This window comes from Pseudomonas sp. B15(2017), from assembly GCF_002113215.1.
GTDB lineage: Bacteria > Pseudomonadota > Gammaproteobacteria > Pseudomonadales > Pseudomonadaceae > Aquipseudomonas.
This window is the reverse complement of the sequence record NZ_NEJZ01000009.1, coordinates 1-57,671: the sequence shown is the minus strand read 5'-3', so window position 1 is coordinate 57,671 and position 57,671 is coordinate 1. Positions and strand designations below refer to the sequence as shown.

49 protein-coding genes (1 of these 49 running past the window's edge) are annotated in these 57,671 nt (G+C 61.2%); 21 read left to right on the top strand and 28 right to left on the bottom strand.

From position 1 onward, the window contains the following. The 13 genes from CAF73_RS14835 to CAF73_RS14775 all read right to left on the bottom strand — a co-directional run. A protein-coding gene (locus tag CAF73_RS14835; protein ID WP_085703111.1) for an LD-carboxypeptidase crosses the window boundary here: on the bottom strand, positions 1 to 82 show its 5' portion. The gene continues 869 nt to the left of window position 1, outside the view; 82 of the gene's 951 nt are visible here — the first part of the coding sequence; it begins with the start codon at positions 80 to 82; its stop codon lies off the left edge, out of view. Between the two features lie 174 nt (positions 83 to 256). Beyond that, positions 257 to 1,255, bottom strand: a complete 999-nt coding sequence (gene lipA / locus CAF73_RS14830; protein ID WP_162130488.1) for a lipoyl synthase — start codon at positions 1,253 to 1,255, stop codon at positions 257 to 259. Between the two features lie 25 nt (positions 1,256 to 1,280). Continuing rightward, a complete protein-coding gene (lipB, locus tag CAF73_RS14825; protein WP_085703110.1) occupies positions 1,281 to 1,928 on the bottom strand; it encodes a lipoyl(octanoyl) transferase LipB in 648 nt (215 codons plus the stop codon). Then, entirely contained in the window at positions 1,928 to 2,203 is a 276-nt protein-coding gene (locus tag CAF73_RS14820) for a DUF493 domain-containing protein (RefSeq protein ID WP_064382178.1), read from the bottom strand. Before CAF73_RS14820 ends, lipB begins: the two co-directional genes overlap by 1 nt. An 84-nt stretch (positions 2,204 to 2,287) precedes the next feature. After that, positions 2,288 to 3,445: a D-alanyl-D-alanine carboxypeptidase family protein gene (locus tag CAF73_RS14815; protein ID WP_085697611.1), complete on the bottom strand. Its 1,158-nt coding sequence runs from the start codon at positions 3,443 to 3,445 to the stop codon at positions 2,288 to 2,290. A gap of 323 nt (positions 3,446 to 3,768) precedes the next feature. Continuing rightward, positions 3,769 to 4,776 (bottom strand): septal ring lytic transglycosylase RlpA family protein, encoded by a 1,008-nt coding sequence (locus CAF73_RS14810; protein WP_064382179.1) that lies wholly within the window; start codon positions 4,774 to 4,776, stop codon positions 3,769 to 3,771. Then, positions 4,776 to 5,786, bottom strand: a complete 1,011-nt coding sequence (gene mltB, locus CAF73_RS14805) for a lytic murein transglycosylase B (RefSeq protein ID WP_085687944.1) — start codon at positions 5,784 to 5,786, stop codon at positions 4,776 to 4,778. The genes CAF73_RS14810 and mltB overlap by 1 nt, the downstream gene beginning before the upstream one ends. A 17-nt stretch (positions 5,787 to 5,803) precedes the next feature. After that, a complete protein-coding gene (gene rodA, locus CAF73_RS14800; protein WP_085688090.1) occupies positions 5,804 to 6,907 on the bottom strand; it encodes a rod shape-determining protein RodA in 1,104 nt (367 codons plus the stop codon). Between the two features lie 31 nt (positions 6,908 to 6,938). After that, positions 6,939 to 8,834 carry a penicillin-binding protein 2 gene (mrdA, locus tag CAF73_RS14795; RefSeq protein WP_085687946.1) on the bottom strand — a complete coding sequence of 632 codons (1,896 nt, stop codon included), beginning with the start codon at positions 8,832 to 8,834 and terminating at the stop codon, positions 6,939 to 6,941. Between the two features lie 9 nt (positions 8,835 to 8,843). Then, positions 8,844 to 9,311: a 23S rRNA (pseudouridine(1915)-N(3))-methyltransferase RlmH gene (gene rlmH / locus CAF73_RS14790; protein ID WP_003185785.1), complete on the bottom strand. Its 468-nt coding sequence runs from the start codon at positions 9,309 to 9,311 to the stop codon at positions 8,844 to 8,846. 9 nt (positions 9,312 to 9,320) lie between these two features. Beyond that, on the bottom strand, positions 9,321 to 9,815 hold the full coding sequence (gene rsfS / locus CAF73_RS14785; protein ID WP_064382180.1) for a ribosome silencing factor: 495 nt from the start codon (positions 9,813 to 9,815) through the stop codon (positions 9,321 to 9,323). 72 nt (positions 9,816 to 9,887) lie between these two features. After that, positions 9,888 to 10,610: a nicotinate-nucleotide adenylyltransferase gene (nadD, locus tag CAF73_RS14780; RefSeq protein ID WP_085703109.1), complete on the bottom strand. Its 723-nt coding sequence runs from the start codon at positions 10,608 to 10,610 to the stop codon at positions 9,888 to 9,890. Further along, the gene (locus tag CAF73_RS14775; RefSeq protein ID WP_085703108.1) at positions 10,579 to 11,850 is read right to left on the bottom strand and encodes a glutamate-5-semialdehyde dehydrogenase; all 1,272 of its coding nucleotides are present in this window, start codon (positions 11,848 to 11,850) and stop codon (positions 10,579 to 10,581) included. The genes nadD and CAF73_RS14775 overlap by 32 nt, the downstream gene beginning before the upstream one ends. 177 nt (positions 11,851 to 12,027) lie before the next feature. On the opposite strand from CAF73_RS14775, the gene CAF73_RS14770 reads away from it, so the two are divergent. After that, on the top strand, positions 12,028 to 12,723 hold the full coding sequence (locus tag CAF73_RS14770) for a DNA-3-methyladenine glycosylase (RefSeq protein ID WP_085697614.1): 696 nt from the start codon (positions 12,028 to 12,030) through the stop codon (positions 12,721 to 12,723). A 55-nt stretch (positions 12,724 to 12,778) separates the two neighbouring features. Next, positions 12,779 to 14,095 (top strand): bifunctional DedA family/phosphatase PAP2 family protein, encoded by a 1,317-nt coding sequence (locus CAF73_RS14765; protein ID WP_085703107.1) that lies wholly within the window; start codon positions 12,779 to 12,781, stop codon positions 14,093 to 14,095. On the opposite strand, the gene CAF73_RS14760 is transcribed toward CAF73_RS14765, so the two are convergent. Both CAF73_RS14760 and CAF73_RS14755 read right to left on the bottom strand, forming a co-directional pair. Further along, entirely contained in the window at positions 14,092 to 14,670 is a 579-nt protein-coding gene (locus CAF73_RS14760) for a hypothetical protein (RefSeq protein ID WP_139834844.1), read from the bottom strand. The genes CAF73_RS14765 and CAF73_RS14760 overlap by 4 nt on opposite strands. Before the next feature lie 47 nt (positions 14,671 to 14,717). Beyond that, positions 14,718 to 14,918: a hypothetical protein gene (locus tag CAF73_RS14755; protein WP_085697617.1), complete on the bottom strand. Its 201-nt coding sequence runs from the start codon at positions 14,916 to 14,918 to the stop codon at positions 14,718 to 14,720. 192 nt (positions 14,919 to 15,110) lie between these two features. Between CAF73_RS14755 and CAF73_RS14750 the strand changes: the two genes are divergently transcribed. Together CAF73_RS14750 and CAF73_RS14745 are read left to right on the top strand one after the other, a co-directional pair. Further along, complete coding sequence (locus CAF73_RS14750) at positions 15,111 to 18,560, top strand: calcium-binding protein (RefSeq protein WP_234206032.1); 3,450 nt, start codon at positions 15,111 to 15,113, stop codon at positions 18,558 to 18,560. A gap of 274 nt (positions 18,561 to 18,834) precedes the next feature. Further along, positions 18,835 to 20,238 (top strand): hypothetical protein, encoded by a 1,404-nt coding sequence (locus CAF73_RS14745; protein ID WP_227233638.1) that lies wholly within the window; start codon positions 18,835 to 18,837, stop codon positions 20,236 to 20,238. Positions 20,239 to 20,250: 12 nt separating this feature from the next. Here the strand turns inward: CAF73_RS14745 and CAF73_RS14740 are convergent, their stop codons facing one another. From CAF73_RS14740 to CAF73_RS14730, 3 genes are read right to left on the bottom strand one after another with little or no spacing between them, the layout of a single operon-like run. Further along, positions 20,251 to 20,841 (bottom strand): LON peptidase substrate-binding domain-containing protein, encoded by a 591-nt coding sequence (locus CAF73_RS14740; RefSeq protein ID WP_085697619.1) that lies wholly within the window; start codon positions 20,839 to 20,841, stop codon positions 20,251 to 20,253. 10 nt (positions 20,842 to 20,851) lie between these two features. Next, positions 20,852 to 21,568 (bottom strand): LrgB family protein, encoded by a 717-nt coding sequence (locus CAF73_RS14735; RefSeq protein WP_007958637.1) that lies wholly within the window; start codon positions 21,566 to 21,568, stop codon positions 20,852 to 20,854. Next, a complete protein-coding gene (locus CAF73_RS14730) occupies positions 21,568 to 21,930 on the bottom strand; it encodes a CidA/LrgA family protein (protein WP_085697620.1) in 363 nt (120 codons plus the stop codon). The genes CAF73_RS14735 and CAF73_RS14730 overlap by 1 nt, the downstream gene beginning before the upstream one ends. A gap of 193 nt (positions 21,931 to 22,123) precedes the next feature. On the opposite strand from CAF73_RS14730, the gene CAF73_RS14725 reads away from it, so the two are divergent. From CAF73_RS14725 to CAF73_RS14710, 4 genes are all read left to right on the top strand, one after another. Next, the gene (locus CAF73_RS14725) at positions 22,124 to 22,579 is read left to right on the top strand and encodes a MaoC family dehydratase (protein ID WP_034153755.1); all 456 of its coding nucleotides are present in this window, start codon (positions 22,124 to 22,126) and stop codon (positions 22,577 to 22,579) included. Positions 22,580 to 22,689: 110 nt separating this feature from the next. Beyond that, positions 22,690 to 24,417, top strand: coding sequence for a C13 family peptidase (locus CAF73_RS14720; protein ID WP_085703104.1), 1,728 nt, complete (start codon positions 22,690 to 22,692; stop codon positions 24,415 to 24,417). 27 nt (positions 24,418 to 24,444) lie between these two features. Continuing rightward, positions 24,445 to 25,086: an oxidoreductase gene (locus tag CAF73_RS14715; RefSeq protein ID WP_085697622.1), complete on the top strand. Its 642-nt coding sequence runs from the start codon at positions 24,445 to 24,447 to the stop codon at positions 25,084 to 25,086. A 218-nt stretch (positions 25,087 to 25,304) separates the two neighbouring features. Then, positions 25,305 to 27,902: a hypothetical protein gene (locus CAF73_RS14710; protein ID WP_139834843.1), complete on the top strand. Its 2,598-nt coding sequence runs from the start codon at positions 25,305 to 25,307 to the stop codon at positions 27,900 to 27,902. A gap of 43 nt (positions 27,903 to 27,945) precedes the next feature. Here CAF73_RS14710 and CAF73_RS14705 read toward each other — a convergent pair whose 3' ends face one another. From CAF73_RS14705 to CAF73_RS14690, 4 genes are all read right to left on the bottom strand, one after another. Then, positions 27,946 to 28,230 carry a YceK/YidQ family lipoprotein gene (locus CAF73_RS14705; RefSeq protein WP_085703102.1) on the bottom strand — a complete coding sequence of 95 codons (285 nt, stop codon included), beginning with the start codon at positions 28,228 to 28,230 and terminating at the stop codon, positions 27,946 to 27,948. Next, positions 28,223 to 28,870: a flavin prenyltransferase UbiX gene (gene ubiX, locus CAF73_RS14700; protein WP_085703101.1), complete on the bottom strand. Its 648-nt coding sequence runs from the start codon at positions 28,868 to 28,870 to the stop codon at positions 28,223 to 28,225. The genes CAF73_RS14705 and ubiX overlap by 8 nt, the downstream gene beginning before the upstream one ends. Continuing rightward, positions 28,867 to 30,216, bottom strand: a complete 1,350-nt coding sequence (gene mpl, locus CAF73_RS14695; RefSeq protein WP_085703100.1) for a UDP-N-acetylmuramate:L-alanyl-gamma-D-glutamyl-meso-diaminopimelate ligase — start codon at positions 30,214 to 30,216, stop codon at positions 28,867 to 28,869. Before mpl ends, ubiX begins: the two co-directional genes overlap by 4 nt. 193 nt (positions 30,217 to 30,409) lie before the next feature. Continuing rightward, the gene (locus tag CAF73_RS14690) at positions 30,410 to 32,326 is read right to left on the bottom strand and encodes a sigma-54-dependent Fis family transcriptional regulator (protein WP_085703099.1); all 1,917 of its coding nucleotides are present in this window, start codon (positions 32,324 to 32,326) and stop codon (positions 30,410 to 30,412) included. Between the two features lie 299 nt (positions 32,327 to 32,625). On the opposite strand from CAF73_RS14690, the gene CAF73_RS14685 reads away from it, so the two are divergent. The 9 genes from CAF73_RS14685 (at position 32,626) to CAF73_RS14645 (ending at position 41,996) form a co-directional block, all read left to right on the top strand. Further along, positions 32,626 to 34,146: an aldehyde dehydrogenase family protein gene (locus tag CAF73_RS14685; protein WP_085703098.1), complete on the top strand. Its 1,521-nt coding sequence runs from the start codon at positions 32,626 to 32,628 to the stop codon at positions 34,144 to 34,146. 297 nt (positions 34,147 to 34,443) lie between these two features. Next, on the top strand, positions 34,444 to 35,814 hold the full coding sequence (eat, locus tag CAF73_RS14680; protein WP_085703097.1) for an ethanolamine permease: 1,371 nt from the start codon (positions 34,444 to 34,446) through the stop codon (positions 35,812 to 35,814). 80 nt (positions 35,815 to 35,894) lie between these two features. Then, positions 35,895 to 37,289 carry an ethanolamine ammonia-lyase subunit EutB gene (locus CAF73_RS14675; protein WP_085703096.1) on the top strand — a complete coding sequence of 465 codons (1,395 nt, stop codon included), beginning with the start codon at positions 35,895 to 35,897 and terminating at the stop codon, positions 37,287 to 37,289. Then, complete coding sequence (gene eutC / locus CAF73_RS14670; protein WP_371917917.1) at positions 37,286 to 38,119, top strand: ethanolamine ammonia-lyase subunit EutC; 834 nt, start codon at positions 37,286 to 37,288, stop codon at positions 38,117 to 38,119. The genes CAF73_RS14675 and eutC overlap by 4 nt, the downstream gene beginning before the upstream one ends. A 116-nt stretch (positions 38,120 to 38,235) precedes the next feature. Next, a complete protein-coding gene (locus CAF73_RS14665) occupies positions 38,236 to 38,697 on the top strand; it encodes an N-acetyltransferase (RefSeq protein WP_007958617.1) in 462 nt (153 codons plus the stop codon). 227 nt (positions 38,698 to 38,924) lie between these two features. Then, a complete protein-coding gene (locus CAF73_RS14660) occupies positions 38,925 to 39,575 on the top strand; it encodes a DedA family protein (protein WP_085697631.1) in 651 nt (216 codons plus the stop codon). Between the two features lie 4 nt (positions 39,576 to 39,579). After that, on the top strand, positions 39,580 to 40,392 hold the full coding sequence (locus CAF73_RS14655) for a zinc-dependent peptidase (RefSeq protein WP_085703095.1): 813 nt from the start codon (positions 39,580 to 39,582) through the stop codon (positions 40,390 to 40,392). A 114-nt stretch (positions 40,393 to 40,506) separates the two neighbouring features. Next, positions 40,507 to 41,034 (top strand): inorganic diphosphatase, encoded by a 528-nt coding sequence (ppa, locus tag CAF73_RS14650; RefSeq protein WP_007933577.1) that lies wholly within the window; start codon positions 40,507 to 40,509, stop codon positions 41,032 to 41,034. A 221-nt stretch (positions 41,035 to 41,255) separates the two neighbouring features. Next, positions 41,256 to 41,996 carry a helix-turn-helix transcriptional regulator gene (locus CAF73_RS14645; RefSeq protein ID WP_085697633.1) on the top strand — a complete coding sequence of 247 codons (741 nt, stop codon included), beginning with the start codon at positions 41,256 to 41,258 and terminating at the stop codon, positions 41,994 to 41,996. Positions 41,997 to 42,667: 671 nt separating this feature from the next. Here CAF73_RS14645 and CAF73_RS14640 read toward each other — a convergent pair. From CAF73_RS14640 to CAF73_RS14615, 6 genes are read right to left on the bottom strand one after another with little or no spacing between them, the layout of a single operon-like run. Further along, positions 42,668 to 43,480: a YfaP family protein gene (locus CAF73_RS14640; protein ID WP_085697634.1), complete on the bottom strand. Its 813-nt coding sequence runs from the start codon at positions 43,478 to 43,480 to the stop codon at positions 42,668 to 42,670. Between the two features lie 3 nt (positions 43,481 to 43,483). Beyond that, on the bottom strand, positions 43,484 to 45,103 hold the full coding sequence (locus CAF73_RS14635; protein ID WP_085703094.1) for a DUF2300 domain-containing protein: 1,620 nt from the start codon (positions 45,101 to 45,103) through the stop codon (positions 43,484 to 43,486). Between the two features lies 1 nt (position 45,104). Then, on the bottom strand, positions 45,105 to 49,670 hold the full coding sequence (locus tag CAF73_RS14630; protein ID WP_085703093.1) for an alpha-2-macroglobulin: 4,566 nt from the start codon (positions 49,668 to 49,670) through the stop codon (positions 45,105 to 45,107). Next, the gene (locus tag CAF73_RS14625; RefSeq protein WP_176247736.1) at positions 49,667 to 50,332 is read right to left on the bottom strand and encodes a DUF1175 domain-containing protein; all 666 of its coding nucleotides are present in this window, start codon (positions 50,330 to 50,332) and stop codon (positions 49,667 to 49,669) included. The genes CAF73_RS14630 and CAF73_RS14625 overlap by 4 nt, the downstream gene beginning before the upstream one ends. After that, entirely contained in the window at positions 50,302 to 52,014 is a 1,713-nt protein-coding gene (locus CAF73_RS14620) for a DUF2138 domain-containing protein (RefSeq protein ID WP_085703091.1), read from the bottom strand. Before CAF73_RS14620 ends, CAF73_RS14625 begins: the two co-directional genes overlap by 31 nt. 51 nt (positions 52,015 to 52,065) lie before the next feature. Then, positions 52,066 to 52,857, bottom strand: a complete 792-nt coding sequence (locus tag CAF73_RS14615; protein WP_085703090.1) for a YfaP family protein — start codon at positions 52,855 to 52,857, stop codon at positions 52,066 to 52,068. Between the two features lie 277 nt (positions 52,858 to 53,134). Here CAF73_RS14615 and CAF73_RS14610 point away from each other — a divergent pair, with 277 nt between their 5' ends. The 4 genes from CAF73_RS14610 (at position 53,135) to dxs (ending at position 57,485) form a co-directional block, all read left to right on the top strand. Next, positions 53,135 to 54,280 (top strand): Fic family protein, encoded by a 1,146-nt coding sequence (locus CAF73_RS14610; protein WP_085703089.1) that lies wholly within the window; start codon positions 53,135 to 53,137, stop codon positions 54,278 to 54,280. 88 nt (positions 54,281 to 54,368) lie between these two features. Beyond that, positions 54,369 to 54,611 carry an exodeoxyribonuclease VII small subunit gene (locus CAF73_RS14605; protein ID WP_007894317.1) on the top strand — a complete coding sequence of 81 codons (243 nt, stop codon included), beginning with the start codon at positions 54,369 to 54,371 and terminating at the stop codon, positions 54,609 to 54,611. Continuing rightward, the gene (gene ispA, locus CAF73_RS14600) at positions 54,608 to 55,495 is read left to right on the top strand and encodes a (2E,6E)-farnesyl diphosphate synthase (RefSeq protein WP_085703088.1); all 888 of its coding nucleotides are present in this window, start codon (positions 54,608 to 54,610) and stop codon (positions 55,493 to 55,495) included. The genes CAF73_RS14605 and ispA overlap by 4 nt, the downstream gene beginning before the upstream one ends. A gap of 91 nt (positions 55,496 to 55,586) precedes the next feature. Then, positions 55,587 to 57,485 carry a 1-deoxy-D-xylulose-5-phosphate synthase gene (gene dxs / locus CAF73_RS14595; RefSeq protein ID WP_085703087.1) on the top strand — a complete coding sequence of 633 codons (1,899 nt, stop codon included), beginning with the start codon at positions 55,587 to 55,589 and terminating at the stop codon, positions 57,483 to 57,485. Positions 57,486 to 57,671 lie beyond the last annotated feature (186 nt).

Here is a 57,671-nt window from a genome sequence, read left to right as displayed (position 1 = left end):
CAATTACGCCTATCAGCCCTTCCGACGGCAGCGCGGGCACAGGCTTGTGCGGAAAAAGGGTGTGGGTCGGTCGAACGGTCATCCATGGATCTCCCTGTGTGAAGTCATGCTCACACAGTAGTCAGGAACGGCGACAAACAGAAGAGGCCCGGCCGCGCCGCAGATTGCAGGAAAAGTCAGTAACGAGTGTAAGCCAGACAAAAAAATGCCCGCCGGGCGATAAACCCCGGCGGGCATTTTCTCATTCAGCGCTGAATCAGGAACCGAGCAGCTCGGCCTTGACCAGTTTCGCCTGTTCGTCGGCATGGTACGAAGAACGCACCAATGGGCCGGACGCGACGTTTTTGAAGCCCATCTTGTAACCTTCCTCGGCGAACCAGGCGAAGGTGTCCGGGTGTACGAAACGCTGCACCGGCAAGTGGCTGCGGGACGGTTGCAGGTACTGGCCCAGGGTCAGCATGTCGATGTCGTGTTCGCGCATGCGCTTCATGACTTCGATGACTTCGTCGTCGGTCTCGCCCAGACCCAGCATCAGGCCGGATTTGGTCGGGATGTGCGGCATCATCTGCTTGAAGCGTTGCAGCAGGGTCAGCGACCACTGGTAGTCCGAACCCGGGCGCGCAGCCTTGTACAGGCGCGGTACGGTTTCCAGGTTGTGGTTGAACACATCCGGCGGCTCGGCGGCGGTGATTTCCAGGGCGATGTCCATGCGGCCACGGTAGTCCGGGACCAGGGTCTCGAGCTGCACGTTCGGCGACAGTTTGCGGATTTCGCGGATGCAGTCGGCAAAGTGCTGGGCACCGCCGTCACGCAGGTCGTCGCGGTCAACCGAGGTGATCACCACGTACTTGAGTTTCAGGTCGGCGATGGCGATGGCCAGGCTTTCCGGCTCGTTGACGTCCAGTGGCTTCGGACGACCGTGGCCAACGTCGCAGAACGGGCAGCGACGGGTGCAGATGTCACCCATGATCATGAAGGTCGCGGTGCCGCCGGAGAAGCATTCGCCCAGGTTCGGGCAGGACGCCTCTTCGCAGACGCTGTGCAGCTTGTGTTTGCGCAGCAGGCTCTTGATGCGGTCGACTTCCGGCGAAACCGGGATGCGCACGCGGATCCAGTCGGGTTTCTTCGGCAGTTCGGTGGTCGGAATGATCTTCACCGGGATGCGTGCAACCTTCTCGGCGCCGCGCAGCTTGACGCCGGCTTCAACCTTGGGACGCGGGGCCGGGCGCTCGGTCACGTCGAGCGTCGGGATCATGGTTTGCACTGCATCAGTAGTCATATCAGTCGATTCCGCCCGTCAGGGTCGTCTGCTCAGCATAGTCGAGGTGTTTGACGAGCTGCGCGCGCAGCCGGGCACTTACCTCGGCAAATTCAATCGATCCTGCGTGCTCGCTCAGCTGGGTCATCGCCAGCCCGGCATAGCCGCAGGGATTAATCCGTCGAAACGGCTCCAGGTTCATGTCCACGTTCAGGGCCAGGCCATGAAAGGAACAACCGTGGCGAATCCGCAAACCCAGAGAAGCGATCTTCGCTCCGTCGACGTAGACGCCGGGAGCATCCGGCTTGGCCACGGCGGTCACACCGTAACTGGCCAGCAGTTCGATCAGGCAGTGCTCCATGCGGCTGACCAGATCGCGCACGCCGAAACCAAGTCGGCGCACATCCAGCAGCAGGTACGCCACCAGTTGACCGGGGCCATGGTAGGTCACCTGACCGCCGCGGTCGACCTGCACCACCGGAATATCTCCCGGCAGCAACAGGTGCTCGGCCTTGCCGGCCTGACCCTGGGTGAACACCGGCGGGTGTTCAACCAGCCAGATTTCATCCGGGGCCGTGGTGCCACGCTCGTTGGTAAAACGTTGCATGGCCTGCCAGACCGGCTCGTAAGCCATCTGGCCGAGTTCGCGAAAGCCCAGCGTGCCCGGCATCACAACACCATGTGTACGAAGCCGGTCGCCCGCAGTTCGCTGTTGATGTTGTACAGCTGATCCTGGTCGGTCGCGACGATGTGCAACTGGATGGTGGTGTACTTGCCGTTGCTGCTTTGACGCTCGTCGACACGCTCATCATTGATGCTGGCGTGTTTCTTGACGATGTCGATGATCTTGTCTTTGTTGCCGACGCCCGTATCGCTGATCACCTTAACCGGATAATCAACCTGGGGAAATTCGATCTTTGGCGCCTTTACTTCGGTATCGGTCATGGCGTAACGGCCTCGTAAGCGTAAGCCCGGTAACGAACAAGGCCCCGCTCCGGACAGGAACGGGGCCATGCAGGTCAACTCAAATCAGTTGAACAAGCCGTAGAAGAATAGACGGATGCTATCCCACATGCGGCGGAAGATACCACCCTCCTCGACAGCGTCCAGAGCGATCAGGTCGGCGCTGTGCACCACCTTGTCGTCCAGTTTCACTTCGACTTTACCGATCACGTCGCCCTTGGCGATTGGCGCGGTCAGTTGCGGGTTCATGGTCATGCTGGCAGCAAGCTTCTTCAGCTGGCCTTTCGGCAGGGTCATGGTCAGGTCTTCAGCCAGGCCGGCCTTGACCTGGCTGGTGGTGCCTTTCCACACCGGAGCCTGAGCCAGTTCGGTGCCCTTCTGGTAGAAGGTCTGGGTTTCGAAGAAGCGGAAACCGTAGGTCAGCAGCTTCTGGGTCTCGGCGGCACGGGCCGCTTCGCTGTTGGTGCCGAACACTACGGCGATCAGGCGCATGCCGTCGCGTACGGCCGAGGACACCATGCAGTAGCCGGCTTCTTCGGTGTGGCCGGTTTTCAGACCGTCGACAGTCTTGTCGCGCCACAGCAGCAGGTTGCGGTTAGGCTGTTTGATGCCGTTCCAGAAGAACTCTTTCTGCGAGTAGATCGCGTAGTGAGCCGGGTCTTCGTGGATGATCGCGCGAGCCAGGATCGCCATGTCGTGAGCCGACGAATAGTGCTCAGGGTTCGGCAGACCGGTCGGGTTCATGAAGTGGGTATTGGTCATGCCCAGATCGGCGACGGTCTTGTTCATCAGGTCGGCGAAGGCGTCTTCGCTGCCGGCGATATGTTCAGCCACCGCGACGCTGGCGTCGTTGCCGGACTGAATGATGATGCCGTGCAGCAGGTCGCTGACCGTGACCTGCGAGCCGACCTTGATGAACATCCGCGAACCGCCGGTGCGCCAGGCGTTTTCGCTGACGGTCACCGGGTCGTTTTCACCGATCTGGCCGCGACGGATTTCCAGCGTGGCAATGTACGCGGTCATCAGTTTGGTCAGGCTGGCCGGTGGCAGACGCTGGTCACCGTTGTTCTCCACCAGCACGTTGCCGCTGTTGGCATCCATGAGCACGTAGGATTTGGCGGCCAGTTGTGGTGGCGACGGCATCATCTCGGCCGCGAACGCGGCAGGCGAGAGGAGCAGCGGGACTAGCAGACACAGGCGTTTGGCAAAGGTGGTGATGTTCATCCGTCTCTCGAAATCGCTAATGGAAACTGCCCAAGGGCAGAATTTAATCAGATGTCTTTCAGGCTTTGCCCGAAACCTGCCTGCGCGACGATCATGCTACGTTAAAAACAGATTCGGAGTGCTCATGTAGGTCCCCTACACTCCGCTTCCTCACCTGTTTTTGCCTTGCCTGATCGCCGCTCGGCGAGCTTTCGAGCAAACCCTGCGAGCATCGCGTGTTCAGTTGCTCACTCCAGTCACCCTTGCCGGGCTTTTGTTCTTCGACGAGCCAACAACCTGGTTCACCCCCCAATCGCTGGTGAACCGTCAATCAAGTCCTACGTTTACTCGGTGACCACACTTGGCGAACCCAGGTTGGCCAGGCGCACGCTGTTCTGTACCTGGGCAATTTCACCCGGCGAACCGATCGGTCCCAGGCGAACCCGGTGCAGGGTCTGCTGATTGCGCACGATCGAGCTGATGAACACCGGAGCGCTCACCATCCCGCTGAGCTTCGACCTCAGGAGTTCTGCAGCGTCCGGGTTGGCGAACGCGCCCACCTGCAGATACTGGCCAGACGCTGGTGCAGAAGCGTTTTTTTTTGCATCGAGCTGAACTGGCACGACGGCCGCGGCGTGCTGCTGCGGCGGCGGAGTCCATTGTTCGACGGTGCCCGCCGAAGCCGTGATCACCGGGGCGCTATTCTGCGCGACTTGCGGCTCGTTGAGCATCAAGGGCGCCGGACGGCCCTTCGCGGCCCACCACTGCTGCGGGTCGATGCCTTCGACCTTGACCCGCGCGGTGCCGATTTCGGCATAACCGAGCTTCTTGGCGGCGGCGTAGGACAGGTCGATGATCCGGTCCGAATAGAACGGCCCACGGTCATTGACCCGCAGGATCACGCTCCTGTTGTTGTCCAGGTTGGTCACCCGAACGTAACTCGGCAGCGGTAGTGTCTTGTGGGCGGCGCTCATGCCGTACAGATCGTAAACCTCGCCGTTGGCGGTGTTCTGACCATGGAACTTGGTCCCGTACCAGGACGCGGTGCCGGAGGCCACGTAAGTCTTGGATTCCTGCAACGGGAAGTAGGTCTTGCCCAGCACGGTGTAAGGGTTGGCCTTGTACGGTCCGGTGTGCAGGGTCGGCGTGGCGTCCGGGATGCGCGACACATCGACGTCCCACCACGGCGCGCCGTCCTTATGGGCCCGGTTGATGTCCAGGCCCGGCTGCGAACGCACGGCGGTGGTCGGTTTCTGGCTCGGCGAACGGCTGGTCGAACAACTGGCGACCAACACCGCCAACGCAGCGAAGGCCACCAGTTTCAGGGGTTTATTGATAGGCAATGCCCGCATTACTTGACGCCCCGTGCTTGTACCAGCTGTTCAGACAGTTGATGTACGGCCATGGCGTACATCACGCTGCGGTTATAACGCGTGATCGCGTAGAAATTCTTCAGGCCCATCCAGTATTCCGGACCGTTGTCGCCTTCCAGGCGGAACGCGGTGACCGGCATGTCATCGCGCAGCGCATCATGACTCGACCAGCCCAGCGCTCGCAACTCCCCGACGGTTTTCGTCGGCTCGATGCCGGTGGTCAGGCCTTCATCCACCTGCTCGCCGCGTACATCCGCGCGACTGACCACCGGCTCGCCGGCGACCCAGCCGTGACGCTTGAAATAGCTGGCGACACTGCCGATCGCGTCATCCGGGTTGTTCCAGATATTGATGTGGCCGTCGCCGTCGAAATCCACCGCGTAGGCGCGAAAACTGCTCGGCATGAACTGCGGCAAACCCATCGCCCCGGCGTAGGACCCCTTGAGGGTCAGCGGGTCGACCTGCTCTTCGCGTGCCAGCAGCAGGAACTCACGCAGCTCCTTGCGGAAAAATTCGGCACGGGGAGGATAGTCGAAACCCAGCGTGGACAAGGCATCGATCACCCGGTAATTGCCGGTATTACGTCCGAAAAAGGTCTCAACGCCGATGATCGACACAATTACCTGGGCCGGAACGCCGTATTCCTGCTCGGCGCGGGCCAGGGCGGCCTCGTGCTGACGCCAGAAGTCCACACCGCGGGCAATGCGCGCGTCGGTGATGAACATCGGCCGGTATTCTTTCCACTGTTTGACCCGTTCGGCGGGTTTGGAAATGGCGTCGAGAATCGCCTGCTTGCGTTGGGCTTCGCGGAACACGGCCATCAGCTGTTCGCCGGCGAAACCGTAGTCGCGGGTCATTTCACCGACGAATTCGGCCACCTGGGGCGAGCCTTCGTAATCGCCGGCCAACGCTTCCTGCGCGCTGCCAAGGATGCCTACCAGGCCGAGCCACGGTGCGTATCGTGTCGCCCAGTCACGCATTACTTGCATTGAACTCTTCACCTTATTCAAACCTGTGCGATCCACTTGCGATGGGTATGGATCGACATCAAAACCCCAAACGCTGACAGCAGCGTCACCAGCGAAGTTCCGCCGTAGCTAATGAACGGCAACGGCACCCCCACCACCGGCAACAGGCCACTGACCATACCGATGTTGACGAAAACGTAAACAAAAAACGTCATGGTCAAAGCGCCGGCCAGCAATTTGCCGAACAGCGTCTGCGCCTGGGCGGTAATCACCAGGCCACGACCGATCAGCAACAGATAGATCAGCAACAGTGCGCAGATACCCACCAGCCCGAACTCTTCACCGAGCACGGCGATGATGAAGTCGGTGTGGCTTTCCGGCAGGAAGTCCAGGTGCGACTGGGTGCCCAACAGCCAGCCCTTGCCGAATACACCGCCGGAACCGATGGCGGCTTTCGACTGGATGATGTTCCAGCCGGTGCCCAGCGGATCGCTTTCCGGGTCGAGGAACGTCAGGATCCGTTGCTTCTGGTAGTCGTGCATGATGAAGAACCACATCGCGACCGACACCGGAATCGCCGCCGCCAATACACTGAGAATCCAGCGCCAGCGCAACCCGCCCATGAAAAGTACGAAGGCGCCGCCGGCCAGAATCAGCAGCGAAGTGCCGAGGTCCGGCTGACGCACGATCAGGGCGAACGGCACACCGATCAGCAACAGGCTGATGCCGACATGCTTGAGCTGCGGCGGCAGCGTGCGCTTGGACAGGTACCAGGCGATCGTTGCCGGCATCAGGATCTTCATGAATTCCGAGGGCTGGAAGCGGATCACCCCGGGGATGTTGATCCATCGGGTCGCGCCCATGGCGTTGTGACCCATGATGTCCACCACCAGCAACAGCACCACCCCGATCACATAGCCGAGCGGCACCCAGCGTGCCATGAACCGCGGCTCGAACTGGGCAATGATGATCATCGACACCAGACCGATGCCGAACGACGTGGCCTGTTTGGCCAGCAGATCCCAGCTCTTGCCACTGGCCGAATACAGCACGAACAGGCTGCCGGCCGCCAGGATCAACAACAGCACCAGCAACGGGCCGTCGATATGCAAACGTTGCAACAGCGTCGCCCGGCGACGCATCACATCCTCGCTGGAGAGCATGCGATCGAAATTATTCATCACGGGCCGTAGCCTCCGCACTGATAGGGCTGGCGTATTCGGCTTTCAACCGTCCGTCCTGATCCAGCAGCCAGGCATCCATGACCTGCCGCACCACCGGTGCCGCGACGCCGGAACCGGACTCACCGTTCTCGACCATCACCGACACCACGATTTTCGGGTCATCCGCCGGCGCGAAACCGACGAACAGGGCGTGGTCGCGGTGGCGCTCCTGGACCTTGGAGCGGTCGTATTTCTCACCCTGCTTGATCGCCACGACCTGGGCCGTACCCGACTTGCCGGCGATCCGGTATTGCGCGCCGATCGAGGCCTTGCGCGCGGTGCCTCGGGCACCGTGCATTACCTGCTGCATGCCGTGGTTGACCTTGTTCCAGTCCGACGGGTCGCGCAGGATGATGTCCGGCATCGGATTTTCATCCTTCGGCTTCTCGCCTTCGATGGTCTTGGCCAGATGCGGGCGATTCCATACGCCCTTGTTGGCCACCAGCGCCGTGGCCTGGGCCAGTTGCAGCGGGGTCGATTGCATGTAGCCCTGGCCGATCCCGAGAATCAGGGTTTCGCCGGGGAACCACGCCTGACGCCGGGTCGCGCGCTTCCACTCGCGGGACGGCATAAGGCCGGGGGATTCTTCGAACATGTCCAGCGAGACCTTCTGGCCGATCCCGAACTTGTTCATGTAGGCCGACAACCGGTCGATGCCCAGCTTGTGCGCCAGATCATAGAAGTAGGTGTCGTTGGACCGCATGATCGCCGTGTCGAGGTCGACGAAGCCGTCCCCGGTACGGTTCCAGTTGCGGTACTTGTGGTCGTAGTTGGGCAGCATGTAATAACCGGGGTCGAACACCCGGCTCGACGCCGTCACCACGCCCGCGTCGAGACCGGCAATCGCCACTGCCGGTTTGATCGTCGAGCCCGGCGGGTAAAGACCGCGCAGCACGCGGTTGAACAGCGGCCGGTCAATCGAATCGCGCAGCTCGGCGTAAGCCTTGAAACTGATGCCGGTGACGAACAGGTTCGGGTCGAAACTCGGTTGACTGACCATCGCCAGCACTTCGCCGGTTTTCGGATCGAGTGCCACCACCGCACCACGTCGACCGCCCAGCGCGGCCTCGGCGGCTTCCTGCAATTTGATGTCGAGGCTCAGGACAATGTCCTTGCCCGGCACCGGATCGGTACGCTTGAGCACACGCAGGACCCGGCCACGGGCGTTGGTCTCGACCTCTTCGTAGCCCACCTGACCGTGCAGCTCGGCTTCGTAGAAGCGCTCGATGCCGGTCTTGCCGATGTGGTGGGTGCCGCTGTAATTGACCGGATCGAGGGTCTTCAGCTCTTTCTCGTTGATCCGCCCCATATAACCCACCGAGTGCGCAAAATGCGCGCCCTGCGGGTAGTGACGCACCAGTTGCGCGACCACTTCGACGCCCGGCAGGCGGAACTGATTCACTGCGATCCGGGCAATCTGTTCTTCGGTCAGCTCGAACAGGATCGGCACCGGCTCGAACGGCCGGCGGCCCTGGCGCATGCGCTTTTCGAAGATCACCCGGTCTTCCGGCGTCAGCTCCAGTACCTCGACGATCACGTCGAGCACCTGCTGCCAGTCGCCGGAACGCTCGCGGGTCATGCTCAGGCTGAAGCTCGGACGGTTGTCCGCCACCACCACGCCGTTGCGGTCAAAAATCAGGCCACGGGTCGGCGGGATCGGCTGAACGTGAACCCGATTGTTTTCCGACAGCGTCGAGTGATAGTCGTACTGAATCACCTGCAGGTAATACAGCCGCGCAATCAGCACGCAGATCAGCGCCACCACCGCAATTGCGCCGAACACGACGCGACCACGCACCAGACGGGCGTCTTTTTCGTGGTCCTTGATGCGGATCGGCTGAGACATGAGGGCGGATTACTTGTGGTAAGGGTGGCCGGACAGCACGGTCCAGGCACGATACAACTGCTCGCCGATGAGGATGCGCACCAGCGGGTGCGGCAGCGTCAGCGGCGACAACGACCAGCGCTGATCCGCGCGGGCACAGACTTCCGGCGCCAGCCCTTCCGGGCCACCGACCATGAAGTTGACCGTGCGCGAGTCCAGGCGCCAGCGATCGAGTTCGACCGCCAATTGCTCGGTGCTCCACGGTTTGCCATGAACTTCGAGGGTGACGATCCGCTCGTTCGGCCCGACCTTGGCCAGCATGGCTTCGCCTTCCTGACGGATGAAGCGGGCCACGTCGGCATTCTTGCCACGGGTATTGAGCGGAATTTCCACCAGTTCCAGCGCCAGCTCGGACGGAAGACGCTTGGCATATTCATGCCAGCCTTCTTCCACCCACTTGGGCATGCGTGAACCGACGGCGATCAGGCGCAGTCGCACAGCAATCCCTTACAGCTGGTCTTTGTTGAGCTTGGTGAAATGCTCGTGGGTGTTTTCCGGGCTGTGGTGCTTGGCGTCCGCCGCACGGCTTTGCTCGGCACCGGCCCACAGGCGCTCCAGGTCGTAGAACTGACGAGCCGAGGCGGTCATCATGTGCACGATCACCAGGTCCAGGTCCAGCAGCACCCAGTCGCTGTCGCCCTTGCCTTCTTCGCCCAGCGGCCTGGCACCCTGCTTTTTGACCTCTTCGCGAACCTTGTCCAGCATCGCGTTGATCTGACGGTTGGAAGTACCGGTGGCGATGATCATGTAGTCAGTGATGCTCTGCTTGTCGCGCACATCGATGATCTGGATGTCCTGGGCCTTGACGTCTTCCAGGGCTGCAACGGCCACCTTGACCAGCTCGTCGCCCTTAAGTGGTTCGTTGGTGTTGACCGGCTCTGGCAGCGGGGCGCTCTTGAATGTGCCTTTGCGCTTTACTTTGGTTTGGTCTTTGTCAGTCATATAAAACTCGTTTTGCTCATATATTCGGCGGCTTGGCGACACGTGGATTCGTATCAGTGAAGCACGCCTTGTTCAGTTCGACGCACGGTACAGACCGTGCGCATCGATGTAGGCCAGGACCGCGTCGGGCACCAGGAAACGTACCGACTTACCGCTGGCCAGCAGTTGACGGATCTGGGTGGCGGAAACCGCGAGCGGTGTCTGCCAGACGAATGCAATCTGTCCGCTCGGCCCCTTCAGGGCCAGCGGGTCGCTCACCGAACGCGCTGCCAGCAGGTTGCGCAAGGCATCCGGCGGTTCGCTGTCGGCGTCCGGGCGCTGTAGCACCAGGATGTGGCAATGCTGGAGCAACTCTTCCCAGCGGTGCCAAGTGGGCAGGCCGCAAAATGCGTCCCAGCCCAGAAGCAGAAAAACCTGGGTCTCGTCGGCCATTTCGGCGCGCAGCGACTCCAGGGTATCGATGGTCCAGGACGGTTTGTCCCGCTGCAATTCGCGGGCGTCCACCACCAGCGGCGGCACACCGGCTACCGCACATTCAACCATTGCCAGCCGGTCCTGCGCCGACACTTGCGGCGTATCGCGGTGCGGCGGCCGGGCGCTGGGCATCATGCGCAGCTCATCGAGCCCCAGCGCTTCGGCGACTTCCAGCGCGCCACGCAAATGGCCGACGTGCACCGGATCGAACGTCCCGCCCAGTACGCCAATGCGCCGGGGACGGGATTTCTTGCCGGTTTTCGGCGCTTTCAGATCGAGGTCGGACAAGTCAGACCGTCGCCTGGCCGCGCAACTGGCCATCACCGACCACGATGTACTTCTCGCAGGTCAGTCCTTCCAGGCCCACCGGGCCACGGGCGTGCAGCTTATCAGTAGAAATGCCGATCTCGGCACCCAATCCGTATTCGAATCCGTCGGCGAAGCAGGTCGGGGTGTTGATCATCACCGATGCCGAGTCGACTTCGGCCACGAACTGCCGGGTGTCGGCGAGGTTTTCGCTGACGATCGAGTCGGTGTGGTGGGAGCCGAAATGGTTGATGTGTTCGATGGCCTGATCCAGGCCGTCCACCACACGGATCGACAGAATTGGCGCCAGGTACTCGGTGCTCCAGTCTTCTTCGGTCGCCGCTACGGCTTCGATGATCGCCCGGGTACGCTCGCAACCGCGCAGTTCGACGCCCTTTTCGCGGAACTGCTTCGCCATCGGCGGCAGGAAATCCTTCGCAACACTTTGATTGACCAGCAAGGTCTCCATCGCACCGCAGATGCCATAGCGGTAGGTCTTGGCATTGAAGGCGATGCGCTGGGCTTTCGGCAGGTCGGCGTGTTCGCTGACATAGACGTGGCAGATACCGTCCAGGTGCTTGATCACCGGCACCCGGGCGTCGCGGCTGATGCGTTCGATCAGGCCACGGCCACCGCGCGGTACGATCACATCGACGTACTCCGGCATGGTGATCAGCGCGCCAACGGCAGCGCGGTCGGTGGTTTCCACCACTTGCACCACGGCGGCCGGCAGCTCGGCTTCGGCCAGACCGCGCTGGATGCAGGCGGCAATCGCGCGGTTGGAATGAATCGCCTCGGAGCCGCCGCGCAGGATGGTCGCGTTGCCGGACTTCAGGCACAGGCTCGCAGCGTCGATAGTCACGTTGGGACGGGATTCGTAGATGATCCCGATCACGCCCAGCGGCACGCGCATCTTGCCGACCTGAATGCCCGACGGACGGAAGCTCATGTCACGGATCGCCCCGACCGGATCCGGCAGCGCTGCAACCTGACGCAGGCCGACGATCATGCCGTCGATGCGCGCCGGGGTGAGTTCCAGACGCTCCAGCAGTGCCGGCTCCAGACCGTTGGCGCGACCGGCGGTCAGGTCCTGCTCATTGGCTGCCGCAAGCTCGGCGCGGGCGGCGTCCAGCGCATTGGCGGCAGCCAGCAAAGCGCGGTTTTTCTGCGCGGTGCTGGCACGGCCGATGACGCGGGAAGCTTCGCGGGCGGCGCGACCCAATCGGGTCATGTAGTCAAGAACGGACTCAGTCATGGTCTGCTGGGGTCTTGGCAAAGAGGAAAGCGGCAGATTATAGCTGTCGCGTCCCGGGACTAACAGCGGTGACGGGCGGATGGTCGAAATGGACGGCGATTTGCCGACGTTCAGCAGAGATTAAGCCGCGAATTGTTATCATCACGGCCTCCTCCGCCTGGATAAACCCTGTTTGCCATGTCCAACCTGACCGTTCGCGCCACCTCCGCGCGCCAGCCTGTCGGCCTTGCGGATGCCTTTTTCGACCGTGACGCCCAGACGCTGGCCCGTGATCTGCTCGGCAAAGTCATCCGCCACCGCGTTGGCGATTTGTGGCTGAGCGCCCGAATCATCGAAACCGAAGCGTATTACTGCGAGGAAAAAGGCAGCCATGCGTCCCTCGGCTACACGGAAAAGCGTAAGGCTTTGTTTCTGGATGGCGGCCACATCTATATGTACTACGCCCGTGGCGGCGACTCACTGAACTTCAGTGCGCAGGGTCCGGGCAATGCGGTGCTGATCAAATCGGCCTATCCGTGGGTCGACGAGATCAGCGGCCCGGCCAGTCTGGCGCAGATGCTGCTGAACAACCCCGATGCTCAGGGTCGTCCGCGCCCCTCGCAGAAACTGTGTGCCGGGCAGACGCTGCTGTGCAAGGCGCTGGGGCTGAAAGTGCCGGTGTGGGATGCCAAGCGCTTCGACCACGAAATCCTGCTGGTGGAAAACACCGGCCCTGCGCCCACTCATGTGATTCAGACCACCCGCCTGGGCATTCCCCATGGCCGTGACGAGCACTTGATGTATCGCTTCGTCGATGCTGCCTATGCCCAGTGGTGCACGCGGAACCCGCTGCGTCGGGGTCAGGTCGAAGGTCGCGATTATTTTCTGCTGTGATTGCACACCCCTGCGGCACGCCGGCCAGGGACATCAATGAAATGGAGTGGTTTGTATGGGCCCATGGCTCGATAGCGTGACCGGATGGCTGGCCGCCAACCCACAATGGCTGGCGGCCGCGGTGCTCATTGTGGCGTTTGTGGAATGTCTGGCGATTGCCGGACTGATCGTGCCCGGCACAGTGCTGCTGTTCGCCGTGGCAGTGCTGGCCGGCAGCGGTGCACTGTCTTTGAGCGAGACCCTGTTGCTGGGCTTTCTCGGCGGGATTCTCGGCGACGTGATTTCGTATTTCCTCGGCCGTCACTTCCACCAGAACATCCGGCGTCTGCCGGGCCTGCGCCATCACCCGGAATGGATGGCCGGCGCGGAAACCTATTTCCAGCGCTACGGCATCGCCAGCCTGTTGGTCGGGCGCTTCATCGGCCCGTTACGCCCGATGTTGCCAATGGTCGCCGGCATGTGCGACATGCCCTTCCCACGCTTCGCCGCCGTCAGTCTGCTGGCAGCAGCAGGCTGGAGCCTCGCGTACCTGTTGCCGGGCTGGGCTACCGGGGCGGCGATTCGCCTGCCCTTGCCGGAAGGTTTCTGGCTACAGGCCGGGATCGTCGCCGGCAGCATCGCCGTCATGGTCGGCCTGAGCGCCAACAGCAGCCTGCGCCGTCATCGCCGGGCGACGATCTGGATCAGCAGCATGAGCCTGCTGATCCTGATCGGCCTGTTCATCGGCTACCCGTATCTGAGCGCCCTCGATCAGGGCGTCATGACCCTGGTGCAGGAACATCGCCGCCCGGCGCTGGATGAAGTGGCGGTGGTGTTCACCCTGATCGGTGAATTCCGCAACATGTTGCTGTTCAGCGCCCTGCTGACTGCGCTGCTGTTGCTGTGCCGTCAGTGGCGCCATGCCATTTTCGTGGGCGGCACCCTGCTCGTCACGGCCCTGGCCAACACCGGAACCAAACTGTTTTTCGCCCGGGTACGCCCGGAAGTACTGACCGATCCGCTTACCAGCTACAGCATGCCCAGCGGCCATGCGTCCGGCTCGTTCGCGCTGTTCCTGGCCCTGGCCGTACTCGCCGGACGCGGGCAACCGCCAAGGCTGCGACTGACCTGGCTGCTGATCGGCTGCATTCCGGCACTGGCGATTGCCCTGTCGCGGGTGTATCTGGGCGCCCACTGGCCGACGGATGTGCTGGCCGGCGCCATGCTCGCAGCCTGCGTATGCGCCGCCGGGCTCTGGCTCAGTCAACGGCAAACGCCGCTCGGCGCCATGCCGCAAAAAGTCTGGTGGCTGGTGCTGCCGGCGCTGGTCGCCCTGTTCGGTTTCTTCGTGCTGCGACACTTGCCGCATACATTGCTGCGCTATTCGTACTAGGCAGCAGAAGAAACCGGCGAAGGGTTGATCCTCAGGATGAACGACACGTTTTCGGCGTCGTACGCATTGTGGCCGGTGTCGTTCGGATTCTGATCGAGGAAGTACCGCAGACCTTGCTTCGTTGCATGTTGAAAAAGTCTTTTCTGTTTCTCGACACTGAACAACGCCACAGAAACCGGATTGGAAGGAAAGTCACCAAGGTCTTTCAACTTTCCCGCATAGGTCTCCACTTCGAAGTAACTGCCGACATCCTTGTCCAGAACAAGATGCCGGTTTTTCTGGTCCAGGCGTACCCGCCAATCGAAATAACGACCGGCCGTCTTGACGTTGAGGGAGTAGCGCCCCCGAGATTCCGGTACAAACTCGAACAATAGCGGTTCGGCATCATCATGGTCCGCGAGTGTCACAATGCGTGATGCAACTTCATCACCCAGAGAAATTTCTGCTTCCAGTCGCTGCCCCGTGGTAATTCGCGAATACTTCAAACGACTTTCCATCACCTGATAATTAATAACCAGAGGAAGACCACCCGAAAAAAGATGCCCCGTAAACTTGATACTTTCCGAATCAGACATATAGCAACTCTCTCACCATAAAAAGTAAATCAAATAACGTCAGCAAGTCATTTGACTGCGGTAGACATAGTGGCACTCAACACACTTTTGACACGTTTGCGCTTGCGCCGCTCAAGGATCATCGAATCCGCGTAATAACCTGCATTCCTGATGATGGTATCGGTGTTCTGATCAACACCAGCGTGCTTGAAAATATACTTTCCGGCGATATCGTCCCAGAAGGCCCACTCATCTTCGTAAATTGTCATTTCGCTCTCCTTTGCGATCTACCCGCCCTGGCGGAAAAATCAAAAACTAGATGAATAGCGACTGACAAACAACCTGCAGCCACTTTCAACACAATACAAAAAACAACAACACAATCCGCAAAACATTAACAACTGAACAGCACTGCACTTCATGTCAGATTCTTTCTGACATTTCACTGAAGAGCATTGATCTTGGCCAAACCTTTCATATCCAGCACAGAAACTATTCTTACAGCCCAACTTACAATTTCCGACATTACTGACACTTCTCTTTCATCTCCCGAAGCCTCGCTCAAAACATCGGGAAAATCCCCCACCCTGCGAGACGTGGACAAACTGTTCGGACCACTGCGTTTTGGTGAAATAACGGCCAGTCGCCAGACACTGGCGTCCTTGGGAGCGCAGATCAACGGCCACGCCATCAGCGCGGCCAACACCTACTTCCCCGCGCCTGACCAGTCCTTTACCGACGGACTGGCTTTTGACCCGTTACAGGTTGAGCAGCGAATCAGATCGGTCGACAGCCAGGAGCGCCAGCACGTACCGGAGCTGCTCTATGAAATCGTCACGCAGCGCTCACCCGATGCCCCACCGCTGATGCGCGAAATGCCAGCGGGCGATGCAGCAGATCCGATGAACCGGATCAATCGATTGCTGACCGCCACCCAGCGCCTGGACATCCGCCGAAGCCCGTTGACGGAAAACCTGCCGACCTGGATCGACAAAGGCAAAAGTCGCGGAATGACCGGCATGGGCGTCGGAATGCAGGCTTACGGACTGTACAGCGCTTACATGGGTGCCCTTGAGGCAGTCAAAAAAGGAGAGATGGGTGAGTTTTGGCTCAATGTCGGCGGCGGCGTGTCAGAAATTCTCTCCCTTGGAGTCGAATACGCACTTGGCAAAAGCGGCGAAAAAATGATCCGCCTTGGCTATGAGACATTCGAGAAATTCGCCAAGACCTCCACAGGCAAGTGGCTCAGCCGCGGGGCGGGGCTGATCGCCAGCGCGATCACACTGCCCTTCGATATCTATACCGCCATCAAGTCGTTCAACGATGCCGCCAAGGCCAAAGGCAAGGAGGCACAGGATCTTTACGTCGCCGGCGGGTTGAGCGTGTTCAGTGGCGCGTTGTCGCTCGCTCTTGGCTGCGCAGCACTGATGGGCTTCCAGGCTGCCGGCCCGGTGGGAATCGCCGCAGCCGCATTGATGATTGTCGGCGCCAGAGTCTATGGCGCCGCCAGGATGGTCGACGACATCGACGACTACATCGAACTGACCGTGAACGAGCGCTGGCGCGCCGGCTGGTTCGCATTCACCGGCCAGCAGCAGGATCAGGCGATGATGGATCGCTACCTGATCGCCAAGACCACCAGCGACTACGCCAAAGCCCTGAAAACACGCAGTCTCAGCTGGCTCGACAATGAGTTGAAGGAGAGTGTCGATGCCATCGTCGATGGCCGCTACGAAGTCAAGCTGCAACCCACCCGCGTCTATCGCTACCAGTGGGACACCAGCAAGGGCGAAGCGCCCTACAAGATCGAGAACCTGCCGGTTACTCAGGAAATCGACGACACCTACGACGCAAGGAAAGGACTGCCGGTCGCTGACAATCTCATCACCAAGGGCGTCATCCATCCTGACAAAGGTGTTTTCTGGAGTTTGGGCGGTGGTCACGACACGGTGCAGGGCGTGAAGGACAAGCCGAACTTTTTCAGTTACTCCACCGGCAGAAAAGCCCTGAGCGGCGGCGACAAGAATGACTCGTTTCTTTTTCAGTCGGCATCGGAAAATCTTTCAAGCGATCCGATCAGAGCCAGCGAATTGTCGGGTGGTGAGGGCATCGACCTGCTGTGGCTTCAAGGCAAGCACCGACACGAAGACCATGTAGCAGAGCCACCACGGCACAAGGGCTATGACGTCGACCTGAAAAACGGCACGCTGTCCCTGCTGCCCATGAACCCGGCGCAAGAACCCGTACTGCACTCGACACTCAGCTCCATCGAAAAAGTCGAGACCCTTGCCGGCGCGATCAATCGCGTGACGGGCTCCGATCAGGCCGACACCATCGCTGCCAACGGCAATGATCACATCGAAGCCGGCGCCGGGGACGACCTTGTTTCCGTGCGCGGTCTGCGTGCGGTCGTCGATGGAGGCAGCGGCAACGACGTCTACTATCTGGACCCGAGCAGTCTCAAGGTATCCATACGCGAAGACGGCAAGGAACCGAGCAACGTTTATCTGGGCGTGACTCTGGAAGCCATCCAGCGCTGGTTCATCCGCAATGAAAGCATGGTCATCGAATCACTGCGCGCCGATGATTTCCGAACGCCCCTGCGTGAGCTGACGTGCGAGGCGGTCTACCGGAACCTCGACGGCAAACGCGCGCTGCAAAATGACAAATGGGTGTTCATCACTCAGGACGGCTACCACCTGCAGCCGATCTGGCCAGAGATGATAGAGGAGTCGGGCGATCTGCCCCTGAGCGTCGTCATCCTCAGCGCCGGCACCGCCAAAGCCTCGCCGGTACAGGTCAACGATCGCCCTTATCGCCTTTCGGACAAACCGCTCTCGAACTACTTCGTCAGCCGCCAGAGCCGACACACCATTCTGATGGCGCCACAGAATGACAAACCCGCCCACAGTACGTTGTATGTCGACTACGACAGCACTGAAATCAACGAAGTCCGCGCCATCTATACGGTTACAAAAACGACGCACGGAGCCTTCACGTTTCTTTCCTATACAAACATGCACTTCGACCTCACGTTCAAACAGGGCGGCGGCATGCTTTCACTGCACGGAGCCGTCAGAGAAAGTCCCGGCCGCAAAACCGACAGAGGCGCCGGGATCATGGCCTCCGGCTGGCAACTGAACCATTCTCTGACGCTGGTCATGCGTGACAGCACGTCCTATCGGCTCGACTACCCCTACAACTCATACTTCAATGACGCCCGCCATCCTGGCTATACCAGCGTGCAAAGCCCGACCTCCTTGCGTGAACGAGCGGGCCGCTACATTTTCGTCAGGCCCTCGGTCGAAAAGCGCCAGCTGAAGACAACCGCGCAACGGGTCGAATTCAGGAATGCCGAGCACAACGCAACGTACTGGCTGGAGGGACGCTCCTCCACCTACGAGTTGTTGCCTGCCAGCCATACCTCCATTCGCCTGTCGACAGCGCAAGCGGATGCCCGCGTCACGGGGTCTTCCACCTGGCACATTCACACGCAACATCTTCAGGAACAGATCAACCGACGCGACCTTGTCATCAAGGACAATCTGCTGAAGATCGGCAGCATTCAGTTTCATCTGCCGGACAGCAACGATCCGACACTGCCAATTGAAACCATCGAGGTCATGATTTCTTCCGGCAACTGTTATCGCGTCAATGCCTTGTTCGAGCTGATTGGTCTGTATGCCGTCGACGCCCGGAGCTATCCGTCGATTGAAGCGATTGCCCGGGATATTCAGGATCATCACCAACGTGACGAACTTGAAACCATTCAGGTAAAGGTCCGCAACATTCGCCTGCTCGACATGTCTCCCGGCAAGATTATCTACAACCCCGAAACCCGCATCTGGAGTACAGAAGAAGCTCCATCGCGCTCGATTCCGATCGGGCATCTGATTATTGTCAAGGAATGACACCATGCGACCAAAATCACCCTCCTCGTCCACTCCGCCACGCGTCAACACGTCCTCGGACCCGGACACTCAAGCGCCCCGATTGCGAACGCCGGCACCAGAATTGCACCCGCCACATTCATCGTCCAACCCGGCCGTTTCACGAAACATCAACCCGGCAAACACGCCTTCAGGTCCGGCAATACCCGAACCACCCCGGATCGACATCTCGGATTTATCGGACCTTTCGCGAGCAACGGCGAGCGGACTGAGCAGTTACCTGTTGAAACCGGCAATGCTGCGTAACATGCAGCCTGCCAACGAAGAAGGCCTGCGCTACATCGTCGGCCGTAAATTCGTCGATGTGAAAGACAGCGGAACGGTGTATGTGGAGTTCGACACGGACCTGAACACTTACCGGGCCATGGATCTGTACAAAAAGCTTGCGCCCGGTCCGGCCCTCTACAGAAACGCCGGGGAATCGACCTGGAGCCCGTCCAGTCCGCTGGCGCGACCGCATGCGGCAGACACTGCCGGCGATCCGGGAGCAACGCGTAAACAATCTTCTCCCGAACCTCTGCCGGCACAGTGGAGGGCAGCCACCGCTGAATTGCTGAATGGACATTTCATGCGGCTGCATCCACAGATGACTCACGGAGAAAGAGTCATGCTGCTACGTACCTATAATCTTTCACCGCTGCAGCACGTAAGGTTGCGCGACGACCTGAATGCCAATCCGCTAAAGGTTCCCGCCTGGGCGGAAAGTCACAAGCTGCGATCTCTGGATAGCAATGACCCGACCCGCTTCGACGAACTCCATCGGGAAATCGAACCGCTGCTCCTGCCCTTGAGAAACGGCAAGCTCGCACTTTACGATCTGTACGATTTCGATGAAAGTGTCAGCCGCCAGTTTCTCGACGCATTCCTTGGCAAGCTGGGCTATTTACGCAACATCAATGACAGCCTGTATCGCACGGATATCCCTGCGCTGTTCCGGGCTGACGAGCGTACGCCCTTCGAGTTCTACAACGATGGCCGGATGCTGCCCCGTCTGAAGCACCCTCGTGGCGCAACGACGGAAAAACCGATCAGCGCCACGGTCAGCCTCAAGCTGGTCAAGGGATACGCCGGCCGGGGAACCGAATCTCCCGATCCGGAGTACCTGCGCTACAACAGTCAGAGAAACAAATACCCCGGCAAAAAACCTGGCGAGCCGGATGTGGAATCGGGTGAGTCGGACAACGAATGGTCCGACGTCTCGGATATGGATCTGGATGACGAGCGGAACTACGCAACAATCCGGCACAACCAGCAATTCGTCTTTGCCTATATCCTCGACACTCGGAGGATGGAAGTCGTACTGCGAGAGGAAAATCACTTCCTCAATGACGCAGCAACGAGGAAAGGCACCTGGTTTCCCGATGACGAACTTGAAGCACTGATATCGACTTCGAAGCGGGGTATCGATTCGCAGCGCCTGTGGCTGCTCGATTCAACGTTCACTCGGGCAGCTAAGGTCGATGACATTGGCGAGCAGGCAGAATTCGGCAACTCCATTGAAGAGCGCACCCACAGTGGGGCATTCAACCGGCATGAGTATGACGCCCTGATCGACAAGGTTGCCCGTGCAGGCAAACCGATATTGATACTGGATCAGGGCAAGGAGTGGTTCGCCAACGACATCGTCTGGCCCGAATAACCGGGCCGAGTCTCAAGCGAACAACTCGCCCTGCAACTCGTCGAGCAGCGCCTGGATCGCATCCAGTCGCTGCTGCGGGTTGTCGAGTTGCAGCAGGTCGATCTTGTCTTCCTCGGCGAAGGGCAGCAGATAGGCCAACTGATTGGCCAGCGACTGCTGCCCCGCCGCTTCGATGCCCATGTTCAGCGCCTCGACCATCGGGTGTTCGGCCAGGGCCTTGAGCAGCGCCACCAGATCGGCGTCTTCATCCTGCAACGGTTGCTCGGGCTCTTCGTCAAGCCACTCGACCTCGGCGACGATCAACTGATCGCGCTGGACTTCGGTGCGCTGCACGATGAAGCGCCGTCCGCCCTGCACCCGGATGCCCAGCAGTCCGTTGTCCTGCTGCTGGAAATCGGTAATTCGCGCTTCGCAGCCGACCATGGCGAAACCTTCCGGCGCGACGCCGACTTCGCTACCTTCAAGGATGCACACCACACCGAACCCGCCGCCCTGTTTCATGCAGCGGCCGATCATGTCCAGATAGCGCGCCTCGAAGATCTGCAAATCCAGATTGCAGCCGGGAAACAGCACCGTGTTCAGCGGAAAAAGCGGCAGACTCATAGACATTTCCTTACACCACCATCGACACCGCCAACGGCAGGAACACCGCCGTGGCCACGCCCATCAGACTCATCGCCAGCGCCGCGAAGGCGCCGCACTCATCGCTTTCCTGCAACGCCACCGAGGTGCCGACCGCATGTGCCGTCATGCCCAGCGCCATGCCGCGTGCCTCGGGGCTGTGCACGCCCAGGCGAGTCAGCAGCGCCGGACCGAAGATCGCGCCGATGACCCCGGTGATCAACACAAATACCGCCGCCAGTGCCGCGACACCGCCGATCTGCTCAGCCACCAGCATGGCGATCGGCGAGGTCACCGATTTGGGTGCCATGGTCATCAGGATCATGTGATCGGCACCGAACCACCATCCCAGCGCCACGCCCATGCCCGTGGCGACCACGCCGCCTATCACCAGCGTAGTAAAAATCGGCCAGAACAATTGGCGGATGCGCCGCAGATTCAGATACAGCGGCACCGCCAGCGCGACGGTTGCCGGGCCCAGCAGAATACTGAGGATTTCCGTGCTCTTGCGGTACTCGGCGTAAGTCAGACCGCAACCAACCAGTACGCCAATCACCAACAGCATCGAGACCAGCACCGGTTGCAGAAAGATCCAGCGGGTTTTCTCGAACGCCGCCAGCACCAGTTGATAAGCGCCCAGGGTGATGCCGATGCCGAACAGCGGGTGGTGAATCACCGACGCCCAGGCACCTTGCCAGTCGAACAGCATCAGGATTCCTCCGAATGCGGCGCATGACGCTTGACCAGGCGCTGCATCAGCACGCCAGCAAAGGCCATCGACAGAATCAGCGAGACCACCAGCGCCCCGACGATGGCCCAGAAATCCGCGGCAATCGCCGTGGCATACACCATCACGCCCACCGCTGGCGGCACCAGCAGCAATGGCAGATAACGCAACAGACTGCCGGCGGCAAGATTCAGCGGTTCGCCGACCTCACCGCGCACGATCAGGAATACCAGCAACAGCAAAAGGCCGATGATCGGCCCCGGCAGCACCGGCAACAGCAAATGATTGAGAGCCGTGCCGAGCAATTGAAACAGCACCAGCCACGTCAGGCCGCGTAGCAACATCCGTCATCTCCGTCTTACTTTCCAACCTGCAAGTCGTCGGCATTATAAGCACGCCTGCGCTATGGATCGGCATTCGCCAAAAGCATGGTCGGTTGACCTGAGCAAATCGCCATGATGATCTACAGTGGTTCGCAGGGCGGTCAAATCCCCCACCTGAAAAACTATAAAACCGATGAACCCAAGGAGAGTCTCAATGCCCTATGTTCCAGTTGCAGAGCTCAAAGATTATGTCGGCAAGGAACTCGGACGTTCCGAATGGCTCACCATCGATCAGGAGCGCATCAACCTGTTCGCCGAAGCCACCGGGGATTACCAGTTCATCCATGTCGATCCGGTCAAAGCCGCGCAAACGCCATTTGGCAGCACCATTGCACACGGTTTTCTGTCGTTGTCGCTGATCCCCAAACTGATGGAAGACATCCTGGTCCTGCCGCAAGGCGTGAAGATGGTGGTCAACTACGGTCTGGACAGCGTACGTTTCATCCAGCCGGTCAAGGTCAACTCGAAGGTCCGGCTCAAGGTCGACCTCGGTGAAGTGACCGAGAAAAAACCTGGCCAGTGGCTGCTCAAGGCCACCGCCACCCTGGAGATCGAAGGCTCGGACAAACCGGCCTACATCGCCGAACCGCTGTCGCTCTGCTTCGTTTAAGCGCCTGGATGCGAAGCGGCTCACGCTGTTTCGCATCCGCTCCTCCCCGCCGGCTGTATAAGGTCACATAGCTGCGGCATACTCGGTCGCCTAATTGCCCGGATCCCGCCATGCGCTCATTCGCTCCTCTTGCTCCCCTTGCCTTGACCCTGTTGCTGGCCGCGTGTGGCGACGGCGAATCACTCTTGCCGCCGGATGCGCGTCTGCCCGACGGCGGCCGCTATCGCGGTGAACTGGTCGATGGCTTGCTGCAAGGTCAGGGCCGGGTCGACTACCCCAACGGCAGCTGGTACGCCGGGGCGTTCGACAAGGGGCAATGGCACGGCCAGGGCGAATGGCACGGCAGCAATGGCGAGGTCTATCGCGGCAACTTCCAGCAAGGGCTGTTCGACGGCCAGGGCACGCTGACCACCACGGCCGGCAGCTACACCGGTGGTTTCAAGCTGGGCCGGCGCGACGGCGAAGGCACCCTCAAAGAAAATGCGATGACCTATCGCGGCGAATTCAAGGCCGACCAGTATTCCGGGCTCGGCCGTCTCGAGCTGGATGACGGCAGCTCCTATCAGGGCCAGTTCGCCCACGGCAAACCCAATGGCGAAGGCCAGCGCGGCGATGCCAGCGGCAATCAGTTCACCGGCCACTTCGTCAACGGCCAGCTCGAAGGCAACGGTACATTCAACAGTGCCGACGGCGACATCTATGTCGGCGGCTTCAAAAACAATCAACTGCACGGCAAGGGCCGCTACGAAAACGCCGATGGCGATGTCTGGCTCGGGCAGTTCAAGGAAGGCGCGCTGACCGGCAAGGGCGAACTGATCGGCGCCGACGGCAGCCACTACATCGGCTATTTCAATGACTGGCGCTTCAGCGGTCAAGGCCGGCTGAACCTGGCCGATGGCAGTTTCTACGTCGGCGGGTTCGACAGCGACAGCTATTCGGGACGCGGCACCCTGGTGCTCACCGATGGCAGCGTGCTCAGCGGCACCTGGATCAACGGCCAGCGCGTGCGCGATGCCGACGGCAAGTTGCTGCCCGACACCCTCGAACTCGGCCTGCTGGCCCAGGGTCGCCTGCTCGACGAGGCGCTGGCCAATGTGCCGGCCTCGACCCCGGCAGTGGAGCTGTACACCCTGACCCTCGGCGGCGACGGCAAACAAAGCGTGTTCCTGCGCGAATCCGATTACGTGGCCAACATGCTCACCAGCCGTTTCGGCGCGTTTGGCCAGATTCGCCTGGTCAATCATCGCGACCACCTCGGCGACCGGCCCATGGCCACCCGCGAAAACCTGCGCCGCGCAGCCCAGACCCTGGCCGAACGCAGCGGCCCGGAAGATCTGGTTTTCATCTACCTGAGCAGCCACGGCACCGCCGAGCACGAACTGGTGCTCGATCAGCCGCGCATGGAACTGGCCGACCTGCCCGCCGATGAACTTGCCGCCGTGCTGGCGCCGCTAAAGAACCGCGACAAGATCATCGTCATTTCCTCGTGCTATTCCGGGGGTTTCATTCCGGCGCTGAAGGATGAGCGCACGCTGATCATGACCGCCGCGCGCGCCGACCGCGTGTCGTTCGGTTGCTCCGAGGAGGCCAACTTCACCTACTTCGGCGACGCCCTGTTCGCCCAGGCCCTGAACCAGACCGACGACCTGGAGCAAGCCTTCAAACTGGCCAAGGCCACCGTCGCCGAGCGCGAACTGGCGGACAACTTCGAGGCCTCTGAACCGCAGATCTGGGCACCGAAAACCGTGCTGGCACACTGGCAACTGCTGCGCAAACAGCAAGCGAGAAAAGCCTTGCAAAGTGCTGCGTTGAACGACGGAGCAACAAAGAGCAACTAAGCTGAACAGTATCAAGGGAGAGACACTATGTACTTGACGCCTCAGCATGTCCTGCTTGCCGGAGCCACCGGACTGACCGGTGAACATCTGCTCGACCGTCTGCTCAACGAACCGACGATCAGCCGCGTCCTTGCCCCCTCACGCCGGCCGCTGGCTGAACATCCGCATCTGGAAAATCCGGTCGGCGATCCACAGACCTTCCTGCCGCAACTGTCCGGTCGGGTCGATATCGCCTATTGCTGCCTCGGCACCACCATCAAACAGGCCGGCTCCGAAGAGGCGTTCCGCGCCGTGGATCTGGACATGGTGGTGGCATTCGCCAAGCGCGCCCGGGAAATGGGTGCACGCCACCTGATCGTGATCAGTGCCCTGGGGGCCGATCGCCGGTCCTCGGTGTTCTACAACCGGGTCAAAGGCGAGATGGAATACGCATTGCGCGCGCAGGACTGGCCGCAACTGACCATTTGCCGACCTTCCCTGCTGCTCGGCGAACGCAGCGAGCCGCGCCTGGGCGAGCAGCTTGCCGCGCCGTTCTCCAAATTGATTCCCGGCAAATACCGCGGCATCGAAGCCTGCCAACTGGCCCGTGCCATGTGGCGCCTGGCACTGGAAGAGCAGGACGGAGTACGTATCGTCGAATCGGATGAGCTGCGCAAACTCGGCAAGTGATTTCGCGCATGAAGCAGTTCAACGCAGATCCAGACCATCATCTTTCAATGAAGTCAGAGGATCCGGTGTTGAACTGCTCTCTGAAATGAGCCGAATCGATTCGACAACCGCGCCCTATCTATCTACCACACGCCCCTCCCCCTTCATGGATAACGTGCCCTCTGGCACACCTGCATCCGTCATGTCGTCATCGGACGGCCCCCGACAGCAGGTAATCAATGAAAGGACGCCTGATGGCACCCAAAAAGACCACACCGAAAGGCACCCGCGCCCCCGGCACTCCAGCCGATACATCGATCCCCCTGTCGACTCCGCGACTTGAGCGTCCAGGCCAGATCCGGCCTGCGGGGCCGGACGCCAATCCCTCCGGGCAACAGCATTCGACACAGCTGACCTCAAGCGAATCATTGCCCGGGTTACTGATCCAGGACCTGGCTCCCGCAGTCCGGGAGAGTACGTCCTCCGATAGCCTTCGCCCGGCCGAAAACATTCTTGAGTACGCGCTGCCACCACAGGAGCGAACGCTTTTGCCTGCCGTCATGACACAAGGATTGCGTATCTACCGGGGGCGTATTTACGCCGAGGTTCAATACACCTCGACCGGTACCGTCATGGTGGGCTGGGACGACGGCGCCGGAACCTATCGAGCCATGCGACCAAAGGAAGCACACCCCTCCGGCCCGGCCCTGCATTTCGACTCACAAAGCAATACCTGGCGAGTTGGCGAGCCACCCGAAACCGGCGTTCTGATCGAATCTACGGCCCATCGACCGGCAGTCAGCTCGCAGGACACGTCACAACAGACTCTTGCGCCCCTCACACAATCAAACACGCCACCGGTTTACATCGACACCCGGCATTACGTGTGGGACAGCGCCACGAATCACCACCACGGCTACGTGGTCATGCACCGGAAAATGCGGCTGGACGATTCCGTCGGACCTCGGTCGCACCACGCCTTCCGGGACGATAACGGATCGTTTGTCAGTGTTGAGCGGCCTGCTTATCCCATCGATCAGCCAGCCCGATTGCTGTCCGCCTGGACGGACCGCGACATCTGGAATCTCTACGGACTGCAAGGCACCGATATCACCCGCTTTCGCACCGAAGCCCACAGCACCGGCAAGAAGCCTCAGTGGGCCAGAGTCCGGCCAGACCGGATGGAAAACGTTTATCTGTATGACGAGCTTCGTCGCTGGCTGGGCCCGGACATGGATCGCGATATGTTCAACCGGCTTCTGGAGCATCAGAAACGCACACCCGCCGAGTGGGTGAAACACCTTGAATCGGTCTCCCTGCACCGCGCTCCAGCTGACCAGCAATCCCCGTTGCCGCAACGGTCGACAACCCAAACACACGTCCAGGAATCGCCGTTGCCACGCCAGCCAGACCCTGACATTTCCGAGACGAGGGACACCCCTGTGACGACGTACGGTGATCAGCGCCACTACACCTGGGATCTCGACAAGTCGAACTTTCACGGTTATGTCGAGATGCAGCGCAAACCTGGCCTGGATGACAGTCACGGACCGCTCACTCAACTGGCGTTTCGTGAAGGTGCCGGACTGATCGTCGTCAAAGCCACCGATTATTCGATCCATCAAGAGACCGTCCTGCGCCCCTTCTGGCGGGACGTCGACATCTGGAATCTTTACAGGATCGAAGGGCCCGACATCGTGCGCTTTCGTCGGGACGTTGCGCTTCATCAGAAACCGCCTGACTGGGTCAAACAACGCAAATACCCTTCCCGGCGCGAGAAACTGATCGACTACCTGAGGCTGTGGACCAATCCTGACTCACCGCTCAAATCACGAGAGCAGGTTCTCGCCCGGTTCCAGCCCTACAACCTCTCCGTCCAGCAACTGGCGAAATTGTGCAAGGAGTTGTCGCCAACCGGGCAGTTCAAGAATCTGATCAATGATGAGCTGCCCGGGTGGGTCAGGACTCATCAAGAACGCACCCGCCGGGTGACCAACGAAAAACTCTTCGATCCGTTTCTGCCGGAAATCCATGCAGAAATCATCCGACTGAGAAATCAGGGAGAAGGCACCAGCCTCTTGAAGGCCAGCCTGACCGATCCCTTCTTTCAAGGGCTGTTGCGCATCAGCGGCTTTAAACGCAACAAGCACAACTACCTGTACAGGACCGATACGCCCGCCATGTTCAAAGTGGATAACCGGACACCTTTCGAAATAGCCCGGCCCGCGGCCATGGTCCCACAGGCAATATCGGCAAGGGGTGCCACAAGCGAGATACCTGTCAGTGCAATGTTCAGCCTGAAGACCGCCATGGGCTTTGCGAATGAAACCATGGGAATAGCAGGCAAGGGAGCGCACCAGCCAGTCAGCGGTACCTCGACGCCCCCTGCTCAGCGCATCCAGTTTTGCTACCTGCTCGATACCCGCAACGTCGAGGTCGTAGCGGGGCAAGACAATCGCGTCTACAACCCGACGCGGCTCGAACGAAGCCCTGCGGACGGCACAACGTGGTTCCCGAGCATGAAGATGGAGGGCCATGTTTCGATGTCGTCGATCGGCTTCACGTCGAGACGCGTCTGGCTGGTCAACTCAAGCATGACTCGCGCGGCGACAGTGGAAGACATCCATTTGCAGGCGCTGACACGCGCCACTGGATCGGATCAGAACGCGGTTGACGCCATCGAAGCACGCACGCGGGCAGGGGAATTAAACCGGAATGAATATGACGAGTTGATCGATGACGTGGCGACAGCCGGAAAACGCATTATTGAGTTGCCGGCAGGACAGGACGTTTTCTCCAACCACATCGTCTTTCCGTCCGAAACGATCACGCTGTAGGACGTTTCAAAGGCTCGACCCTGCGTGGTCGAGCCTTTGATTTTTACAGTCCCCCAGTCGCCTGAAACCCTACACCGATCACCGTCAGCAGCGACAACGGCAACAGCAGCGTATCGAGCAGTGCGCTGGCCGGCAGATCCACTCCGGGATAGCTCGGGGCCTCGGCGCCGAACCGGTCCATCGCACAACAGCCACCGTTCATGGCGTACAAGTCCAGCCGCGTGCCGGAATACACCACCGGCGCGCCGGGCTTGGCGGCATCCAGCGTGCGCACCGTGGCGCAGCCGGTGAGTTGCAGCGCCAGGGCGATCGCCAGCAGCTTATTCATCGCTGCTCAGATGGTGTTCGCCCCAGCGCGGCAGCATGTCCTGGGGAATGCCCAGCAGATTGAGAATCCGCGCCACCACGAAATCGATCAGGTCATCGATGGTCTGCGGCTGATGATAGAAACCCGGCGAGGCCGGCAGGATGGTCACGCCCATGTTCGACAGCTTGAGCATGTGCTCCAGGTGAATGCTCGAATACGGCGCTTCGCGCGGCACCAGAATCAACTGGCGACGCTCCTTCAAGGTGACGTCCGCCGCCCGTTCGATCAGGTTGTTGCAGGCGCCGGTGGCGATGGCCGACAAGGTGCCGGTCGAACACGGCACCACCACCATCGCCGCCGGAGCGCCGGAGCCCGAGGCCACCGGCGACATCCAGTCTTCCTTGCCGTAGACCCGAATCTGTCCGGCGGCCGCGCCGGTGTATTCAGTGAGGAACGCCTGCATCATTTGCGGCTTGGCCGGCAGCGACACATCCGTCTCGGTGGCCATCACCAGTTGCGCGGCCTTGGAGATCAGGAAGTGCACCTCGCGATCCTCGCGCACCAGACAGTCCAGCAGGCGCAAACCGTACTGGGCGCCGGACGCGCCGGTCATCGCCAGCGTGATGCGTTCCGGGCCGCCGTCACGGGAAAAAGTGTTCATTTCAGCGCCTCGGCGAGTTTGCCATGCAGGCCGCCGAAGCCGCCGTTGCTCATGATCACCACATGGGTGCCGGGCTGGGCCTGGCTCTTCACGCGCTCGATGATGCCTTCCAGCGAGTCGCTGACAATCGACGGCACCGTGCACAGCGCGGCGGTGCCGGCCAGATCCCAGCCGAGGTTGGCCGGGGCGTACCAGATCACCTGATCGGCATCGACCACGCTGTCCGGCAGACCGTCACGGTGGGCGCCGAGCTTCATCGAGTTGGAGCGCGGCTCGATGATCGCGATCAGCGGCGCATCGCCGATACGTTTGCGCAGGCCATCAAGGGTGGTGGCAATCGCGGTCGGGTGGTGGGCGAAGTCATCGTAGATGGTGATTCCCCGTACTTCCGCGACTTTCTCCATCCGGCGTTTCACGCTCTTGAACGCGCTCAACCCGGCGATGCCCATCGACGGCACAACGCCGACGTGACGCGCCGCCGCCAGAGTGGCCAATGCGTTGGCGACGTTGTGCTGGCCGGTCAGTTCCCACTCGACCACGCCTTGGGGCATGCCTTCGAACATCACTTCGAACGCCGAGCCGTCGTCTTTCAGTAACTTGACCTGCCACTGACCGCCAGCACCGGTGGTTTGCACCGGGGTCCAGCAGCCCATCTCGATCACACGCTGCAGGGCCGGTTCGGTGGTCGGGTGAATCACCAGGCCTTCGCTGGGGATGGTTCGCACCAAATGGTGGAACTGCCGCTCGATGGCTGGCAAATCAGGGAAAATGTCGGCGTGATCGAACTCAAGGTTGTTGAGGATCGCCGTGCGCGGACGGTAGTGGACGAACTTCGAACGCTTGTCGAAGAACGCGCTGTCGTATTCGTCGGCCTCGATCACGAAGAACGGCGTGCCGCCCAGACGCGCCGACACCGAGAAATTCTGCGGCACGCCGCCGATCAGGAAGCCCGGGCTCATGCCGGCATGTTCCAGCACCCAGGCGAGCATGCTGCTGGTGGTGGTCTTGCCGTGTGTACCGGCAACCGCCAGCACCCAGCGCCCTTGCAGCACATGGTCGGCCAGCCATTGCGGGCCGGAGACGTACGGCAGGCCTTTGTTCAGCACATATTCCACTGCCGGGTTGCCGCGGGACATGGCGTTACCGATCACCACCAGATCCGGTGCCGGATCGAGCTGCGCCGGGTCGTAACCCTGGGTCAGCTCAATGCCCTGGGCTTCGAGCTGAGTGCTCATCGGCGGATAGACGTTGGCATCGGAGCCGGTCACGTGATGGCCCAGCTCTTTGGCCAGAACCGCCATCGAGCCCATGAAAGTCCCGCAGATACCCAGAATATGAATGTGCATAGTCGACCTCGTAAAACATGGCCGCAGGTTAGCGCAGGGAGGGGGAAATGGCACTCTTTAGCTGATCACCCGACATGATCGTTCCTACGCTCTGCGTGGGAATGCAGCGCAGGACGCTCTGCGTCCAAAAGCGGACGCTCTGTGTCCGGGGAGGCATTCCCACGCAGAGCGTGGGAACGATCAGCACGAAGATTCAGGCGGTTCGGGCAATCCCGTGCTTGCGCAGCTTTCTATAAAGCGTATTGCGACTGACGCCCAACTGCTGCGCCGTGTGGGTCATGTGCCAGCGGGTGTGCTCCAGGGCATTGAGCAAGGCCATCCGCTCGGCATCTTCCAGCGGATGCTCGGACGACGACTCATCGACCTTGACCAGGAGCGGCTGCACCTGCCGGAACATCGCGGGCAGATCATCGAGCCCGATCCGACCTTCATCGCACAACGCCGCCAGCGTGCGCAGCACATTGCGCATCTGCCGCACATTGCCCGGCCAGTTGAAACCCAGCAACGCCTGGCGCGCCGGCTCGTCGATCAGGATCGTTTCCCCGCCCGCCTCTTCGGCCAGCAGGAAATCCAGCAACTGCGACTTGTCACTGCGCTCGCGCAACGGCGGCAACGCGACTTCCAGCCCGTTGAGCCGGTAGTAAAGGTCTTCACGGAAACTGCCGTCGCCAACCCGCTCCAGCAGATTGCGGTGAGTGGCGCTGATGATCCGCACGTTGACCGCTTCCGGCTCGCCGCCGATCGGCACCACTTGCCGGTCTTCGAGCACTCGCAGCAGTCGGGTCTGCAAGGCCAGCGGCATGTCGCCGATTTCATCGAGGAACAGCGTGCCGCCATCGGCCTGCTGCAACTTGCCGCGCATGCCGTCCTTGCGCGCGCCGGTGAAACTGCCGCCGCGATAGCCGAACAGTTCACTCTCGATCAGGCTTTCGGGAATCGCCGCGCAGTTGAGGGCGACGAACGCCTTGCCGGCGCGCTGACTGGCGTTGTGCACAGCCTTGGCGAATGCCTCTTTGCCGGAGCCGGTTTCGCCGTTGATCAGCAGTGGCACGTCACGTTCGAATACCCGCAGCGACTTGCGAAAATCCGCCTGCAACGCCGCATCACCGAGACAAATACCTGCAAGACGTGGCGCTTGGACAAGCGCGGGAGCCGGCGCGGCCGGCAACGGCCGACGGGTTTCGCCGCGAAGCACCGCAAACAGATGCCGACCGTCACGGGTGCGCAACGGCCAACTGGCGCTGGCATTGGCACTGGCACGCCCGAGCAACTCATCCAGCGAACAATCGAAAAACGCCTCCACCGGTTTGCCCAGCAAACCACCGCGAATATGGCCGAGCAGGTTCAAGGCACTCTGATTGACCGCGCTGATCCGCCCTTCCCCGTCAAACGCCAGCAACCCTTCGCTGAACAGCCCGACAGACTCGGCCTGAAGATGAAAACGCAGCAACCATTGGTTATCGAAACAGCGCAGGAAATAGCAGCTCTCGATCATCTTCGCCGACAGATTGACCAGCGCCATGGTGTGGAACTGGCTCTGGCGCGAGACGTCATGCCGAGCCGAGGAAACATCGAGCACCGCCAGCAGCTCGCCGTGCGGGTCGAACACCGGGCTCGCCGAGCAGGTCAGGCCGGTGTGGCGGCCGCGAAAGTGTTCGTCTTGATGAATGGTCAGGGCCTGGCGCTCCACCAGGCAGGTGCCGATGCCGTTGGTGCCTTCGCAGGCCTCGCTCCAGTCGGACCCCAGCCACAGGCCGGCGCGTTCAAAGATCTTGCGTTCGGCGGGGGCGGTGACGCAGTTGAGGATCACCCCGCGCGCGTCGGTCAGCAGTACCGCGTGGCCGGCGCCGGAGAGCTGTTGATGCAGGCTGCTCATTTCATTGCCGGCGATCTGCAACACCTGTTGCAACCGTTCGCGGCTTTCAAGGACACGACCGTGTTCGAGCACGGTCGGCGCCATGGTCAGGGCCGGGTCGAGGTGATAGTCCTCAAGACAACGCAGCCACGAGCGGGCAATCGACGGGTCGGCACCGGGACCATGCAGGTGCGGTTTGCCCTGGGTGACGGTGAGAACCTGTTGGGCATGGCGACTCAAATGGTTGTCGTGCATTTCTTATTATTCTCCCCGAGGCTCATCGGCCCATGCGTGAAGTGGTGCCCAGCATCCTCCAGCCAACCGGTCTTTGCAATGCTGGCAAGACTGCCCGGTCACGGGTTGTGCCAGAAGCGGTACAAACTGTCACCCAAGCTGTACCGATAGCGTCACAGACGCTTGCCACTTGTCCGACGGGAATCGCGCAAGGCCTTGATTTGCCTGACCTGCACGGCAGTGGCCCGACCTTTGCTCTACGCTTATAGCAAGCGCTCATGCGCGTCTCTCTGATAAATACAACAGCCAAGGAGAACATCATGCGTTACGCTCACCCCGGTACTGACGGCGCCAAAGTCTCGTTCAAGAGCAAGTACGGTAACTACATCGGCGGCGAGTTCGTCGCGCCTGTCAAAGGTCAGTACTTCACCAACACCTCGCCTGTGAATGGCCAACCGATTGCCGAATTCCCGCGTTCCACGGCCGAAGACATCGAAAAAGCTCTTGACGCCGCCCATGCCGCTGCCGATGCCTGGGGCTCGACTTCCGCCCAGGCACGTTCGCTGATCCTGCTGAAAATCGCCGACCGCATCGAGCAGAACCTCGAAACCCTGGCGATCACCGAAACCTGGGATAACGGCAAAGCCATCCGCGAAACCCTCAACGCCGACATCCCGCTGGCGGCCGACCATTTCCGCTATTTCGCCGGGTGCCTGCGCGCCCAGGAAGGCAGCGCCGCCGAGATCGATGGCAACACCGTGGCCTATCACATCCATGAACCACTGGGCGTGGTCGGCCAGATCATCCCGTGGAACTTCCCGATTCTGATGGCCGCGTGGAAACTCGCCCCGGCCCTCGCCGCCGGCAACTGCGTGGTACTCAAGCCTGCCGAGCAAACCCCGCTGGGCATCAGCGTGCTGCTGGAGCTGATCGGCGACCTGCTGCCGCCGGGCGTGCTGAACGTGGTGCAAGGGTTCGGCAAAGAAGCCGGCGAAGCCCTGGCCACCAGCAAGCGCATCGCCAAGATCGCCTTCACCGGCTCGACGCCGGTCGGCTCGCACATCATGAAATGCGCTGCCGAGAACATCATTCCGTCGACCGTTGAGCTGGGCGGCAAATCGCCGAACATCTTCTTCGAAGACATCATGCAGGCCGAGCCAAGCTTCATCGAAAAAGCCGCTGAAGGTCTGGTACTGGCGTTCTTCAACCAGGGCGAAGTCTGCACCTGCCCGTCCCGCGCACTGGTTCAGGAGTCGATCTATCCGCAGTTCATGGAAGCGGTGATGAAAAAGGTCAGCCAGATCAAACGGGGTGACCCACTCGACACCGACACCATGGTCGGCGCCCAGGCGTCCGAGCAGCAATTCGACAAGATCCTTTCGTACCTGGAAATCGCCAAGGGCGAAGGGGCCGAACTGCTGACCGGCGGCAAAGTGGAAAAACTCGAAGGCAACCTGGCCTCCGGTTATTACATCCAGCCAACCCTGCTCAAGGGCACCAACAAAATGCGTGTGTTCCAGGAAGAAATCTTCGGCCCGGTGGTGAGCATCACCACCTTCAAGGACGAAGCCGAAGCCCTGGCAATTGCCAACGACACCGAGTTCGGCCTGGGTGCCGGCCTCTGGACCCGCGACATCAACCGCGCCTATCGCGTGGGCCGCGCCATCAAGGCCGGTCGCGTGTGGACCAACTGCTACCACCTGTACCCGGCGCATGCCGCGTTCGGCGGGTACAAGAAGTCCGGCGTCGGCCGTGAAACCCACAAGATGATGCTCGACCATTACCAACAGACCAAAAACCTGCTGGTGAGCTACGACATCAACCCGCTGGGCTTCTTCTAAAACCTCGGGGCAATACAGGGAGTCCTGTGTTGCCCTTTAACTGGCCATCGCTGGCAAGCCAGCTCCCACAGGTTTTGGTGCTGCTGGGGCTTGCGCAGATCCTCGTGGGAGCCGGCTTGCCGGCGATAGCGTCCTGACTGACACACCACACATGGCCTGGCCGCTCTGGCACGGGCCTTGCGTACCTGTCATTCAGGATTTGCATGAACACTGCCGCTGCGTGAACAGCATCCACCCACTCAACCGCTGCACCTGAAAGTCCAACAGATCGAACAATAAAAAAGACAGAGAGGACTTATGACTTCCACCACACAGCTCAAACCCACACTCGGCACCCTGCACCTCTGGGGCATTGCCGTCGGCCTGGTGATTTCCGGCGAATACTTCGGCTGGAGTTATGGCTGGGGCACGGCGGGAACCCTGGGTTTCCTGGTCACGGCCCTGATGGTCGCGACCATGTACACCTGTTTCATCTTCAGCTTCACCGAACTGACCACCGCGATTCCCCATGCAGGCGGGCCGTTTGCCTACAGCCGCCGGGCGTTCGGCGAGAAAGGCGGATTGATCGCCGGGATCGCCACCCTGATCGAATTCGTGTTCGCCCCGCCGGCCATCGCCATGGCCATCGGCGCGTATCTGAATGTGCAATATCCGGGGCTCGACCCCAAACTCGCGGCAGTCGGTGCGTATTTCGTGTTCATGACGTTGAACATTCTCGGCGTCAGCATCGCTGCGACTTTCGAGCTGGTGGTTACCGTGCTCGCCGTCGCCGAACTGCTGGTGTTCATGGGCGTGGTGGCACCGGGCTTCAGCTTCAGCAACTTCGTGCTGAATGGCTGGTCTGGCGCCAATGAGTTCACGATGGGCTCGATTCCCGGCATTTTCGCGGCGATCCCCTTCGCAATCTGGTTCTTCCTAGCCATCGAAGGCGCGGCCATGGCGGCCGAGGAAGCCAAGGACCCGAAACGCACGATTCCACGGGCCTACGTCAGCGGCATCCTGACCCTGGTGTTCCTGGCCATCGGCGTGATGGTGATGGCCGGCGGCGTCGGCGACTGGCGCCAGTTGTCGAACATCAACGACCCGCTGCCGCAGGCGATGAAAGCGGTAGTCGGCAACAATTCGACCTGGATGCACATGCTGGTGTGGATCGGTCTGTTCGGGCTGGTGGCGAGTTTCCACGGGATCATCCTCGGCTACTCGCGGCAGTTCTTCGCCCTGGCCCGGGCCGGTTACCTGCCGAAAGGCCTGGCGAAACTCTCGCGTTTCCAGACCCCGCACCGGGCGATCCTGGCCGGCGGCGTGGTCGGCATCGCGGCGATCTACAGCGACGGACTGGTCAATCTGCAAGGCATGACCCTGACGGCGGCGATGATCACCATGTCGGTGTTCGGCGCCATCGTGATGTACATCATCAGCATGCTCAGCCTGTTCAAACTGCGCAAAACCGAGCCGAATCTGGAGCGCACCTTCCGCGCGCCGGGCTATCCGGTGGTGCCGGCCATCGCGCTGTTCCTGGCGCTGGTGTGCCTGGTGGCCATGGCCTGGTTCAACACGCTGATCGGCTGTGTATTCCTCGGTTTCATGGCCGCCGGTTACCTGTATTTCCAGCTGACCGCCAAACAACGCTCCGAAGCACCGGCAGACGCTATGCTCGAAAGTGTCTGAACGTTATCCGGATTGCACCGGCACCGGGCCTCAGGCTCGGTGCCTGCACTAAAAGCATTCATTCAGGAGGAACGCGCCCAATGGCCGCATTTGCCCATACCGTCGGCGCCCAGACCTACCGCTTCGACAGCCTCAAGGACGTGATGGCCAAGGCCAGCCCCGCGCGCTCCGGGGATTTTCTGGCCGGCGTCGCCTCGCTCAACGATGTTGAGAGGGTGGCCGCGCAAATGGCACTGGCCGATATCCCGCTGACTCATTTCCTGCAGGAAGCGCTGATACCCTACGAATCCGATGAAGTCACCCGACTGATCATCGACAGCCATGACAAACAGGCCTTTGCGGTCGTCAGCCATCTCACCGTTGGCGGCTTTCGCGACTGGCTTCTGAGCGAAGCGGCCGACGAGTCCAGTCTGCGAGCACTCGCACCCGGCCTCACGCCGGAAATGGTCGCCGCCGTGTCGAAGATCATGCGCGTGCAGGATCTGGTACTGGTGGCGCAGAAGATCCGCGTCGTCACCAAATTTCGCGGAACCCTCGGCCTGCGTGGAAGGTTATCCACAAGGCTGCAACCCAATCACCCGACCGATGAACCGTCCGGCATCGCGGCGAGCATTCTTGACGGCCTGCTGTACGGCAACGGCGACGCCATGATCGGCATCAACCCGGCCACCGACAGCATCGCCTCGATCTGCGCGATGCTGGAAATGCTCGACGCGATCATCCAGCGCTACGACATTCCGACCCAGGCCTGTGTGCTGACCCACGTCACCACTTCTATAGAAGCGATCAACCGTGGCGTGCCGCTGGATCTGGTGTTTCAGTCGATTGCCGGCACCGAAGCGGCCAACGCCAGTTTCGGCATCAACCTGAACATTTTGCGAGAAGGTTATGAAGCGGGCCTGAGCCTCAATCGAGGCACCCTCGGGCAGAACCTGATGTATTTCGAGACCGGTCAGGGCAGCGCGTTGTCGGCCAACGCCCACCACGGCGTCGATCAGCAGACCTGCGAGACAAGGGCCTACGCCGTGGCGCGCCATTTCAAGCCGTTCCTGGTGAACACCGTTGTAGGATTCATCGGCCCGGAATACCTCTACAACGGCAAACAGATCATCCGCGCCGGCCTCGAAGACCACTTCTGCGGCAAGTTGCTCGGCGTGCCGATGGGCTGCGATATCTGCTACACCAACCACGCCGAAGCCGACCAGGACGACATGGACACCCTGCTGACCCTGCTGGGCGTGGCCGGGATCAACTTCATCATGGGCATTCCCGGCTCCGACGACATCATGCTCAACTACCAGACCACCTCGTTCCACGACGCGCTCTACGCGCGTCAGACCCTGGGCCTGAAGCCGGCACCGGAGTTCGAGCAGTGGCTGGCGAACATGGGCATCTTCACCCAGGCGGACGGCAAGGTCCGCTTCGGCAACAACCTGCCGCCGGCTTTCCGCCAGGCCTTGGCGCAACTGGGATGAGTCAGATGGAAAAACCGCCCGTCGATCCGCAAAACCCGTGGCTGGAGCTGCGTCGCCTGACCCCGGCGCGCATCGCCCTCGGTCGCACCGGCACCAGCCTGCCGACCCGCGCACAACTGGATTTCCAATATGCCCACGCGCAGGCCCGGGACGCAGTGCATTTGCCGTTCGATCATGCCGGGCTCAGCGCCCAACTGGCTGAACGCCGGCGCGAAAGTCTGCTGCTGCACAGCGCGGCGGTGGATCGCAACAGCTACCTGCAACGCCCGGATCTGGGGCGAAAATTGAGCGATCAATCCGCCCAGACCCTGCGCGACTACGCCCAGACGCATCCGGGCGGTGTAGATCTGGTAATCGTTGTGGCGGACGGTCTCTCGGCGCTGGCGGTGCATCGGCATACCCTGCCGTTCCTGACCCGACTGGAGGAACAGATGAGCGCCGACCAATGGTCGACCGCGCCGGTGGTGCTGGTGGAACAAGGGCGGGTGGCGATTGGCGATGAAATCGGCCAATTGCTGGGCGCCAAAATGGTCGTGATGCTGATCGGAGAGCGTCCGGGCCTCAGTTCGCCGGACAGCCTGGGTTTATATTTCACCTACAATCCAAAGGTCGGTCTCACGGATGCTTACCGCAATTGCATCTCCAACGTGCGGCTGGAAGGGCTCAGCTACGGTATGGCGGCGCATCGCCTGCTGTACCTGATGCGCGAAGCCTGTCGGCGACAGCTGTCGGGCGTCAATCTGAAGGACGAGGCGCAGGTTCAGACGCTGGAATCGGAAGCCGGTGCAGACATGAAGAGTAATTTCCTGCTCGATCCGCCCCCAGCCTGAACCGTTTCCGCATTGCCTTTCTGCGCAGGTTTGAGGCAGGATCGATTCACGGCCGCCCGGGTTTCCCATCGCCGTCAGAGCACGTGAAGACAGCCACTTGAAGGACGAGACCTACCATGCGGATTATCCAAGCGACCCTCGAACACCTGGATTTGCTGACCCCGTTGTTCGTTAAGTACCGCGAGTTTTACGGCTCCCTGCCCTATCCGGACTCGTCCCGGGCGTTTCTCGAAAAGCGCCTGCGACGCAAGGAATCGGTGATCTACCTGGCGCTGGCCGATGACGACGACAAGAAACTCATGGGTTTCTGCCAGCTCTATCCGAGCTTTTCCTCCCTGTCGCTCAAGCGCGTGTGGATCCTCAACGACATCTACGTCGCCGAAGACGCCCGCCGCCAACTGGTGGCCGACAACCTGATCCGCACCGCAAAGAAAATGGCCAAGGAAACCCAGGCTGTGCGCATGCGCGTCTCCACCAGTGCCGACAACGAAGTCGCGCAGAAAACCTACGAATCCATCGGGTTCAAGGAAGACACCGAGTTCAAGAACTACGTGCTGCCGATCAGCGACGAGCTCTGATCGCCGGGCGTACGGCGGGGAGGAAGCGAACGCCCTCCCCGGAATAAATTCCAACCCGACATTTGTTCACACCGACATTCCCCGCTACAAAACCAACACGCTTTTCACCCCTCAGCCCGTATAATCCCGATCTTTCCGGCTTGTAAGAAAAACTACACCCGCTTGTAGGCTTACACGAAGTCATCCGCACAGGCTTGCCGAGTCAGGCCATCACCACAGGTGCCTCCATGGATTTCAACCCGCTCGACCTTATCCTGCATCTCGACGTTTACCTCGACCTGCTGGTGAATAATTACGGGCCATGGATCTACGCCATCCTGTTTCTGGTGATCTTCTGCGAGACCGGTCTGGTGGTGATGCCATTCCTGCCGGGTGATTCCCTGTTGTTCATCGCCGGCGCCGTGGCTGCGGGTGGTGGCATGGACCCGGTGTTGCTGGCGGGGCTGCTGATGCTCGCGGCGATCCTGGGCGACAGCACCAACTACGTGATCGGACGAACGGCGGGCGAAAAGCTGTTCAGCAATCCGAACTCGAAGATCTTCCGCCGCGATTACCTGCAACAGACCCACGATTTCTACGACAAGCACGGCGGCAAAACCGTGACCCTGGCGCGCTTCCTGCCGATCATCCGCACCTTTGCACCGTTCGTTGCCGGTGTCGCGAAGATGCCTTACCCGCGTTTCTTCGGTTTCAGCGTGTTCGGCACCGTCCTGTGGGTCGGCGGCCTGGTGACGCTCGGTTACTTCTTCGGCAACGTGCCGTTCATCAAGAAGAACCTGTCGCTGCTGGTGGTCGGCATCATCCTGCTGTCGCTGGTACCGATGATCATCGGCGTGATTCGCAGCCGTTTCGGCGGCGCCAAAGCCCAATCGCACTAAGCCGATGTGGTCGCTGAGCGCCTGGCGCCGCCGGCGCATTCTGGCCAAGCACCCGATTGCCGACGATATGTGGCAGCGGGTGCGTCATCACCTGAGCTTTCTCGATGGCATCACTGCCGCGCAAGACCAGTGGCTGCGCGAAGCCAGCGTGCTGTTCCTCGAAGACAAACACCTGACCGCCCTGCCCGGCGTCGAACTGCATCAGGAACAGCGCCTGCTGCTCGCCGCCCAGGCCCAATTGCCGCTTTTGCATCTCGGCGACCTGAACTGGTATCAGGGTTTCCACGAGATCGTCCTCTACCCCGACGACTTCCTCAGCCCCCAACGCCATCGCGATGCCAGCGGCGTCGAGCATGAGTGGGACGGCGAACACAGCGGCGAAGCGTGGCAACAAGGGCCAATCATCCTCGCCTGGCCCGGCGTGATGGCCAGTGGTGGCTGGGAAGGCTACAACCTGGTGATCCACGAACTCGCACACAAACTCGACATGCTCAACGGCGACGCCAACGGCCTGCCACCGCTGCACGCCGATATGCGGGTCAGCGACTGGGCCGAGGTGATGCAGACGGCATACGACGACCTCAATCGCCAGCTCGACCGCAACCCCGATGCCGAAACCGCCATCGACCCGTATGCCGCCGAGAACCCGGCCGAATTCTTCGCCGTCACCAGCGAGTACTTCTTCAGCGCTCCGGATCTGCTGCACGAGGCTTATCCACAGGTGTATGCGCAGTTGCGCCTTTTCTACCGCCAGGATCCGTTGGCCCGCCTGAAGCAACTTCAGGCCACCGACCCGGTCTATCAGGCTCACGAGTAAAGGTCTGCACGACTTCCGGTACGTGGCGTCCACGGCAGAATATGCCTATAATCGCCGCCACTTTTTGGTCAATCCGGCCAAGTGTTTTTGGTCAACTAACGGGGGCAACGCCCAATGAGCTACAGCAAGATTCCGGCTGGCAAAGACCTGCCGAACGACATCTACGTCGCGATCGAGATCCCGGCCAACCACGCGCCGATCAAATACGAAATCGACAAAGACAGCGATTGCCTGTTCGTTGACCGTTTCATGGCCACCCCGATGTTCTACCCGGCCAACTACGGTTACATCCCGAACACCCTGGCTGACGACGGTGATCCCCTCGACGTACTGGTCGTAACCCCTTACCCGGTTGCTCCAGGTTCGGTAATCCGCGCCCGTCCGGTCGGCATCCTGAACATGACCGACGACGGCGGCGGCGATGCCAAAGTCATCGCAGTTCCGCACGACAAGCTGTCCCAGCTGTACGTGGACGTGAAGGAATACACCGACCTGCCAGCCCTGCTGATCCAGCAGATCGAGCACTTCTTCGCGAACTACAAAGATCTCGAAAAAGGCAAATGGGTGAAAATCGAAGGTTGGGACGGTGCAGACGCCGCCCGCGCCGCGATCACCAAGTCGGTTGCTGCCTACAAAGGCTAAGCCTCGCGACCTGCGACACGCTTGAAGAAAACCCCGGTTGATCCGGGGTTTTTTGTGCCTGGCCGCCCAGGGCTTAAACAGCTTGTTTATAGCGGCCTACAGAAAAGTTTTAGTGTGTGTAATTTCCCACAATGACGTCTTACATCCCGTCGCAAAATTTGCCCTGATTTTGAACGCAAGGTTTATTCAAACCGCTCTAGGCCGGCCGTAGACTCGCGTTTATGAGAAAGAACACTAGCGGTCCAAGATTCAAGGCACTCCTGGAAGCTGCGAACATCACCACCACGGGATTCGCAAAGTTCTGGGGCACGGAAGCCCAAAACGTTCATAACTGGTACACCCGGGGCGTACCCGCGTACCGCCTGGAAGAGGTCGCACGCCTGCTGTCCGTCAACAGCCAATGGCTGAAGACCGGCGAAGGCCCGAAAGAGGCCCCGCACCTGCATACGGACTCGGGCGACATTCTCGATGCCCATGCCATTCGCGGCGTCTACACGGTGCTCGAAACCAACGACATCGAATTGCCGCTCTACAAGGAAGCCCCCACTGCCCCTGGCTCCGACAAGACCCACGTCATCAAAGACCCGGACCAAACCATCCGCCTGCCCCGCAGCCACCTCGAAGCCCTGGAAATCCGCCACTCCGACGCCATCTGCACCCACATGATCGGCAACAGCATGGCCGAGAAAATCGAAGACGGCTCCACCCTCGCCATCGACCGCGGCCTCACCCAGGTGGTGGACGGCGAAATCTACGCCATCGAGCACGACGGCATGCTGCGCATCAAATACCTGCACCGCATGCCCGGCAACGCCCTGCGCCTGCGCAGCCACAACAGCGCCGAATACCCGGACGAAATCTTCCGCGCCGCGCAGATCGAGGAGCAGAGGATTCATGTATTGGGGTGGGTGTTCTGGTGGTCGACGCTGGGCAAGCGGCGACCGGTGGTGCCGTTTCTCTGACCCTCTGTCACTCCCGGCCCTTGGCTAGCCTGCAAAGAGGCCCGGCTACACGGTACAAATCCCCGCGTCCTGCCGCAGAAATCGCTCTAATCCGCACTTGAGACTGGGAATCCCCAACAAAACTCAGTATCCTGCGCCCCACATTCGCGCATCGACCCGCCAAGCGGCCCAGATGACGCCTGACGCGGCAGACCACTGTCTGACCAAGTCCCACAGCCGGACGCAAGATCCGGATGTACGTTTTGAAGGCTGGCGCGGTTTACCAAAAATAAACCAAGCCAGTCCCCGAGAAGCCGGCCACAAGCCGGCTTTTTAATGCCCGCAAGAAAACCAAATCTAACGCCCCAATATCTTCCTTGTTACCGTAATGGCAAAACTCATTACGGTGCTCCATCACGGACTCCTCAAAAATCCATAATGATGACTGTCAGAAGCCGCAACTCTCAGATAGGGATCAGTTACTGATCAAAGCCCAGTTACGCTGCAAGGAGGATGTGGCGCTTATCGCCGCAGTCCACGAACGTCTTGTCGCTCCTCAGCGAGTCAAGATAAGCCTGGATGAGTTGTAACGTCGAATCCAGCCAAGCCGTAGTTTCGCGAGAATTGGTACCGCAATCGGGCAATAAGCTGCTGCCCAATTCAACTGTGCAACAGCCCGTTGCACAATCCCCTCACGGATAACTAAACGCCTTCACCAACGTCAACTCCCCCACCGCCCGCATCGGCACCAGGAACGTCTCCATCTTCTCGCTGGGTGTCCCTTCCTCGGTAATCACCGTCACCTGCGCCGTAGTCAGCGGCTGTACCGCCTCTTCCCCACCTTCATCATCCCCGCGATAGCCACCGCCGAAGTAATTCACATACACCAGATACTGCCCCTTGATCGGCGCCGGCATGGCGAAGATTTCCGGGCCGTAACCGGTGGTCACGTCGACGTCCAGGGCCGCGCCGTTGGGGGCGACGCGATCGCCGTACCAGATGTGTGCGCCGTCGGGTGTGATCAGGTGCAGATCGAGGTCGGTGCCATCACTGTCCCACGCCAGCAACACCCGAAGTTTCGCCGGAGTGGCGCCGCCGCTGGTGTTGAGGAATTGCGTACGATGCCGTTGCTGACCGTCGGGGCTGCGGACTTCAACGCTGTTGCTGCCGTTGGGGAAGGAGAACGGGCGATCAAAGCGGCCGCTGTCGTCGATTTTCAGGGGCATGCTGACGCCGTTGACGATCAGGCGGCCGGGCTCTTTGTTTTTCGGGGTGGCCTTGATTTCGCCGCTGATGCGCGCGGTGTTGGCCTGGCCGAGGGGGGTGTTCACCGAGGAGGCCGGGTAGTTGACCGCCTGGCGAAAGCTCTCGCCCTCGCCTTCAGGCGCGCCGCTGCGCCAGCCGCCGACCGGGGTGTCGAGTTTGACGCCGTCAGCGGCGATCACCGGCGAAACAGCGGCGAACGCGCAAAGCAACAGCAAGACCTGTGGATAACGGTGTGTCATGGTCTATTCCAGCAAAAGGTGACGGGCGAGCCCTTCGATATAGGTTTCATCCTGGCCGTTGGGGTGTGCTTCAAAGGCCAGGTGCAGGTATTCGTGAGTCAGGTCGAGGCGATCCTGCAACGACAGCACGCCGCGCACGTAGATGCGCTGGCGTTCGCGGTCGACGAAGGGCCGGCCGAAGGCGAGTTTGCAGACGGCGAATGTGCTGACTTCGCTGTAGCCGGTTTCACCTTCCAGCTTCGGACGCCAGCCGCGCCGCTGCTTTTGCAGCCAGTCCTGCGCGGCGGGCAGCGCTTCGCAGGACGCCACCGGGTTGTCCCAACGGCTGAGGCTCGCGCGCGGATAAGCATGCAGCAGGATCGCGTCGTAACGCTGGCCGGCATTGGCTTGTTCGACGGCCTGCTGCCAGGCGAGTTTGTCGGGGCCGGGTTGATCGGAGTGATAGGTGACGGTGCTGCCGGCCAGCACCAGATCCGCCGTCCATGCTGCGATATTGCGCGATTCGGCAGAGGCCGGACGCGGGGCGACACGTTGCCGGGTGCTGCTGTCGTCGATGCTCAGACATTCGCCGTTGCGTGCGGCGTTTTGCAGCAGATACGTGCGGATTGCCACGGCCAATGCTTTGGCGGCTTCGGCCGGTTCGGGTTTGGCTTCACGCTCCAGCACGCGGGCGACGTATTCTTCGCGATCCAGCCGGGCGACCAGCTTGTCGTTGAGCAGAAACAGTTCGCCGTCGCTGTGGATATCCAGCGCATTGCCGTTGGCGAACTCGACGCGGTAATCGCCCTGCAACGGGCCGGAGCCAGCAACGCGTTCACCCGCCAGAACCCGCGAAACCGGATAACGCGAGAACAGTCCGACCTCAACGCAACTTCCCGCTTCCGCCGGCCATGATGCGAGCAACAACGTCGCCAGCGCCGAACCGTAATGCCGCAGAACCATCTGACTGGTGCCCCGGCCACCGGCCCAGATCGGCGATCCATCTGCCGTCCAGCCAGCGAAACCGCCCTGACGTGATTGCGGATCCTGATCGCCGAGCCAGCTCCAGGTCTTCACCCGCAAACGTCCGCCAAGCTCACCGACGACATTGCCATCCGCCGCATTCAAAACGACATCGAGCAGCACACGGCGCATCTGATCCTGAGCCGGCAGCCAAGACAAAACCTTCAACAAGTCAGCCACGGAAACCCGAGTAGCCGGTTGCACCGATGGCAAATCCAGCAACCACGACGGCGCCTGTCGCGTCTGCCAATAGGCTCTCCAGTCGCCAGCGGTTATGCCCAACCGCGCCGGCTCGAAATACAGCCCGCAGGATTTCACCAGCGCCTGATCACGCTCGATCTTGCCGCCCGCGGCGCAGCAATAGACTTCTTCCTTCGACTGCCCGCGGCATTCATAGGCCGGTTCCCGTGCGCCGGTATCCACCAGCCACGCGTAAACGATCACCTTCCACAGACTGCCCAGCGGCGTCTCCAGCGACGATGGCAACGGCTCGCGAGCAGTCATTTGCGCCGTGTTCAGCGACAACAATTCGCCCTTGTACGCCACGCGCAAAGGTTCATCCTGCGCCGTCGCCAGCGCAGGAATCACACACATCAGCAGCCACAGCAGCGGCCGGGTCATGTCAGTTGACCGTGACCTGACCGAGGGCCGCTTTCGCTTCCTGGGCCCGGTGCTGCGGCGCGTAGACCTGAGTGAAACGCACCGGCGGCAGATTGAACTGGCCTTTCTGCGAAAAACGCACCAGATGCCGCAGACGCAATTCACCGCTCAGCGCATCCACCGGCACCGCGTAGGCCAGTTGGCCCGGTTCGAAACGTGCTTTCTCCAGCGCGGTCGGCTCGGTGCCGTCCTTGCCCTGCAACTTGATGCCCCACGTGGTGCGCTCGACATCGGCACCCGGCGGCAACGGCACTTCGAGCATGCCGTAGCGCAGCGGTTTCGGTGCTTTGCTGGTGAGGATCACTTCGTCCAGATACAGACTGTCGCTGGACAACGGCTTGCTGCCGACCGGTTCCAGTTTGAAGGTGAAGGCTTCGTCACCCGGCACCAGACGCGACAGGCGACGAGTGATAGTCACCGCCATCGGATCGACCGCCGGTTGCTGGGTCTGGAAGCTCAACGCGGCACGCAACGGACGCTCCTGAGTGCCCGCCACCGTCAACACGCTCGGCACCGGCGCAGCCCCCTGCCACGTCCAGAACATCTCGCCGGTCGCGCCGTAGTTTTTCTTCCAGCCTTCGCCCGGCGCCAGCGCGATGGTCGGCGACGCCTGAGCGATGCTGCGTTGCAGCCAGGTCAGCGCCAGCGCACGTTCGAGGGTCGATTGCTGCGGCAGCAGGCGCTGCAACAACGCTGTTGCACGGGCCTGATCGAACGGTTGCAGGGACAGGTTTAGCGCTTCGGCAAACGGCTGCGAACTGACGGCCAAACGCTGTTGCGCAGCGCCCAGCTGACGGTTGAACGCGTCCGGCAAAGCGACTTTCGACTGGGTGGCCAGCGATGCGGTCAAGACCCGCGCCGCCGCCAGACCGAGTGCCGAATCCGGATCGCCCATCACCAGACTGTCTTCGCCGTCGTCCATCAGGGTTTCGGCATTGCCTTCCCCGGCCCTGGCCAGATCCTCCATCAAGCCGCTGAGCAGCGTGTTGACCGGCAAGTGCATCTGCTTGGCGAACGACAGGATCAGCGCCCGTTGCAGCAATGGCGTGTTCGGCGCCTGCTTGGCGTAAACCTCCAGCACCCGCTGCCAGTGTTCCGGCGGCAAGGTCAGCTCCAGCACCTGACTGGCGTTCCAGTCGGCGTAATAGGCGTAAGCGGTGAGGAACGCATCCGGCTCGCCGTCGAAGCCCCACCAGGTGAAGCTCGCCGACGGCCCGGCCATTTGTACCAGGCGCAGACGACTGTTCTGCATGATCAGGCGCAAGCGGTCGCGGATCTGCGGGCTCGACGCCAGCGACGGATAAGCGATGCTCAGCGGCAGCAAACGGCTGGCGGTCTGTTCGACGCCGCCGTACGGATAGCTGAGCAGATCATCGAGGGCAGAGCGGAACAGCGCCTGCGGGCTGTCATCCAGACGCAGGCGAATGTCGGTCGCGTCTGCCGGCAGGCTCAACGGTGTGTCGCCGCTGGCCACGTCAAGGCTCTGGGTCTGCGTCACTTGCCAGCCTTCGCCGGTCGCCGTCAGGCGCACAGCAAGGGCATCGGCGGTTTTGCCGTCCTGCACCAGCTCGGCGGTCCACTCGCCGGTGGCCAATGCGAAGGCCGGCAGCGGCAGGTAGTTGATGCCGTTGTCGAGGGTCACCGGCAGGCGCTGTTCGGCGCTGGCGTAGTGCGTTACCAACTCAGCCTTGACCGGTTTCTCGGCCTGACTGAAGGCGAACACACCAAGCTGCGGCTGATCGCCCTTGCGGAATTTGCTCGGCCCGCTCCACTTCAGGTACAGCGGCTTTTCCGAGCGGACGAACTGCTTCTTCTGTCCGACCTGACCGTCATCGGCAATCGCCCGCGCGGTGATGCGCCAGCGGGTCAGCGAGTCCGGCATCTTGAAAGTGAAGCGCGTCTTGCCGTCGGCGTCGGTCAGCAATTCCGGCTGCCATGCAGCGGTGTCGACGTCTTCGCGGCGCGGCCGCTCCAGCACTTTCACCCCACGTTCGCTGCGGTTGGCCTTGCCCGGCGCGCCGGGGCTGCCCGGCAATGCCACGTCGTAGCTGATGAACGACAGGCTGGCGCTGGTGCGCACGTTGTTGCGGCGCGGGTGATAGAAAAACTGGTCGATGGTCGGCGCGACCTCAGGTTGCAGCGCGTAGACCATTTCATCGACCACGCTGACCGTCAGGTGCGCCGGCACAGCCTTGCCAGCGAATTGCGTGGTCAGGTCGACCGTCACGGTATCGCCCGGTTGATAAGTCTCTTTGTCAGTCTTGATCGCCACGTCGATCTGCGGCGCGACGACCTTGATCCCGGCGTTCTGGAAGCTGTACTGACCGCCCTTGGTGTAGAGCACCGAGAACGTCAGGTTCGGCGCGAAGTTGTTCTTCACCGGGATGCGCGCGCGGTATTGGGTGTCGCTGAGCTTTTCCAGTTTCAGCCAGTCGCCGCCCTTGGCCAGCAGCGCGGTAGCTTCAACCTTGTCGCGCTCCAGCGACAGCAGCGCATCGCTGACTGGCTCCGGGAAGGTGATCAGCGCCAGTGCCTCGTCGCCGGCCTTGTACTCGGGCTTGTCGAGGACGATCTCCACGGTGCCCGGCACAGCCTTGACGCCGTCACCGGTGACCGAATGACCGGTCGCGCCAAGCACTCGACCGTGCTGATCCTTCAGCGACAGGTTGTAGGTGCCCGGACGATCAAACGTCACGCTGAAGCCTTTGTCTTTCGCCGCCAGTTTGCCTTCGCCCGTGCTCTGGTCTTCCAGACGCACCCAGCTGTAGCTGCTCGGCACCACGGCCTGCGCCTGTTGACTGCCACCCTCGTTGGCGTAGCTGAACGCGACCTTGTCACCGACCGCACTGAAACGCTGTGGCGCAGTCAGACGGAAGCTGGCGGCGCCCCGGTCGATGAGGATTTCCTTGGTGGTCTTGACCCGGTACGCCGCGCCATCGCTGGCAAACACGGTGAGCATGTAGCGGCTCGGCTTGTCGGCGGCTGGCAGGTCAAGGGTCGCATTGCCCTTGCTGTCGGTGGTCAGTTCGGTGCTGGTCAGCTCCACCGGGAATTGCCCGAGGTATTGCAGCTCGTTGTCGACCATCGACAGTTGCTGGGCGCGCAGGCTCAGGGTCAGTTTGGCGTTGGCCACCGGTTTGCCGTCCGGGTACAGCAGCACCAGGCTGCCCTTCACCGGTTCGCCGGTTCGGTAATCCTGCTTGGCCAGATTCAGCGAGATTTCGAAGTGCGGCTTGATGTACTCCGCTACCCGGAACGCGCTGCTGTAGGCCTGATCCTTGTAGTTGAAACGCAGCTCGTAACCACCGGCCACGGCGTTGTCCGGCAACTGGAAGCGGCCCTGAGTGCCGGCCTTCGAATCGAGCTTCAGATCGAGACGCTGCAACTCGGTGCCCGTCGCATCAAGCACGCTGACATTGACGTCCGCCGCCCCCGGCAATACCGAATCCCGGGCGTTCTTGAATTCGCGGCCAACGATTTTCAGCGACACCCAATCCCCCGGGCGATACAGCGGCCGGTCGGTGAAGGCGTAGAGTTTGGTGTCGTAGATTTCGCTGTCGTAATAGAAGTTTTCCGAGACGAATACGCCGCCCTCTTCGTCCTCGCCGATGACGAACGAACGCTCCGGGCTGACGTGTTTCAGGCGCAGCAAACCGTCGTTGTCGGTGGCGCCGCTGCTCATTACACCGAGGCCGTCGGTCCACAGCACATTGACCTTCGGCACCGAGCTGCCTTCGTGTTTGCGCGCGGCCCACACCAGCAATTCATCACCGGCAATCTTGCTCACCGCCACGGTGTTGGAAACGAAAACCATGGTGGTCGCGCGGTACTTGCCGATCAGCGCTTCGACCAGATACAGGCCCGGTTTCAGATTGCCCAGCGGTATGTAGACGTTGCCCGGCGCAACGCTGACGAACTCGCTGGAAGACCCGGCCAGACTCACGCCTGTCGGCGGCTGGATCGGCTTGGCCTGCCACAGCGGATAGCGGAACTGGCTGACCACCGGCAGGCCCGGAATCAGGGCGAACTGCGGCTGCGCGTCGTACGGCGTTGGCGCAGCGATGGCGTTGCCCATCTTCAGCTCCGGCACCTCTTCGGTGACTTGCTGACGCGACTCGTAGGAGAACGCACGCTGCATCACCCGACGGGATTTGCGGTACCAGTTGTCCCACAGGTACGCGAGGGTGTTCGACAGGCCTTCGCCCTTGAACTGGCCGTCGCTGACCACGCGGTGCAGGTTTTTCTGGCGCTTGAGGAAGTCCAGCGGCTTGTCGATCTTGTACACCCGAATGTCGGCGCCGCCGTACGGTTCCATACGGAAACGGCGGTAGTCACGGCCCGGCGCTTCGAGGCGCACCACCGCCTGTTCGTCGGCGGCGAAACTGCTGTCGGCCAGCAGGAAAAAGCTTTCACCGGAGACCGGCGTGTAGCCGCTTGGCTCCACGGAGTCTTCGGCATTCACGGCCGAAAACGGCAGGACTGACAGCAACAGAAAAGGCAGTAAACGCAACATGCGGGCACCGGTCATTGGGAGAGAAAGTTCAGTCGATAGACGCCGATGAAGTTGGGGTTGGCTGCGTCGGGTATCCATCGGGTGTCCTTCCATGTCATGAGTTGCTGCAGGCTTGCCGAACGCATGCCGTTGTCGGTTGGGGTGGTCGTGCCGGTGTGATAGGCGATGTAGCGGCCCATCCAGATCATCAGGTGCTGGTCGTCGCCCTGATCGAAAAACATCAGATCGCCGGGCCGTGCCTGGGACACGTCGCGGCCGATCAGATGGCTGTTGAACTGAATCAGTTTGATCGCGTTGACGTAGGGCCCGACCTTGCCGCCGCCCTGCTGCCATTGCTGGGCGAACTTGCGTTGCTCGTCGCTCAACGCCAGCTCCGGCGGCAGGTAGCGATTGGACACGCCGTTGCTGCGCAGCCATTTGTCGTCATGGACTTTCAGCGCTTCGTTGGCGGCAAACCGCACCAGCCCGGCGCAGTCCTGCTGATACCAGCGCGGGCTCGGGCCTTTGCTCAACTGCTCCTGAGCGATGCGCACGAACCAGGCGCGAAAAACCTGGGACTGCGCAGGATCGAGTGCCGGCGTTTCGACCGCTCGGGCACCCGCGCTCAGTAACAGCGCGAGCAAGCCGAGGCTGCGGATCAATGTCGTCACAGCGCTTTCCACTCCAGCGGCAACCATTGCCAGTGACCGTCAGGCTCGCTGCCCTCGGGCAGAGTCAGGGCGTATTTGCCCATGCCGCCGAGGGTGCGCAGTTTCGGGATCAGGTAGGTTTGCGCGGCGTTGTAGAACACCGGCTCCATGTCCTGCGGCAGGCTGTCGAGGGTTTCCTGCTGCATCAGTTGCGCCATTGAATCCGGGCCGAAATAGATCGGCATCAGCACGTCTTTCGGCAGCACATCGGCCATCGGCGGGAAGCGCTTGTCGAGGGTGCCGAGGGCCTTGTCGACCAGTTTGTCGTCGAGGGAGAACAGCAGCGTCGAACCGTGGCGCGCCAGGCTGACTTTCATGAAGGCACGGCCGGTGATTGCATCCGGGTTCTCGGCATCCCTGGCCGCGTACGGGCCAAAGTTGGAGCTGACCTGACGCTGCCAGAGGTGGCTCTGGCCTTCCTGCTTCTCGACCACCGGGAACGCGTGCTCGTCGACCTTGCTTTCGTAGGCGCCGACCATCGAATCGAACAATGTGCCGATATCCGCGTCGAGCTTGCCGTTGTCTTCGTCGTTCAGACTGGCCACCAGCAACGGCGTGTACAACCGCGAATCGGCGTACCAGCACAGGCCCGCCGCGCCGGCAACATGTTCGGTGAGTTTCTGCGCCACTGCCTCTTCGGCACCGAGCTTCACCAGCAACGGTTTCTGCGGCTCGGCAGCGACCGGCAAGGTCACGCAGGCACTGGCGCCCAGCGGCATGGCTTGCCAGACCGGTTTGAAATCGAAGTCCGGCTGGTTGTCCAGTTCATCCATCGCGAGATAGCTGTGCCAGCCCTTGTCGTCCATGTCGAAACGCAGACCGGCGAAATTCGGAATGAAACGCTGGTACCCCATGGCCAGGACGCTGGAATTGACCGACAGACGCTGCCTGGTTTCAGGCGTCTTGACCGGCAGCCCGAACGCCTCGGGGAACAGTTTTTCACCGTTGAGCAGCGCCGCGAGGGCTTGCGGCGAGACATGGCCGGACTCTTCGGAAGCGCCGTTTTCCGGATCGTAGAACTTGGCCGGGTTCGACAGCACCACCAGTTTGTCGCCACGGGAGCCGAACAGCAGGGATTTGCCGGCGTTGTAGGTCAGTTGATACAGCGGCACTTCGTCACCGCCGACTTTCAGGGTGCTGAACACGCTCAGTTGCGAATCATCCAGAGCGACTTTCGCCAAGGGCTCCAGCAACTTGGCCAACCCGCCGCGATCCATCACCAGCAGGAAATCCTTCAAACGACCATCGGCGCCGCGCCACAGCGCCACGTCCGCCGGTTGATCGAAGAGTTGCTCGATCAGGCTGTCTTGCAGCTTCAGGTCATGCTCGTAGATGATCCGCCGCAGACTGCCGATCAGCCCGAGACGGTCGGCGTGGGTTTCGTAATAGAAGACGAAATCCTCGGTGAGCGTGGCTTTGAGGAACGGCACCGTCAGCAAATCCTTGGGCAACTGGCTCAGGGAGCGGGTTTCCAGCAGCGCGTCCGGGCGGCTCAGGCCGAGCTTGTCGCTGGCCAATTCCGCTGGCGGCGCCTTGGGTTTGTGCATCAGCCAGCCGAGCCCGCCCGCCACGCCGGCCACCAGGCACAGCCCGACCGCCAGCAACGGCCAGCGCCGGGAAGGTTTGGCGGCGGGCGTATCGGTGGCCGGGGTCTCAGTGTTTTCGCTCATGTTCTCGCTCATGTTCCCAAAGCTCGGCAGTTCATCCGTGGTGCGGGATGCTTAATAGTTGAAAGTCTTGACCAGCAGCAGATCACCGATGGCCCGCAGGGGCACGATGAACGTTTCGCGTTTTTCGTCGACGGTGTTTTCGTTGAGTACCAGCGTGATTTGCGAGGTGATGACCTCGTTCTGGTTGCTGGCCTCCTCGAAGTTATAGCCGCCGTTACCGAAGTTGCCCCAATAGTTGACGTAAACCAGATAGGTGCCATGCAGCGGCGCGGTCATGGTGAACATTTCCGGGCCGGGGCCGTCGACGCCGTCCGGATCGAGGCCACCGCCGTTGCTCATCGCCGGACGCGCCCAGAAGGCGTGCTGGCCGTCAGGCGTAATGACGTGCAGGTCGAGTTCGGCTTTAGGATCGTCCCAACCCAGTACCACGCGGATCCGCGCCGGCGTGCGCAAATTGTTGGCTTCGTAGAATTGAACGCGCTTGAGCGACTGGCCGTCAGCGCTGATCACCTCGACGCTGTTGGAACCGGCGCCGAACGCATACGGCCGGGCGAAACGGCCCTGGTCGTCGGTGTACAGATTCAGTGGATTGCCGTTCACCGCCAGGCTGTGGGGCGGACGCAGATGCCCGATGGCCTTGAGCTGGCCCTCGATCATCGTGCGATTGCGCTGGATGCCGCGATCGATGGGCGGCGTCGGATAGGCGACCTGCGGATTTTCCGTGCGATCGAGCAGCCCGTGATAACGCCAGCCCCCCACCGGCTCCGACAGCTCCGCACTCGGCGCCGCCAGCAGCGCGGGCGCGCAGGCCAACCCGATCAGCAGCAAAAAAAGTGAACGCATGTGATGCCTCCTGCCATGCCTGAACGAAACCTTGCACCCGATCCTCGGTACTTCACAGCGCTGAAAACTGCGTTTCGTCTGAAAGACCCGTGACTGTTGGGTCGTAGAAGGCGCGAAGGTTAGCGATTCGGCAGTTTTTTAACAATCGGATACATCTTGAAATGCGGTGGGAATCACGACCTCGGGTGGACGATGAGCCGAATAGGCGTCATATTCGGCTCACCAAATGAGCCGAATAGCGTTTCTATTCGGCTCACGCACTCAGGAACGGCATTTCATGGCAACTCACTGGATCTGGCAACAGCCCGATTGGCCCGACTTCAACTGGCAGGCAGAGCGTCTCACTGCGCTGTTGCGCGAATGCGTTCAGGCGCAGGGACAATTGATGGGTATGGCGGGATCAGTGGGCAATTCACTGAGCGCTCAGACTGAACTGGACGCGTTGCTGCAAAACATCGTGACCTCCTCGGCCATCGAAGGGGAACAATTGAATGTTGAATCCGTGCGTTCTTCACTGGCACGACGCCTGGGGCTGGAATCACCGGATGGCGACAACGTCAGCAAACGCAGCGAGGGGCTGGCGCAATTGATGCTCGATGCCACTCAACGTTTCGCCGCACCGCTGACGCTGGAACGATTGCTGGAATGGCATTCGTGGCTGTTTCCAGAACCGGAGAGTGGCTTCCTTTCGCGTGCAATCAATGTCGGCGCATTACGCGGCGATGAGCCGATGCAGGTGGTTTCCGGACGAATCGAGCGTCCGACCGTGCATTTCGAGGCACCACCAAGGCAAGGCCTCGAGGGGCAACTCGACAGTTTTCTCAAGTGGTTCGACGCCAGTCGGCAACAGGCAGGCCTCGATCCATTCTTGCGAGCTGGCATCGCACATTTCTGGTTCGTCACCTTGCATCCATTCGACGACGGCAATGGACGCCTGACTCGCACCCTTACCGATCTGGCACTGGCTCAGGGCGAAGCGCAGGCGATTCGTTTTTATGCGATGTCCGCCAGCATCCTTGATGATCGTGCGGGCTATTACCGGATTCTCGAATCGAGCCAGAAAGCCACGCTGGACATTACCGACTGGCTCACATGGTTCCTGCAAACCTTGCTGCGCAGTCTGCAACAGGCCATCGCGCGGATTGAAAGTGTGTTGGGAAAATCACGCTTCTGGCAGGCGCACCGGGAATCCGGGCTGTCGGCGGAGCAGATCAAAGTGCTCAATCGTTTGCTCGACGGTGGTGAGCGCGGTTTCGAGCACGGTATCAGTGCAGCGCAATACCAGAGTGTGGCCAAGGTCTCCAAAGCCACGGCCACCCGACATTTGGCGGAACTGCTGGAAAAGGGCTGCCTGCAACGTCTTCCGGGCGGCGGACGCAGCACTCGGTATCAGATTCAATATCCGGACGAATCGACCGACTGACACCCTTGTCCGTCGGCCCGCTCATTTGCCCATACCCCCCCTATCTGCTAGTGTCGCGCCGGTTTAACGTCAACCGGAATTAGCCGCCATGGCCCGCAAAAAAGCTGCACTGGATTTCGAACAGTCCCTCGCCGACCTGCAAACGCTGGTGGAGCGTCTGGAGAACGGTGAATTGTCGCTGGAAGACTCGCTGACCGCCTTCGAGCAGGGCATCGGCCTGACCCGTGACTGCCAGGCGGCGCTGGCCCAGGCCGAGCAGAAGGTCCAGGTATTGCTGGAGCGCGATGGCGAACTCGCCGAGGAACCCTTCGACGCGGATCAGCCAGAATGATTGCAGCGTATTCGGCTACCAGCCAGGCGCGGGTCAACGCGGCGCTGGAAACCCTGTTCAATGCCCCGTTGCCAGAACTGGCGCGCCTCTATGAAGCCATGCGCTACAGCGTGATGAACGGCGGCAAACGCGTGCGCCCGCTGCTGGCCTACGCGGCATGCGAAGCCCTTGGCGGCAAGGCCGAGCAGGCCAACGGCGCGGCGTGTGCGGTTGAGCTGATCCATGCGTATTCGCTGGTACACGATGATTTGCCAGCGATGGACGACGACGATCTGCGTCGCGGCCAGCCGACCACTCACAAGAAATTCGACGAAGCCTGCGCGATTCTGGCCGGCGACGGCTTGCAGAGTCTGGCGTTCGGCGCCCTGCTCGACCCGCGCCTGAGCGACCTGAGCGCAGACATCCGCCTGCAACAGGTCACAGCGCTGGCGCACGCGGCAGGCCCGGCCGGCATGGTCGGCGGTCAGGCCATCGATCTCGGTTCGGTCGGCCTCAAGCTCGACCAGAAAGCTTTGGAACAAATGCACCGGCACAAGACCGGCGCGCTGATCGAGGTCAGCGTCAAACTTGGCGCGCTGGCCAGCGGCCGTGCCGAGAAGGATGAATTGAAGTCGCTGCAGACTTATGCACAGGCCATCGGTCTGGCGTTCCAGGTCCAGGACGACATCCTCGACGTCGAAAGCGATACCGAAACCCTCGGCAAACGCCAGGGTGCCGACATCGCCCGCGACAAGCCGACCTACCCGGCCCTGCTCGGTCTCGACGCCGCCAAGGCTTACGCGCTGGAACTGCGCGATCAGGCCCTGCACGCACTGCGACCGTTTGACGCGGCTGCCGAGCCGTTGCGCGATCTGGCCCGGTATATCGTCGATCGGCGTAACTGAAGGCTAATCAGCCAAAAAAGACCAACGCGTGGGCAGGGGGCGATGCATCAGGTAAACTGCCGCATCTTTTATACCTATAACGATTCGCCTGATGCCCACGACGTTTCATGAGATTCCCCGCAAGCGCCCGACCACGCCCCTGCTCGACCGCGCGAACACGCCGGACGGCCTGCGCCGGTTAGGCGAAGCCGAGCTGGAAACCCTGGCTGATGAGTTGCGCCTGGAATTGCTCTACACGGTCGGCCAGACCGGTGGGCATTTCGGTGCCGGCCTGGGCGTCATCGAGCTGACCATCGCGTTGCATTACGTCTTCGACACCCCGGACGACCGTCTGGTGTGGGACGTTGGTCATCAGGCCTATCCGCACAAGATCCTCACCGGTCGTCGCGAGCGCATGGAAACCCTGCGCCAGAAGGACGGCATCGCGGCCTTCCCGCGCCGCTCCGAGAGCGAGTACGACACCTTTGGCGTCGGTCACTCCAGCACCTCGATCAGCGCCGCGCTGGGCATGGCCATCGCCGCCCGCCTGCAGAACATTGATCGCAAGGCGATTGCCGTGATCGGCGACGGCGCATTGACCGCAGGCATGGCGTTCGAGGCGCTGAACCATGCGCCGGAAGTCGACGCCAACATGCTGGTGATCCTCAACGACAACGACATGTCGATCTCGCGCAACGTCGGCGGTCTGTCGAACTATCTGGCGAAGATCCTTTCCAGCCGCACTTACGCGAGCATGCGTGAAGGCAGCAAAAAAGTGCTGTCGCGCCTGCCCGGCGCCTGGGAAATCGCCCGTCGCACCGAAGAATACGCAAAAGGCATGCTGGTTCCCGGCACCCTGTTCGAAGAACTGGGCTGGAACTACATCGGCCCGATCGATGGCCACGACCTGCCGACCCTGATCGCCACCCTGCGCAACATGCGCGATCTGAAAGGCCCGCAGTTCCTGCACATCGTCACCAAGAAGGGCAAAGGCTTCGCCCCGGCTGAAGTCGATCCGATCGGTTACCACGCCATCACCAAACTCGAACCGCTGGACGCCCCGGCCGCTGCGCCGAAGAAGGCCAGCGGGCCGAAGTATTCCGGCGTGTTCGGTGAATGGCTGTGCGACATGGCTGCTGCCGACCCGCGTCTGGTAGGCATCACCCCGGCGATGAAGGAAGGTTCGGATCTGGTGGCGTTCAGCGAACGCTTCCCGCTGCGCTACTTCGACGTGGCGATTGCCGAGCAACACGCCGTGACCCTCGCCGCCGGCATGGCCTGCGAAGGCGCGAAACCGGTGGTGGCGATCTACTCGACGTTCCTGCAACGCGGTTACGACCAGTTGGTGCATGACGTCGCGGTGCAGAACCTCGACGTGCTGTTCGCCATCGACCGCGCGGGCCTGGTGGGCGAAGACGGCCCGACCCACGCCGGCAGTTTTGACCTGTCTTACCTGCGTTGCATCCCGGGCATGGTCATCATGACCCCGAGCGATGAAAACGAGCTGCGCAAAATGCTCACCACCGGCCACCTGTACAACGGCCCGGCGGCGGTGCGTTACCCACGCGGCACCGGCCCGAACGCGACCATCGAGAAAGACCTCGAACCGATCGAGATCGGCAAGGGTGTGGTGCGTCGCCGGGGCAGCAAAGTCGCCCTGCTGGTATTCGGCGTGCAGATGGCCGAAGCCCTGAAGGTTGGCGAGACGCTGGACGCGACCGTGGTCGACATGCGCTTTGTCAAACCGATGGACGAAGCGCTGGTGCGCGAAATCGCCAACAGCCACGACCTGCTGGTGACCATCGAAGAGAACGCGATCATGGGCGGCGCCGGTGGCGCAGTCAGCGAATTCCTCGCCCGCGAGAACATCCTCAAGTCGGTGCTGCACCTGGGCTTGCCGGACGTTTACGTCGAGCACGCCAAGCCGGCGCAGATGCTGGCCGAGTGCGGGCTGGACGAGGCAGGGATCGAAGTGGCGGTGCGTGAGCGTCTGGAGCTGCTTAACCGCTAATCGCCAGATCTGTGAACAACCCTGTGGGAGCGAGCTTGCTCGCGAAGACGGACAGTCAGTCGACTCATTCTTGACTGACATACCGCATTCGCGAGCAAGCTCGCTTGTATGCTGGTACTTGAAGGGAGGAGGAGGGACAAGGCTCGATTCTGACTGTTGGCGCAGTACAGATCCGTGGGAGATTTC

What these genes read in the sequence shown, in the direction of transcription:
- ubiX (WP_085703101.1), bottom strand. Translation starts at nt 28,870, where the DNA reads ATGAACACTTTTTCCCGTGACGGCGGCCCGGAACGCATCACGCTGGCG.
- CAF73_RS14740 (WP_085697619.1), bottom strand. Translation starts at nt 20,841, where the DNA reads ATGAGTCTGCCGCTTTTTCCGCTGAACACGGTGCTGTTTCCCGGCTGC.
- CAF73_RS14705 (WP_085703102.1), bottom strand. Translation starts at nt 28,230, where the DNA reads ATGAATAAGCTGCTGGCGATCGCCCTGGCGCTGCAACTCACCGGCTGC.
- CAF73_RS14620 (WP_085703091.1), bottom strand. Translation starts at nt 52,014, where the DNA reads ATGAGCGAAAACACTGAGACCCCGGCCACCGATACGCCCGCCGCCAAA.
- CAF73_RS14715 (WP_085697622.1), top strand. Translation starts at nt 24,445, where the DNA reads ATGTACTTGACGCCTCAGCATGTCCTGCTTGCCGGAGCCACCGGACTG.
- rsfS (WP_064382180.1), bottom strand. Translation starts at nt 9,815, where the DNA reads ATGACTGACAAAGACCAAACCAAAGTAAAGCGCAAAGGCACATTCAAG.
- CAF73_RS14690 (WP_085703099.1), bottom strand. Translation starts at nt 32,326, where the DNA reads ATGCACGACAACCATTTGAGTCGCCATGCCCAACAGGTTCTCACCGTC.
- CAF73_RS14645 (WP_085697633.1), top strand. Translation starts at nt 41,256, where the DNA reads ATGAGAAAGAACACTAGCGGTCCAAGATTCAAGGCACTCCTGGAAGCT.
- dxs (WP_085703087.1), top strand. Translation starts at nt 55,587, where the DNA reads ATGCCCACGACGTTTCATGAGATTCCCCGCAAGCGCCCGACCACGCCC.
- CAF73_RS14615 (WP_085703090.1), bottom strand. Translation starts at nt 52,857, where the DNA reads ATGCGTTCACTTTTTTTGCTGCTGATCGGGTTGGCCTGCGCGCCCGCG.
- CAF73_RS14625 (WP_176247736.1), bottom strand. Translation starts at nt 50,332, where the DNA reads ATGGTTGCCGCTGGAGTGGAAAGCGCTGTGACGACATTGATCCGCAGC.
- CAF73_RS14610 (WP_085703089.1), top strand. Translation starts at nt 53,135, where the DNA reads ATGGCAACTCACTGGATCTGGCAACAGCCCGATTGGCCCGACTTCAAC.
- mltB (WP_085687944.1), bottom strand. Translation starts at nt 5,786, where the DNA reads ATGCAAGTAATGCGTGACTGGGCGACACGATACGCACCGTGGCTCGGC.
- CAF73_RS14730 (WP_085697620.1), bottom strand. Translation starts at nt 21,930, where the DNA reads ATGTTGCTACGCGGCCTGACGTGGCTGGTGCTGTTTCAATTGCTCGGC.
- nadD (WP_085703109.1), bottom strand. Translation starts at nt 10,610, where the DNA reads ATGGCCAGTTGCGCGGCCAGGCGACGGTCTGACTTGTCCGACCTCGAT.
- CAF73_RS14820 (WP_064382178.1), bottom strand. Translation starts at nt 2,203, where the DNA reads ATGACCGATACCGAAGTAAAGGCGCCAAAGATCGAATTTCCCCAGGTT.
- CAF73_RS14710 (WP_139834843.1), top strand. Translation starts at nt 25,305, where the DNA reads ATGAAAGGACGCCTGATGGCACCCAAAAAGACCACACCGAAAGGCACC.
- eutC (WP_371917917.1), top strand. Translation starts at nt 37,286, where the DNA reads ATGAGTCAGATGGAAAAACCGCCCGTCGATCCGCAAAACCCGTGGCTG.
- CAF73_RS14765 (WP_085703107.1), top strand. Translation starts at nt 12,779, where the DNA reads ATGGGCCCATGGCTCGATAGCGTGACCGGATGGCTGGCCGCCAACCCA.
- lipA (WP_162130488.1), bottom strand. Translation starts at nt 1,255, where the DNA reads ATGATCCCGACGCTCGACGTGACCGAGCGCCCGGCCCCGCGTCCCAAG.
- CAF73_RS14655 (WP_085703095.1), top strand. Translation starts at nt 39,580, where the DNA reads ATGTGGTCGCTGAGCGCCTGGCGCCGCCGGCGCATTCTGGCCAAGCAC.
- CAF73_RS14605 (WP_007894317.1), top strand. Translation starts at nt 54,369, where the DNA reads ATGGCCCGCAAAAAAGCTGCACTGGATTTCGAACAGTCCCTCGCCGAC.
- CAF73_RS14725 (WP_034153755.1), top strand. Translation starts at nt 22,124, where the DNA reads ATGCCCTATGTTCCAGTTGCAGAGCTCAAAGATTATGTCGGCAAGGAA.
- mpl (WP_085703100.1), bottom strand. Translation starts at nt 30,216, where the DNA reads ATGCACATTCATATTCTGGGTATCTGCGGGACTTTCATGGGCTCGATG.
- CAF73_RS14735 (WP_007958637.1), bottom strand. Translation starts at nt 21,568, where the DNA reads ATGCTGTTCGACTGGCAAGGTGCCTGGGCGTCGGTGATTCACCACCCG.
- CAF73_RS14675 (WP_085703096.1), top strand. Translation starts at nt 35,895, where the DNA reads ATGGCCGCATTTGCCCATACCGTCGGCGCCCAGACCTACCGCTTCGAC.
- rodA (WP_085688090.1), bottom strand. Translation starts at nt 6,907, where the DNA reads ATGCGTCGCCGGGCGACGCTGTTGCAACGTTTGCATATCGACGGCCCG.
- ppa (WP_007933577.1), top strand. Translation starts at nt 40,507, where the DNA reads ATGAGCTACAGCAAGATTCCGGCTGGCAAAGACCTGCCGAACGACATC.
- CAF73_RS14660 (WP_085697631.1), top strand. Translation starts at nt 38,925, where the DNA reads ATGGATTTCAACCCGCTCGACCTTATCCTGCATCTCGACGTTTACCTC.
- CAF73_RS14775 (WP_085703108.1), bottom strand. Translation starts at nt 11,850, where the DNA reads ATGACTGAGTCCGTTCTTGACTACATGACCCGATTGGGTCGCGCCGCC.
- CAF73_RS14770 (WP_085697614.1), top strand. Translation starts at nt 12,028, where the DNA reads ATGTCCAACCTGACCGTTCGCGCCACCTCCGCGCGCCAGCCTGTCGGC.
- CAF73_RS14685 (WP_085703098.1), top strand. Translation starts at nt 32,626, where the DNA reads ATGCGTTACGCTCACCCCGGTACTGACGGCGCCAAAGTCTCGTTCAAG.
- mrdA (WP_085687946.1), bottom strand. Translation starts at nt 8,834, where the DNA reads ATGTCTCAGCCGATCCGCATCAAGGACCACGAAAAAGACGCCCGTCTG.
- CAF73_RS14810 (WP_064382179.1), bottom strand. Translation starts at nt 4,776, where the DNA reads ATGCGGGCATTGCCTATCAATAAACCCCTGAAACTGGTGGCCTTCGCT.
- lipB (WP_085703110.1), bottom strand. Translation starts at nt 1,928, where the DNA reads ATGCCGGGCACGCTGGGCTTTCGCGAACTCGGCCAGATGGCTTACGAG.
- CAF73_RS14720 (WP_085703104.1), top strand. Translation starts at nt 22,690, where the DNA reads ATGCGCTCATTCGCTCCTCTTGCTCCCCTTGCCTTGACCCTGTTGCTG.
- CAF73_RS14755 (WP_085697617.1), bottom strand. Translation starts at nt 14,918, where the DNA reads ATGACAATTTACGAAGATGAGTGGGCCTTCTGGGACGATATCGCCGGA.
- CAF73_RS14815 (WP_085697611.1), bottom strand. Translation starts at nt 3,445, where the DNA reads ATGAACATCACCACCTTTGCCAAACGCCTGTGTCTGCTAGTCCCGCTG.
- CAF73_RS14630 (WP_085703093.1), bottom strand. Translation starts at nt 49,670, where the DNA reads ATGACCGGTGCCCGCATGTTGCGTTTACTGCCTTTTCTGTTGCTGTCA.
- CAF73_RS14635 (WP_085703094.1), bottom strand. Translation starts at nt 45,103, where the DNA reads ATGACCCGGCCGCTGCTGTGGCTGCTGATGTGTGTGATTCCTGCGCTG.
- CAF73_RS14665 (WP_007958617.1), top strand. Translation starts at nt 38,236, where the DNA reads ATGCGGATTATCCAAGCGACCCTCGAACACCTGGATTTGCTGACCCCG.
- CAF73_RS14745 (WP_227233638.1), top strand. Translation starts at nt 18,835, where the DNA reads ATGCTGCGTAACATGCAGCCTGCCAACGAAGAAGGCCTGCGCTACATC.
- eat (WP_085703097.1), top strand. Translation starts at nt 34,444, where the DNA reads ATGACTTCCACCACACAGCTCAAACCCACACTCGGCACCCTGCACCTC.
- CAF73_RS14760 (WP_139834844.1), bottom strand. Translation starts at nt 14,670, where the DNA reads ATGTCTGATTCGGAAAGTATCAAGTTTACGGGGCATCTTTTTTCGGGT.
- ispA (WP_085703088.1), top strand. Translation starts at nt 54,608, where the DNA reads ATGATTGCAGCGTATTCGGCTACCAGCCAGGCGCGGGTCAACGCGGCG.
- CAF73_RS14640 (WP_085697634.1), bottom strand. Translation starts at nt 43,480, where the DNA reads ATGACACACCGTTATCCACAGGTCTTGCTGTTGCTTTGCGCGTTCGCC.